This is a genomic window from Halorientalis sp. IM1011 (genome assembly GCF_001989615.1).
In the GTDB taxonomy this organism is placed as follows: Archaea; Halobacteriota; Halobacteria; order Halobacteriales; family Haloarculaceae; genus Halorientalis.
Genome location: NZ_CP019068.1, coordinates 57,672 through 115,342 on the forward strand (window position 1 = coordinate 57,672; position 57,671 = coordinate 115,342).

A 57,671-nucleotide genomic window follows, 5' to 3' on the forward strand; every position below is an offset into this window, starting at 1 on the left:
CGTCGATCATGTCGGTCACTTCCACGATTCCGCGGCTCTGCTGGTACTCGATCAGCCCCGCGTCGTCGAGCTTCGAGAGGTGTGACTGGTAGAGCGCGATGTACACGCGCTGGCGCTGGTCGGATGTTAGCCGCTGGACCGTCGTGTCGTGTTCCCACGCCGCCACCTGTTCCGCGATAGATCGCATCTCGAAGGGGCCCTCGCGGTTGACCACGTATCGCAGGACCTGTCGCCGCCGCTCGTTCTGGAGGATGTGGAAGAGCTCGTCTTTCGAGATTTCGTCCGTATCCGTGGCCTCGTCGTCCGCCGTCGTGTTCGTCTGGTCGTCACTCGTCATCGTCGTCGTCGTGATCTCGTTCTGGTTTGCAGACGCCATGTTCCTCGACTGGGTCAACTCACTGGGGGTGTAAAATGATGAGAGACGCTTTCGGACAGTTGCAAACAGTTCAGAATAATTCCGATTTCGACTCGGTAAAACATCATATCCTAACGGGGCTATTAAGCTGATAGTAGCGCTCGGGCTGAAATGGACTGTGCATGTACAAATCTCGGGTCTAATCGGTTTTTGAGGGGGATTAAAGACCGATATGCAACTGCGTTGTTGTCGGGATATCGTACAAATAAAACCGATCTGATGGTTATTATATGGTTGTATTGTCGCTGAATAAACTGGTCTGGTTTCGGGGAATCGGGCGGTCAGTTGGCGTGTCCAACCGCGGGCGCGCCCCCGACCAGAGAGAAACTCCTGTGGAGTTTACAGTCGTTCGTAGTACAGACCGGCGTCGGTCGCGTCGGTTTCCTCGAAGGTTCCCATCACGTCGATCAGGATCGGGTCCGGATCGAGGGCGTCGGCGACGGTGTCGAGTTCCAGATCGGTGAACTCGTCGTGTGGCGTCGCGAGGACGACGCCGTCGAAGTCCGCGAAGGACAGCGAGTCCTGGGTCGGAATGCCGAAGTGCTCCTCCATCCGCTCGTCGTCGGCGTGGGGGTCGTACCCGACCACGTCCACGTCGTACTGTTCGAGTTCGGTGATGACGGCTTCGACCTCGGAGGTGCGGATGTCGCCCACGTTCGGCTTGTAGGAGAGGCCGAGCACCAGCAGTCGGGACTCCTTGGGGACTTTCCCGCGCTGGTTGAGCGCCCGTAGCGTCAGGTCGGCCGCGTGCCGGGGCATGTACTCGTTGACGTCCCGGCCTTCGAGGATGAGGCTGGGTGTGTACCCCGCGCGTTCCGACCCGTGTGCCAGATAGAGCGGGTCGACGGGGATGCAGTGACCGCCGACGAGTCCGGGTTCGTAGTCGTGGAAGTTCCACTTCGTCCCGGCGGCGTCGAGCACCTCGTGGGTGTCGATGCCGAGGTGATCACAGATGATCGCCAGTTCGTTCATCAGCGCGATGTTGAGGTCGCGCTGGACGTTCTCGACGACCTTCGCCGCCTCGGCCGACTCGATGGTCGGGGCGCGGTAGACGCCCGCGTCGACGACCGACTCGTAGAGCGCGGCCACGTCGGCCAGCGTCTCGTCGGTGTCGCCACTGACGATCTTCGTCACCTCCCGGAGCCCCCGCCCGCTGTCGCCGGGCGAGAGTCGCTCGGGGGAGTACCCGACGTTGAACTCCTCGCCGGCCGTCAGGTTCGACTCCGCTTCGAGCACCGGGACCAGCACTTTGTCGGTCAGCCCCGGGTACACCGTCGATTCGAGGATCACTGTCGTCCCTTCGGCCATGTTGCGGCCGACGGTCCGGCCGGCACTCTCGACGAAGTCGAGGTTGGGGTTCTGGGTCTCGTCGACCGGCGTCGGCACCGTGATGATGACGTAGTCGGCCCGTTCGATCTCGACGGGATCCGTGGTGAAGGACGCGTCGCTCGTTGCCACGCGGTCGTCGCCCACCTCGTGGGTGGGGTCGGTACCGGACTGCAGTTGTTCGACCTTCGAGTCGTCGACGTCGTACCCGAAGACCTCGAAGCCTTCGTCGTCGAAGGCGAGGCCGAGCGGGAGACCGACGTACCCGAGGCCGACGATACAAACCGTGTCGTCGTTGGGTTCAGGCATTGATTCCGATTCCGCGATAGATGACGCCGTCGTCGTTTCGCAGCTCCGGCAGGAGCTGGTGTCCGTCCAGTACGACGAGCGGGTGCTCGTCTGTCGCGAGCGCTCCCAACGTGTCGCCGGCCGGCGGCTCGATCGAGGGCGACGCGAAGGCGATGCCGTCGTACTCCTGATCCACCGCCGTCTCGACCGTCACGACCGACACGCCGTCCCGCTCGTCGACGTCGGCTGCCCGCGTGAACCGCCCGGTCACGTCGACGGTCACGCCGTCCTCGGCCAGCGATCGGCCGATCGCGGGCGCCGGCGTCCCTCGCTCGTCGTCGAACCCGGACTGCCGGTCGAGACCGACCACGAGCACCCGGGCGTCGGCGGGGTCGAGGTCGATCCCTCTGAAGGCGTCCAGCACGGCGATGGTGGCGTAGGTCGGCATCAGACCGTTGCTCACGCGAGCGGCGTCCAGGAGACGCGTGTCCGACTCGAGTTCGTCCCGAAGCAGCGTCAGCGAGCCGGGCGGGTGACAGGTCGCCGCGCCGAGATTCGGGGGCGGCAGCTGACAGTCCGCGCGCTCGCTGGCGGCCGCGACCACTTCGGTCGCGTCCACGTCCAGGTCGGCCGCGTGCCGGGCGAACTCGTTGGTCAGCGCCGTCGTGACGGTCCGGTACGCGGCGGTGACCTGACCGGCGAGCTCCGCCGTCGCGAGATCCGACACCCGGGTCGTGTCCGCGCCCGTCAGTGACTCGAACACGGCCGCGACGACGCGTTCGCTGTCGGCGTCGCGACCCGCGACGAGCCGGGTGTGGTCCTCCTCTAACCCCGACAGCCCGCTCGCGGGCGGGCGCTCGGGTGCGAACCCGAACCCGAACTCCGAGCGGTCGAGGTCGCTCGCCGCCACGAGGTGGGGTTCGAGTTCGTCGCGGCAGGTGCCCACCGGAAGAGTGCTCTCGACGACGACCGTGTCGCCGGCCGATAGCCCGTCGGCGACGGCCGAGAGGTGGTCCCGGAGCGGTTCGAGGTCGGCACCGTCGGTGATCGGCGTCGACGCGCTGACGACGTGGACCCTCGCATCGTCGGCCGCCTCCCGGAGTGACGACGTGACCCGGAGCTGGTCCGCGGCGGTCGTGTCCGCGAGCAGCGCCTCTAGCGCCGGGCTGTCGGCGTACGGGAACTCGCCGGCGTCGACGGCGTCGACCAGTGTCGGGTCCGTGTCGGCCGCGACGACGGTCCCGGCGGTGGCCGCGGCGGTCGCCGCGAGCGGAATCGCCGTCCGGTCCAGTCCGTACACCGTGACGGGGACGTGCCCGTCCTGAAGCCGCGAACGCAGCGTCGCCGCGTCGTCGTCGGTGCCGTAGACCGCCTCGGCCGACCCGCGAGCGTCCAGTTCGCTCATGCGATCCGGTTCCCTCCGGTGAGCGGGTCCGGCAGGGGTTCCGTCTCCGCGGGCGTTCCGACGGCGAGTCGACCCGGCGGCACGTCGTCGGTGACGACCGCACCCGCCGCGACGAAGGCTCGCTCGCCGACGGTCACGCCGGGCAGGACGGTCGCGTTCGCGCCGATCGAGGCCCCGGACTCGACGGTCGGTCCGTCGAGTTCCACGTCCTGTCGGACCGGATAGTGGTCGTTCGTCAGGACGGCTCCCGGACCGACGAACACGTTGTCCCCGAGCGTGGTCTCGCGGGGGACGTAGACGCCGGTCTGGAGGCTGACGTGCGATCCCACCTCACAGGCGCCGTCGATGACGGTGTCGGTCCCGACGACCACGTCGTCACCGAGCGTCGTCTCCTCTCGGACCAGAGCGTTGTGCCCGGTCGTGAAGTCGTCGCCGGCGACCACGTCGGCGTAGACGATGGTTCCGGCCCGGACCGTCGCTCGGTCGCCGAGACGCGTCGGTGCGGCGTCGGCGTCGTGTTCGTAGCCGACCGTCGCGTCGTCGTCGATCTCACAGTCCGCGCCGAGTCGCACGTCGGGCATCCTATTGAGCCTCGTCGTCGGCGTTCGCCTCGTCGCTGCGACCGGCCGAGACCCGGCCTGCGAGTGCGATCAGCGTCACGATTCCCGCGGCAGCAGCCAGTACAGTAGTCCGTTTCATGATCGTCGGTTCTGCGGAACCGTCGGTCCCGCAGCCTACCCAACGGTCGTCGTGGCAGTCTGTTTATTATAAACGCGGTAAATTGTCAGTTACCGTCAGGATAATGCGCGGACAGTCGCCGACGGGATCACTGGACGGCGGGCCGGGCTGGTTCCTCCTCGCTGCGTTCGGCGAGGCGCTCGATGGTGTCGGTCAGTTCGAGGGCTTCGATGCCGTCTTCGCCCGTGACTGGCGGATCCTCGCCCGTCCGGGAGGCCGTCACGAACGCGTCGAGTTCCGCTTTCAGCGGCTCCCGGTTCTCGATGCTGAGTTCTTCGACGACCCGCTCGTGACGGTGGGTCACCGATCCGTCTTCCCGGACGTACTCCGGGGCGGAGCGGCGGGTGATCTCGATGCACTGGTCGATGTAGTCGAGGGTCACCCGGCAGTCCGTCGCCGAGACGGTGAGCTCCCGGACCTTCTCCTGGGTGATGCGGCTGGCGGTGAGCTGGCCGACGACGCCCGACTCGAACCGGACGTTCGCGCTCGCGTAGCGCGCGTCGCGGTTGCCGACCGCGTCGACGTGTGCCACGTTTTCGTCGAACATCGCCAGCAACACGTCGATGTCGTGGATCATCAGGTCGAGGACGGCGCTCTCGTCGATCTGGCGGTCGACGGGCGGGCCGAGCCGGTGGGCGTCGACGGCGATCACGTCCAGATTCGACACCAGATCGAGCAGCGCCTGCACCGCCGGGTTGAACCGCTCGATGTGACCGACCTGCAACACCACGTCGCGCTCGTCGGCGTAGTCGACCAGGCGGCGGCCGTTCTCGATCTCCTCGACGAACGGTTTCTCGACGAGGACGTCCACGTCCGCCTCGATACACTGTCTGGCGACCTCGTAGTGGTAGGCCGTCGGAACGGCGACGGAAACGGCGTCACACACCGACAGGAGGTCCGGCAACTCGCGGTAGGTCGTGTCGTACTCGGCCGCCAGCTCCCGGGCCCGGGACGCGTCGGCGTCGGAGACGCCCATCAGTTTCGTGTCGGGCAGTTCGCGGTAGGCCCGCGCGTGATTCTGCCCCATGCTGCCGACGCCGACGACGCCGACACGTCGTGGTTTCTGTTCTCCCGTCATACTGTGGTGTGGAGTGCAGTGAGTTCCGTGGCTATCTCGTCGATATCGTCCTCGTCGACGTTCGGGTGTACGGGCAGCGAGAGCACCTCGTTCGAGGCCTGCTCGGCTCGCGGCGCGTTCGCGGCGAACCCGTCGTAGGCGTCGAGTTGGTGGATCGGCGTCGGGTAGTAGATCCCCGTTCCGATCCCCCGGGATTCGAGCGCGGACGCGAGCCCCTCCCGGTCGTCACAGCGGACGGTGTACTGGTGGTAGACGTGTCGCCGGCCGTCGGGTTCGGTCGGCGTCTCCACGTCGCTCCCGGCCAGTCGCTCGGTGAGGAGCCGGGCGTTCTCGCGCCGCTGGCGGTTGAACTCCGGCAACCGTTGGAGCTGAACGCGGCCGATGGCGGCTTCGAGGTTCGTCATCCGGAAGTTGTGCCCGAGTTCCACGTGTTCGTACGTGTCCGTCCCGCGGCCGTGGTCGATGAACCGCTCGGCGGCGTCCGCGATGTCCTCGCGGTCGGTGGTGATCATCCCACCCTCGCCCGTGGTCATGTTCTTCGTCGGGTAAAACGAGAACGACGAGACGTCGGCGAGCGAGCCGACGCGCTGTCCGTCGATCTCGGCCCCGTGTGCCTGGGCGGCGTCCGCGACCAGAGCCACGTCGTAGGTGTCCGCGATGTCTCGCAGGTGGTCCATATCCGCCGGACACCCGTACAGGTGGACCGCGAGGATGGCTGCGACCTCCTCGTCCGTCGCCCGGATGCGCTCCTCGACGCTGTGTGGGTCGAGGTTGTAGGTCTCGGGGTCGATGTCCGCGAACAGCGGGATGCCTCCTGCGAACCGGACGGCGTTGCCCGTCGCGACGAACGAGAACGGCGTCGTCACGACGGCGCGTCCAGGTTCGACGCCGGCGGCTTCGAGCGCCGTCTGGAGGGCCGTCGTCCCGTTGGTCGTCGCCACGGCGTGGTCCGTCCCGCAGTAGTCCGCGAACTCCGACTCGAACGCGCGGACGACGTCGCCGTCCGCCAGCTGGCCGGAGTCGAGTACGGAGAGCACGCGCTCGCGCTCTTCCGGCCCGAGTTCGGGGTCCGCGATGGAGACGTCTACCATCGTCCCCTCCGTCTGTGTCTCGGTGACCGGTGACCGTCCGATACGGCCACCCGACCACCGTACGATGCGCTCGTACCGTCGATCGATTCCCATTCTGTCATCGGTGATACTCCTGACAGCGTAGCGCCCACCGTCGTCTGTCACCCGACCCGACGAGAGCGGCGGCCTTTATTATAGAGCCGGTAAGCCGCGGCCGCCCGTTCACCCGCCCGGATCACCGCCGAATCCACGCCGAATCGCCGTCCAGCACCGCTGATTCCCGACCCACTGCCATCGACCCCGGGATCGACGACACCGGACCTTCCCGGCTAGAACTATCGAATACCGTATACTAGTGGGTCCGGAATCGCGGCTTAGCGCCCGTCAAATTCCGGACAGTGGTTTACAGCAGTATGATTGTAAATCAGACCGTCAGATTCGATTGGGGCCTGCGTAACTCGGTATCCGGGAGTGGGTGTTCCGGGACGGCGGTCCCCGGAGCAGTCGCTCGGGGTCCAGTAGTAGAGGGGTCCGGGGTCGCGACCCCGCAACGCACGGTCTCGGTGTGTGGGGTGCACCTGGAAACGACCCCGAACGGACGGACCAACGGGTGATCGGCGTATCGTTATTCGGTCGATAAGTGGTCGCGTGAGGGACCTGCCCGGACGGACGTCACGCGCGCTGGAGTTCGACGTGGACGACGGTCCCCGTGGGATCGTTGTCGGCGACCCAGATCTCCCCGCCGTAGCTGTCGACCAGCGACGCGACGAGGTAGAGCCCGATCCCGATCCCGCTGCCCTCCAGATCGGTCTGTTCGGGCGAAAAGAGGCGTTCACGCTGGCGCGGCGGGATCCCGGGACCGTTGTCGGCGATGGCGACGGTGACGGTCTCCTCGCTGACCGTCGTGCGGACGGTCACCAGCGGCTGTTCGGTGTCGTTGTACGTCATGGCGTTGCTGAGGAGGTTCCCGAACACCGACGAGAGCAGTCGGTTGGCCTGCACCTCGACCGACGGGATCTCGCTGTCGACGCGTATCTCGGCGCTCTCGTAGAGCTGGCGAGCCTGATCGATCTCCGACTCGAGGATCGAATCGAGCGGCACCGGGTCCAGCGACGTCTCCTCCTGATCGGTGACGGCCTCGACCGTGTTCCCGATGGTGCGGGTCAACTGGAGGACGTGGTTACTCGCCGTGAGCACTTCCGTCAGGAGTTCGTCGTGGCGGTCGTCGACGAGCTCGCGCAGTTCGTGGAGGCGACCGATCACGAGGCTCACGTCGTTGCGGATGTCGTGGCGGGTCAACTGGTTCATGATCTCCAGTTGCCTGGTCCGCTGGCGCAGTTTGCGCTCGGTCTGCTTGCGCTGGATCGCGTACCGGATGACGTGGGCGAGCCGGTCGGCCGTGATGTCGTCCTTGACGAGGTAGTCCTGCGCGCCGGCCCTGACTGCCTCGATGGCGAGTGCGGCGTCGCGTTTCCCCGTCAGCACGACGACCGGAATCTCACTCGTCGCCTCGAGGATCGACTCGACCGTCGTCATCCCCTTGCTGTCCGGCAGGTGGAGATCCTGCAGTACCACGTCCACCGTCACGTCGTCGCCCTCCAGAACCGCGACGCCGTCGCCGACGGTCGTCTCGTGGTGGATGGTGACGGTGCCGTCCTCGGTGAGAATATCCTCGCTCCGCGCGCCGACCTCGCCGAGCAGTTCCTCCACGAACCGTGCGTCGCCGGGGTTGTCCTCGACGAGCAACACCGTGAGGTCGGTCATTCGTACGTGTTACGTGGGGGTAACGACGCGTTCGAGAGCCAGAACGACTGGACGCTGCCGATCATATCGATGAACTTCGACATCGACTCGGGCTTGGTCACGAACGCGTTCGCGTAGTTGTCGTACAGGTCGGCGATGGTCGCGTCGTCGTCGGTCGTCGTCAGCACGATCACCGGAATCTGCCGGAGCGTGTCGTCGGATTTGATCTCCGCGAGAATCTCCCGCCCGTTTCGCCCCGGGAGGTCCAGGTCGAGTATGATGAGCTGTGGCGTCGTCGCGTCGGAGTAGCCGTTCTCCTTCCGGAGAAAGGAAAGCGCGCTCTCGCCGTCGGTGACGACGTTCAGTGAGACGTCGGCGTTTACCTCCTCGAAGGCTTCCTTGGCGAGTCGGCTGTCACCCGGATTGTCCTCGACCATCAGAACGTCGGCTCGTTTCGATGTCGTAGTCGTCATGAGTCGATGAGAGTGTGGACCGTTTCGGAGTTGATCGCCTGTTCGGCCGGTTCATCGAGCTGTTCTTGCAGTTCCTCGAGTCGCTCGACGAGCCGGCGGTACTCCGTGCTCGTCGAGAGTTCCCCCCGGGTCATCTCGGACTCCAGGAGCGCCCGCCGGGCCCGCAGTGAGAGATACTCCAGGACCGGTTCGTCTTCGCTCGGCCGGTTCAACATGTCCTCGATGACCGACTCGAGCTCGGGCTTGAACCCCGGTTTGACGACGTAGGCGTCGAACGGCATCTCCGCCACGTCGAAGTCCGGTTCGACTGCGGTCAGCATGACCACGCGGCAGTCGACGTTCAACTCGCGAATCTTCTCTAAGACTTCGCTCCCGGAGAGTCCCGGCATGCGCCGGTCGAGCAGGACGACGTCGACCTCGGCCGAGAGGCTCCGTAACGCCTGTCGGCCGTTGTACGCCCGCTCGATGTCGTAACTGTCCTCGAGCCAGTTGGCGTGCATCCGAACCAGCCGCGGGTCGTCGTCTACGATCAACACCGTCGGCCGGCCGGACTCACCGAGGTTGCGCTGTCCCCACTCGGCCAGTTCCGCCATGACCGACTGCAGGTCACGCCCGTCGCGGGTCAAGGTGTACTCGACCCGCTTCGGTGACTCGCTGACGACGGTCCGTTCGACCAGATCCTTCTCGACGAGGTCCTCCAGGCTGTCGGTCAGTACCTTCCCGGAGATACCGTCGAGACGGTCCTGTAGCTCGGAGAACCGAAGCGGCCCGTCGTCCAGCAGTTGCTTGATGATCGTCGGGTGCCACTTCTTGGAAATGAGTTGCACCGTCTCCCGAACCTGTTCGGCCGGATCGTCTCGCCCACTGTCCATCTTGTCGTCCTGTTCTCCGAAAGGACACCCACCCCCATTATTATCGCCCTGCTAAGCACCGGGGCGCCGCGAACCGTGGTCGACCGGGCGGCGATTTGATCAGGCAGTCACCGGACGTTTCGTGGACCGGTCCGCCACGCGCGCGTACAGATCGAGGAACTGAGCCACGACCGACTCGGGATCGAACCGCCGCAGCGTCGACGGAATCGCGTCGACGTGTGTCTCGTAGTTCGTGAGCACCTGGTCGACACCCTCCGCGAGCGCACCCGGATCCCCGGGCTCGACGATCTCGCCCGCGTCGCCGACGATGTAGTCGGTGCTGCCCACGTCGGAGGCGACGATCGGCGTGTGTGTCGCGAGCGCCTCCAGCAGGACGCGCCCGAAGGGTTCGTCGAGTAGTCCGGGGAAGACGAACGCGTCCGCCGCCGCGTAGTGGTCGGGGAGCCGGTCGTGGTCGACGTACCCCAGCCACTCCACCACGTCGGCGACGCCGAGGTCCGTCGCCAGTTCACGGAGTTCCTCGGCGTAGGATCCCGTGCCAGCCACCTTGAGCGTCACGTCGTACCCGCGATCTATGATCAGCGGTAGCGCGCGAATCAGGATCTGTGGCCCCTTGTTGTCCTTCAGTCGGCCGGCGAACAGCAGCGTCACGTCCTCGGCGTCGGGGCGGGAGTTGCCCGGGGGCCGGTAGAAGGCGTCGTCGTAGAAGTGCGGGACGACCGTGATCTTGTCGGGATCGATCCCGAAGTCGGCGTAGTCGCGCTCGATGTGTGGCGAGATGGCCTGGAACGCGTCGATATCGTCGGTCGCGGCCATCGCGTCGTCGACGTAGCCGATCTTGCCCAGCGAAGAGTAGGCCGCCCGGAGGCTGTTGGTGAGGCCCTGCCGGCGGTCGAGGTTCGCGTTGGCGATGCAGTTGACGCACTTCCCGGTCGAAGGGCCGTCGCACTTGCTCCCGTCGTGATAGAGCAGGTCACCTTTCGGACAGACCGGCAGATACGAGTTCAGCGTCGAGATGGTCGGCACGGAGAGATCCGCGAGGACGGGGATGAACCCCGGTGAGTAGGTGTGGACGAGGTCGTGTGTCTCCAGGGCGTCGACCTCCTCGCGGAGGGCGTCGAGTTTCGTCGAGAGCGGGTGGGGTAGCGACGGCAGGTCGTCGTGGAGTACGTACTCGACCCGGTCGCTGGCGGGCAGGCTCTCGGGGGCGGTCGCCTGACTCGCGACGTAGACCGTCATATCGTGGTGTCTGGACAGTCGCCGGATCAGCAGCTCGGAGGTCCGCGTCGCACCGGCCGACCCGGTCCCGGGACACTCCGCGGGAACGAATCCTACGTCGAGCGATGTCGTCGTCGAGACCGAGCCCGTGTCGTCGGTCCCCGCCGTGCTGTTTCGTCGGTCCATGCACGGGCTGTCGTGAGCCGAAGCCGTTATTATCTGTAAAGTAAACCGGATTCGGCGGAGTGGCCCGGAGCCGACCGAGACGCGTCAGGCGGGCCGGTCGTCGCGCACTCGCCCGAGAGCTGTCCCGTTACCTGTGACATAATAATGGATCGACCGCCACAAGCGGCGACCAACGATGACACGTTCGTCGACGATAGCGCAGCCGGTTACCAGAGGTGAGACGCAGTGAGCGACGGGACACTCGACACATTACTCGTCGGTATCGACGCGGGCTGTCTCCCGGTGTTCGACCGCCTCGCGGCCGACGACCGGATTCCGAACATCGAAGCGATCTGCGAGGGCGGTGTCGCCGCCCCGCTCGAATCACAGATCCCGCCGTGGACGCCCAGCGCCTGGCCCTCGATGTACACCGGCGTCAACCCGGGCAAACACGGCGTCTACGGGTTCATAGACTTCGACGGGTACGACTGGGAGGTCGTCTCTGCCGACCACGTCCAGGAACACAGCCTCTGGTCGCTCCTCGACCGCCACGGCATCTCGAGTGTCGTCGTGAACGTCCCAGTCACGTCCCCGCCCGCGGAGATCGACGGCGCGATCGTGCCGGGGTTCATCGGCCCCGAAGACCCGCCCTGCCAGCCGAGCGGCATCCTCGACGACGTTCGCGACGCCATCGGCGAGTACCGGGTCTACCCCGACTACACGCGGGGCTGTACTGACAAGAGCGACGCCGAGAAGATGGCCGAATACCGCCGTCTCGTGCGGATGCGCGGCGAAGCCTTCCGCTATCTCGTCGACCGATTCGATCCGGGATTCGGGTTCGTCGAGTTCCAGAAGACCGACACCGTCTTCCACGAGTTCGACGGCGACGAGGAGAAAGTCGAGTCCGTCTACGAGACCACGGACGAAGAGATCGGCAAGATCCTCGACGCCCACGACCCCGACACGGTCATCCTCGCGAGCGATCACGGGATGGGCCCCTACGAGAAAAGCGAGTTCCGCGTCAACGAGTTCCTCCGTGACAAGGGGTTCGTCGAGACGACCAAGGGCGGCCGTGGCATGCCCTCGTGGAACCCGATCCGGGAGGGACTCCGGGACGGGGAAGACCAGCGGTCCTGGGATCCCGGCGTCGTCGGACGCGCGGCGGCGATGGCGGCGAAACTGGGCATCACCGCCGACCGCGTCGGCCACGGTCTCCGCCAGGTCGGACTCGAACAGGTCGCCAGACAGTACGCACCCGACAGCCTCGTCCGGACGGCGACCGAGCAGGTCGACTTCCAGAACTCCATCGCGTACATGCGCGCACGAACGGAACTGGGCGTCCGGCTGAACGTCGCGGGGCGGGAGCCCAGCGGCGTCGTGCCGCCGGAGGATTACGAACGCGTCCGTGAGCAGGTGATAGACGCGCTCGCTGACGTGACGACGCCAGCCGGCGACCCCGTCTTCGAGACCGTCGCGCCCCGCGAGGAGTTTTTCGACGGCCCCCACACCGAGGGGGCCGTGGACGTGGTCACCGTGCCGAACGAGTTCGAGCACTTCCTGTCGGCCCAGCTGGTCGGCGACCAGTTCGGCGACCCGACCGAGCCATGGAATCACAAGCGAGACGGCGTGTTCGCGGCCACCGGGGCCGGAATCGACGCGACCGCCGCGGTCGGGCACCCGCACCTCTTCGACGTGGCACCGACGGTCCTGGCCACGTTCGGCATCGAGTACAGCGACCGGATGGACGGCCACCCGGTGCCGGTGGTCGACGACCCCGGGACCACGACGTACCCGGCCTACGAGGACGGGATGGTACAGTCGACGGGGGACGAGGGGGTCGAAGACCGCCTCGAAGACCTCGGTTACCTCTGAGCAGTCCGGCGGCTCCCTCCGATTTCAGTTTTCCGCCGTCGCCCGGCACTGGTCGATAAGAGCGACTGGTGGCTCGGTTGGACTGTGGATACCGTGCGTTCGGCGGTCGGAACACCGGCGAACGGTGAAAAGGCGCTACTGTTCGATGTCGAGCGGTTCGACTTCCTCGAGAAGGTCCTCCGGGCAGCAGTCGCGTTCCCACTGCATCCGGGCGATCACCTCCCGGCGGCCCCGGTTGCTGAGGGTGTACTCGTTGGTGCGGCGGTCCTGCTGGCCTTTCTCGACCAGTCGGGCTTCGACCAGTTTGTCCAGGTTCGGGTACAACCGTCCGTGGCGAACGTTGTCGTCGTAGTACTCCTGAAGTTCGTCTTTGATCGCGAGTCCGTGCGGTTCGTCCAGGCTCGCGAGGACGAACAACAGGTCACGCTGGAAACCGGTCAGGTCGTACATCGCCATCTCGTCTCCAGATGGCACGTACCGCCGTATATACCCCCAACGCTGTTCAAATTTTTATCATGGGGATAATGTCTGTTGTGCCGAACGGTCGTCCCGGAACGGACACCGATCGGCGACCGAACCCGACGGGGAGTCCCCGGGAACGGGCGTCGTCGGCCGTCCCGGGCACGTCCCGTACAATCGGCGATCAGGGGGAACAATCGAATTGGAGAGCAGCGCTTACGCGGTGAGTAAGTGGCCGGACCGGGTGGTTGGGCCGCCGGTCCGGGTCAGTCGTTCGCGGGTGACAGCAACTGCCCGGCGTCGGGTTCCTCGACCGACTCGGGTGGAAGGGTGAAATAGACGGTCGTCCCCTCACCCGGTTCGGACTCGGCCCAGATCCGGCCGCCGTGGTTCTCGACGATCTTCTGACAGACTGCGAGCCCGATCCCGGTCGAGTCGCTGTCCTCGCCGCTGTAGAATATCTCGAACACCTGGTCGATCTCCTCGGGCGACATGCCCTGCCCGTCGTCGGCGACGGCGAACCGGTACCGGTCGCCGTCGCGCTCGGCCTCGATCCGGACGGTCGGTTCGGTCTCGCCCCCGTGCGTGATGGCGTTGCTGACGAGGTTCTGGAACAACTGGACGAGGTGGCTCCGGTCGCCCGTGACCGTGGGTAGCGACTCCGTTCGCACCTCGGCGTCGGCTTCGTCGAGGGCGACCGTGAGGTTCGAACAGACGGTCTCGACGACGGCCTCGGTGTCGACGGGTTCGAAGTCGTCGGTGTGGCGGTGCGTCCGGGAGTACTTCAGGAGGCCGTTGATGAGCTCCCGCATGCGTTCGGCGCCGTCGGTCGCGTAGTCGATGAAGTCCTGGGCGTCCTCGTCGAGCTGGTCACCGTAGCGCCGTTCGAGCAGGCCGAGGTAGTTCGAGATCATCCGGAGCGGTTCCTTCAGATCGTGGGACGCCACGTAGGCGAACCGTTCGAGTTCGGCGTTCGAGCGGGTGAGTTCCGCCTCCCGGCGTTGCAGTTCCTGCTCGCGTTCTTTGAGTTCGGTCACGTCCTCGACGGCGACGACGACCTGTGAGATCCCACCCGTCTCGTCGAGAAGCGGAGCGGCGTTCGTCGAGACCCACTTCTCCTCACCGTCGGGCGTCTCGACACGATGTCTGTGGCCGTAGATCGACTCGCCGGTCCGGAGGACGCGCGCCACCGGATGGTCGTCGGGATCGAGTTCCGCGCCCGAATCGTCGTAGAACTGCCAGCTGTCGGCGAAGGTGGGCGTCGACTCGTCCCCGGAGAGACCGAGGAGGTTCGTCGCCCGGCTGTTGGTCCGCCGGACCCGACCGTCGGCGTCGAGTACGACGATCGCGATGGGGCTCGTCTCGAACACGCGGTCGATGAGGTCGCGCTCGCGCCGGAGCTGGCGCACACGCGCCTTCCGTTTGCTGATGTCACGGCCGATCCCGGCGATGTAGGTGCCCGTGTCGTCTTCGATCAGTGACCCCGTGAACGAGTAGGGGAGCACCCGTCCACCGTTCGTCCGAACGTTGAGCTCCGCGCTCGATTCGCCCGTCTGGACGATCTCCTCGATCCTGTCGAGCGTCCGCTCGTGGTGGTCCTCGACGATGATGTCCATGGGGTCCATCGTCTCGATCGCCTCGTCGCTGTACCCCAGCACGTCGTTGAAACTGTCGTTCCAGAGCCGGAAGTTCAGGTCCAGGTCGAACACGAAGAAGATGTCGACGATGTTGTTGAGGAACGTGTCCACGGCAGTGGGCGTGTTCTCGAACGTGTCTGTGATGTCGCCGGGCACGCCCGTACGTTCCGCTTCTCCGGGATCGTGCCACTGCAGCGTGTCGGCGAATCTTCGTGATCTGGTTGAGCCACCGGTCGACCCGTCGCCCTCGTCCGCCGCCGCCCGGTCGATCAGTCGAGTGAGCCGCTTCCGGCGCTGGTCCGCCGGCGCGTCCGCACGGAGCACCGTCACGTCCGCCTCCACGTCGACTGGCGTCTCATCAGTCGTTCTGACCACTACGTCCGTGTCGGAAATCACGGCCGAGAGCCGGTTCAGCAACCGATTGAGGTCCTCCTCGACGAATCTCGCCTCGACGATCAGACAGTTTGCTTCAGTCCGTCTGAGATGGTCGACGGCCGCGTCTGTCGACCGAACCACCGAGACCACGACGTCCTCGTAGCCGGCGTCGTCGTATACCAGCTCCTGGAGCGGTGTCGCGTCCGCGCCGAGATAGACGAGGTGGCTGGTCCGACCCATCAGTCGCCCCCGGACGCGGGTCGGGACACCGACCGGTGGACCGATTTCGACCTCGATCGTCGAACTACCGATCGCATATTGCTACAGACATTTGACTACCGAACATTCTTAGTGGTTTTGTACGGGTGCCGGACAGATCCCGGCAACCGACCGGCCAGGACCCCCGACTAACCGACCAGTAACCGACCGGACTTACCGTTTTGTTGTCTTAATTACATAAGTGCTGGTCACATCCTTCCGATAGAGCAAAGATGAGTTCACGAGACAGCGTTCGACCGACGACCTCGGAGCTGGATAGGCCAGGAATCCCCGTTTCGGCCGTTCGAGCGGGCAACGAAGACCGTGCACACCGGATCGCGACCCGGCTCTGTGAGGGGTTCGTCGCACACGACGAACGCGACGGGGCTGGCTGCCGAGACGCCTTCGTCGCGGTCGATCGAGCGCAGTTCCCGCACCTGACGGACGAGGCGGCCGAGCGGGCGGGGACGGCCTTCGCGGCCGCGCTCTGGGAGAAAGACGCCGTCGAGGAGCCCTACGTCGAGGGCGACACCGTCGTCGATCCGGACGGGCTCGCGGCGGCCGACTGGAGTCGTGTCCGGGAGTGGCTGGAGTACCGCGCCGATATCGTGGGGATGGACCGCGCGTACGCGGTGGAGACGACGACCGCCTGGAAGCGCCACAAGGTCGGCGGCGACTACTGGACGCCGACGATGGCGGCCCAGCGGATCGAACTCGCGGCCGCCATCGGCGACCCCACGTACCCGCAGAAACCCCGCTTCGGTGCCGACGGGTTCGGCCACCTGGCCACGCGATACCTGACGGGACTCGAACTCCACGACATGCGGAGCGAAGACCACTGGGCCGCGGCGGTCGAGGAGATGACGGCGTACTTCACGGAACTGCTCGCGCGACAGGAGGGGTCGGCATGACGTTGACCATCGCACAGCGGGTCGCAGCCGCGCGGGAACTGCTCAGCGGCTGGTCGGAAGCGGAGTTCGAGAGCCTCTCCGTCCAGGGGAAGGTCGATCTCATGGAGGCTGTCGACTACCTCGAATCGTTCGACGAGGTGGAGGCGGGAAACAGATGACGCGGAGCAAGTCGGACGAGTCGACGACCTCGACGACCGCTGACTGGCCGACGTTCGGCCTGTCGTACACGTACAACCCCACGACGGAACTGTCGGTCTCGCTGGACCTGCGGCCGGACGAACTGCTCGTCACGGAGGCCGGCGAGGAAGGTGTCGAAGATCGATGGCTGTCCGCAGAACGAGGCTCGTACGTCCCGATAGAGGACGTACGGTGAGTCGCGTCGGAAACGGATAGCCGGAACAGCACCTGAGTGTGCCTGCGTGCCTGGTGAGGGGTCACGACTCCACGACGGGAGCGTGCGGTGCAGGACCACAGGTGAACGGGTGACGTCTGGTGGGTGTGCTTTGGTACCGATCCGGTGTGGCTCCGGATCCGGCGGGGTGCTGTGATTCCGGCTAGACCACTGTACGACCGCGCTGGTATTTATTATGCGCCCGCCAACCGCTCTGTTGTTCCGTATTTCGACGGTGTAGTCGCCTATAGTGGGTCTTAGGGGGGCAATAAGTAACCCGCCGAACGACCAGCGTCGCGGTATGTCGGGCGAGGACGATACCGGGGCGGCCATTCGTGAGGCGTTCGAGCAGTGCGAGTCCTGCGGGACGTTCGTCGTCGCGTTGCCCCAGCACCGGTGTCGGACGGACGCGGCCGACGCTCGCCCGGATCGGAGCGAGCGCTCGGCCCGCGCGAACGCGGACGACCGCGCCGACGGGACGCCGGTGGGTATCTTCCCCAGCAGTCAGGGCAACCGCTACGCCTACCACGACCTCGACGGGAACGATCGGACCCGGTGTGGCTGTGAGAAGTACACGGACGCGTCCGATCTGGTCGAAACGACGCTCGGGGACGCGAAACGCCGAGGCCGTTCACCCTGCGGGAGCTGTCGGCACCTGCGCCGACTGGCCGACGATGCGACGGAGGAGTGACCGACCGGGCCGTCCTCAGGGGTCGGTCAAGGTCACGTCGTCGAACGTGGCGAGTGAGTCAGCCTCGGCCCGGTCGACCGCTGTGGGGGCGTCGACGAAGCCGGCGCCCATGCTGGCGGGCGTGTAGGCCGTTCTCGCCTCGGTCGCGGTGGCCTCGACGGTGTTGAGCAGGTCGATCGCGCTCGGGTGGGAGCCATGGGTCTGGTAGTAGGCGTCGGCGACCAGTGCGACGACGCCGCTGACGACCGGACAGGACATGCTCGTCCCGCTGATCCGTGCGTACCAGGGGTCGCTGTCGGCGTTGGTCAGTTGCAGCGGGTCAAGCGGCGACATCGTGCTGTCGATCATGTTCCCCGGCGCGCCCACGCCGTTGCGGTACAGTCCCACCGGCCCGTCGGCACTCCCGGACTCGTAGTACGTCCGGAGGTTCGAGAGCGCCGTCTGGCGGTCGTAGTTCGCGCCGCTGTCGGCCGCCCGGCCCCGCGAGGAGAAGTCCGTGACGGCCCGCTCGTCGTCGGTCGCCGCGACCGCGAGCACGTGAGGCGCCTTCGCGAAGTCGTTGAGGGTCCGGGTGTCCGGGCCGCTGTTGCCCGCCGAGAAGACCGGCAGGACGTCGGCCTGGAAGGCCTCCCAGGTCGCCGTCTGGAGCGCGCCGTCGGGGTTGTACTCCCCGCCGCCCGACGCGCCGAAGGAGTTCGTGACCAGGTGGTAGTTCGCGCCGTTTCGCTGGTTCGCGAGCATGTCGTCGTAGGCAGCCGCTGCCTTGAGGATAGACAGCCCGGCACTCGCGGAGTAGACGGTGAGCGACGCCCCGGGGGCCATCCCCCGGTCGGTCCCGTCGCTCTGGGTGCCGTCGCCGGCGAGTGTCCCACTGACGTGGGTACCGTGTCCGATCTCGTCCGAGTCGAGGCTCCCCACACCAGCCCACAGTGTCGGCGACCCGAGCGGGTTGCCGACCCACTGGTAGTTCGTGGCGCCCTCGAGGTCCGGGTGGTCGCCGTCGACGCCGCTATCGATGACGACCGCGTTCACCGAGTCGCCGCGGTAGCCGTCCACGTTCTGGACCGTGTCGACGCCCGTCGCGGCCCGGGCGTCGGCGTTGTGATACTCCAGTTCCCGGTTGGCCTCGACGTATCGAACGCCGTCGCTGGCCGCGAGCGCCTCGATCTGTGGGCCGGTGAGCAGGGCGTACGCCACCGGCAACACGTCGAAGGCGAGATACCCCTCGGCGAGGTCGAAGTCGTCCAGCAGGGGTATCGCCGCGCGGGACTCGAAGACGACGAGGCCCTCCTGGAGCACGTCGCTGGCCAACTCCAGTCGGTCGTCGACCAGCCCCGCGAGTCCGTCCGTGTCGGCCCCGGCCACCCCCGAGAACGGGAGCGTGGCTCCCAGTCCGACTGCGCCGCCGGCTTTCAGCACGCTACGTCGGTCGAATCCTGAATCGTTCGCTGTCATCGTTACTGATCGGTCAGGCGGTCACACTCCCCCGAGGCGCCGCCTGCTCGCCTCGGCTCACGACGTCGTCTCGCTCACAGCCCTCCCCAACACCCGCTCCCCAGCGGGGTCGTCACCTGTCGTCGCGTTCACACACCCCACATATAAACGGTAGTCGTCACGACACAGAGTGTTTAAAGAACTAACATGAATCCGATCGGAACCGCACCGTACGTGGCTCAAACCAGTAACAATGCGGCTGTCAGCGTATTCAGCCGTGAAACTTATGTTGGCAGAATTGAAACGGTTTTCCAATGACCCAAAATACTTCGGTATCGTCGACGGTTCTGGTTCCAGTGGTTCACGGGGGGCGATCTGTCTGTTCGGACGGACGGAGCGATGACTGACCCGGGGATTCAGGAGGAGTCGGTCGAGGAAGTTCTCGGTCGGGTGAGTGACGCCTTCTTCGCGCTCGATACGGACTGGCTGTTCACGTACGTCAACGAACGGGCCGAGACGGTCCTCGAGAAGTCCCGGGAGGACATCCTCGGCGAGGGGATCTGGGACCACTTCGCCGAGGCCCGTGGGACGACGTTCTTCCACGAGTACCACGAGGCGATGCAGACACAGGAGACGCGGTCGTTCGAGGAGTACTATCCGCCGCTGTCGGCGTGGTTCAGGGTGCACGCGTATCCGTCTGACTCGGGCCTGTCGGTGTACTTCGAGGACATCTCCGACCGCAAGGAACGCGAACGGGAGCGAGCCCGCTACGAGTCCGTCGTCGAGACCATGGGCGACGGCGTCTACGTCGTCGACGAGACGGGGGAGTTCACGTTCGTCAACGACGCCTATGCCGAAATGGTTGGGTACGACCGCGAGGACCTCGTCGGTGCGCCGGCGACTACGGTCGTCCCGGAACAGGATCACAGGGAGGCGACCGAACTCGGGGCGACACTCCGTGAGGAAGACCGGGAGACGATGACCATGGAGGCCGAACTCCAGCGCTCGGACGGCGAGACGCTGATCGCGGAGGCGACGTTCTCGCTGATGACGGCGGGGGGCGAGACCGAGCGCGTCGCGGTCGTCCGTGACATCACCGACCGCAAGGAGCGCCAGCGCCAGCTCGAAGACCACAGGGACATGCTGGCCGCACACGTCGACCGGACGGACCTCGTCCAGCGGATCAACACGGCCATCGCCGGGGCGACCTCGCAGACGGAGATCCGGGATGCGGTCTGTGACCTCCTGGCCGACTCGGACCACTACCAGACCGCCTGGATCGGCCACCGGGAGGACGGTGAGGTACGGCTCCAGACGGGAGCAGGCCTTCCGGCAGACGATCTGACGGCTCTCGTCGACGCGGCCAGAGCGGACGGCGGGACGGGGCCAGTCGGGCGCGCGTTCGAGCGAGAAACGATTCAGGTCCAACAGAACGTGGACGGCGACACGGACGACCCCCGGGCGGAAGCGTTCGCCGAGTGGGGGTATCACTCGAGTATCTGCATCCCGCTTTCCTACGACGGCGAGACCGTCGGCGTCCTGACGATCGACTCCGAACGGACACACGCCTTCTCGGGGACGGAACGTGAGTTGCTGGGGAGTCTCGCGGACACGATCGCGTATGCCCTCCAGACGATTACGGAGCGACGGCAGTTCCGAACGCTCGTCGACGCCACGACGGAGTACGCCATCTTCAGACTCGATACGGACGGCTGCGTCCAGACGTGGAATCGGGGGGCCGAGCGAATCAAGGGCTACGAAGCCGAGGAGATCCTCGGGGAACATTTCTCGACGTTCTACACCGAAGAGGCACGCGAGGCGGGCGTGCCCGAGGAGAACCTCGAGACGGCCGTCGAAGCGGGGACCGTCGAGGACGAGGGCTGGCGCGTCCGGCGCGACGGGTCGACCTTCTGGGCGAACGTCACCATCACGGCGATCCGTGACGAGGACGGCAGCCTCGACGGGTTCGCGAAGGTCACCCGCGACATGACCGAGCGCCGCGAGTACCAGCAGCGACTCAGGCGACAACACGACCTGACCGAGCAACTGATCGATACCACACCCGTCGCCATCCTCGCGTTCGACACCGACGGGACGCTCGTTCGCGCCAACGCCCAGGCCGTCGACGAACTGGGGATCGACGACGCCGCGCTGGACGCGGCCGAATCCGCCGACGAATACAGCGTCGGTGATCTGACAGTGTACGACGAGGAGGGTGAGCTGATACCGCGGACCGAACGGCCGGTCACACGCACGCTCGAGCACGGCGAGACGATCTCCGACGAGACGATCGTCGTCGAGACCGACAGCGGGCAGCCACGCTGGCTCTCCTATCACTCCGCGCCGGTGTTCGACGACGACGGCGACGTTGAACTCGCGGTCGTCGCCTGCGACGACATCTCCGAGACGAAGCGGCGGGAGGCGGAGCTCTCGCGGCTCGATCACATCAACTCGATCATCAGACGGCTCAACTCGACGCTCGTCGAGTCCTCCGACCGCGAGACCGTCCACGAGACCGTCTGTTCCGAGCTCGCGGCGGCGGAGCCGTACGACGCGGCCTGGTACCACGAGGTGGATCTCGCGGCGGACGAACTCCACCCGTCGGCAAGCGCCGGGCTCGACATCGACGTGGACGACGTGGTCGTCCCCGTCGACGACACGCTGGCGGGTCGGGCCATCAGGACGGGCGAGGTGACGACCGGCCGACTCTCCTGGGACCACCCGCTGGCCAACGACGTACCGACGTCCGATATCGGCGACGCGCCGGTGGTCGCCGCGGTCCCGATCACGTACTCCGAGACCCAGCACGGCGTCCTCTGTCTGGCCGCGACCGACGAGACGGTGTTCACCGAGGACATCCGGGATCTGTTCGGCGAACTGGGCGAGACCATCGGCCACGGGCTCACCTCTATCGTCCGCAAGGAAGGGTTGTTGAGCGACGGTGCGACGCGACTGGAGTTCCGACTCCGCGATTACCAGACCGAGAGCGACGGCGTCGCGACCGAGTTCGCCGACGACGGCCTCGAGATCACGTTCGAGGACACGGTGTCCGTCGGCGACGGGACCGTCCTCCAGTACGTCAGCGTGCCCCGTGAATCGACAAACGAAGCGACGGCGCTGTTCGAGAGCCAGGACGCTATCGAACGGTTCCGGAGGCTCGACGGGGACGAGGAGGCCGAGGCAGATTCCGGGCGCGGCCACTACGAGATCAGACAGACCGAAGCCCCGTTGATAGCTGCGCTGACGGAGTTCGGTGGTCGCGTCGTCGCCGTCGAGGCCGCGGACGGCGACTTCCACATCGTGACCGAGTTCCCCCGGTCGGTGAGCGTCCGCGAGGTGGTCCAGCGGGTGACCGACGTCTACCCGTCGGCCGACCTTGAAGCCCAGCGGTCCGTCCGCTCGCCCGACGAATCATCGACCCACCGACACAAACGCATCCTCGACGAACTCACCGACCGACAGCGGACCGTCCTCGAGACCGCCCAGTACGCCGGCTACTTCGAGTGGCCCCGCGAGAGCACCGGCGAGGAAGTGGCCGACGCGCTCGATCTCTCCCCGTCGACGTTCTCACAGCACCTCCGGGCCGGCCAGCGCAAGACCTTCGACGGGCTGTTCGGCGACAGCTAGCCATACCGAGCTATTTTGGTATGCAACTTACCCATGTCAGGTACGTTGTCAGAACACCCGGAACGAGGGGACGAGACCATGAACGAGATGCCCGAGCCAACAGCTGGTGTCGATATCCGTGACTGACGACCAGAACAGCACAGGACCGGTCGATGGGGAGTCAGCCACCGTGTACAGTTGCGACAACTGCGAGTCCCTGCTCGATATCAGCAGCTGGACGCCGATCGAGACGGACGAGGATGCAACTGTGTACCGGTTCTGCGACGAGAGCTGTCGCGACGAGTGGACTGACGATTGAGCCGCGGACGCGGTCGGTTTCTTCTCAGATGTTCAGGTCAGTTCATCGAACCTGTTTGGGTATCGGATTAAAGGGAATCGGATATGAGTACTTGAACGAAGATGACAGAGACAGCTCCAGACGCCGACACGGCGGCCAGTAACGGCGGTGGGACGGGTGACCCTGCCGACTCGGACCTGGATCTCGACACGACGTTTCACCTGTTGCAGACGGAACGGCGACGGCTCGCTCTCCGATATCTGTTCGAACGCGAGCGTGCGGGTGACGCGGTGGTTCCGATGGGTGACGTGGCCGATCAGGTCGCGGCCTGGGAACACGACACGACCGTCGAGCGACTCGAGTCCACCCAGCGCCAGCGGGTGTACGTCGGTCTCTACCAGACTCACCTGCCGAAACTCGACCAGCACGACGTCGTCGACTACGACCAGTCGCGCGGCCAGGTCGAACTGCGGCCGCGATGTCGCATGCTCGAACCGTATCTCGACCTCGCGCCCGAGTCGGGCGGGGCTGACTCCCGGAGCCAGACTCCGGCGAACGAGGACGCCCCGTCCGAACACACGCTGTCCATCCGGGCGAAGCACCTGCTGCTCACTGCAGTCGGACTCGTGCCGCTGGCCGTGCTGGCGGCCCAGGTCGGTCCGGCACTCGTCGTCTCGACGGTGCTGCTGGCGGCCGTCCTCACCATCGCCGCGATCGTCGGAGGCGAACCGCAACGCTACGTGCCTCACACGGCAATCTCCTGAGTCTCACGCTTCCTCTCTCGATGAGCCAACGACCCACTACCATGCGATCAAGCGATACCGAACAGAGGACGATGATCGGCCGTAATCGCCTGCGCGAGACAGTCGACCGGATTCGACGGTCGCTGTTTGGCGCCACCGGCGGCGGAGAGCAGCGTTTGCTAACCGAATCCGGCCGGGTCGACACCGACGGTCTCGACATCGACGACGAGACGGTCGTCCTCCGACTGCTGACCGCAAAGGGTGGACGCATCAGGCAGAGTTCGGTCGTCGAACGGACGGACTGGTCACCCGCGAAGGTGAGCCGGCTACTCACGCGAATGGAGAAACGCAACCGGATCGACCGGGTTCGAATGGGACGCGAGAAAATCGTCGTCAGCGGCGACGGCGCGAGCTAAGTTACTCGTCGACGGGCCCGACGGGTTCCCCCGCAGGCGGCGAGTCGGGCGTGGCGACCTGCTCCGTGACCGGCATCTCAAGCAGCGTCAGCAGCGAGTACAGCAGCGGCTGATTGTTCTCGCCGTTCACGTGCCGGCGATAACACTCGAGCGCACCGTCGAAGTCAAGCAACGGGAGGCGCTCCAGCAGGGCCTCGTTCTCCCGGATCGTCTCGAGCGTGAACGACGACCGGCGGACGATCTCGGCGCGGTTCGGCCAGGGCCCCTGGTCGAGGTGGGGTGCCGGTCCGTCGTCGGCGAAGTGCTTCCAGCGGAACTGGTTCAGGTTCCCGCCGACGTACTGGACCGGGAACGGATACTGGAGCGGGATCCCGGTATGGGCGTGCGGGATCGACGCGAGGTCGGGATCGAGATCCGACACGATCCGGTGGATCAGGTCCCGCCGCACCAGCAGGTCGCGTGGAATCCGCTGTTGGAGGTCGAGCAGCCGGTTGTCGAGGAACGGGGTCCGGTACGGCCGGAGTTGCATGAGGCTCCGCGAGAAGATGGCGTCGGTGTCCGCGCCCATCGGGTAGTAGTCGCCGTACATCACCATGTCGGTGAGGGTGTCGTAGGTGACGCCGTGGTTCTCGACCCGGGCGACGCCCTGGTCGATTCGGTTCTGGAGGATCCGATCGATGTCGCGCGAGTCGCTGACGTAGTGGACCGGTTCGATGGCTTCGGCGGTCTTGGCGGCGACGTACTGATCGACGGTGTCGACGGGTTTCTCGGCCGGGAGCGTCACCTTGCCGACCGGCCCCAGCGACAGGTCGTGTGTCTGGAGCGGGCCGCCGTCGAACAGCATGTCGGCGTACAACCCAGAGAGGAGCACGTCCACGTTCTCCCGGATCTCGCCCTCGAACGGGGCGGTGTAGGCCTGATCGAACCACCCGCTGAAGTTCGACGTGGCGGGGCTCCGGTCGAGAATCGTCGCGTCGGTGTCGAGTTCCCGTTCGAGCATGTGGAACTCGTCGCCCGACGCGTCGGTCACGTCCCGGGCGATCCGGGTCTCGCGGCTCATCCAGTCGGTGATGTGGAACGCGTCGACGTCCCGATCGAGACCCGCGAGGAGGGCCCGGGAGTCGCTGCCGCCGCTGAGGAGGACGCCGTAGTCGAGGTCGTCGTCGTCGGTCCACTCGGCGAGCACCTGCTGGAACGTGTCGCGGAGGTCGTCGACGACCGTCGAGAGGGACTGATCGACCGGGCGGTACCGGGGTCGCCAGTAGGTCTCGGTCCGTTTCGAGGCGTCGGTCAGGTCGACCGTCACGACGGACGCGGGCGGGAGTTCGCGGACGCCAACGAGTGGCGTCTGGGTCCCGAACACGCGCCTGAGGACGAGGTACTCGTACAGGAGGTCCTCGTCGAAGGCGGGGTCGACCGCGGGGTGGTCGGGCAGCGCCTGGATGCTGGACGCGAAGACGAACCGGCCGTCGTCGGTCCGGGTGTAGTAGATCGGACGCGTCGCCAGTCGGTCGGTGACGAACGCGAGCGTGTCGGCCTCGCGGTCGAGCACCAGGATGGCGAAGTCACCGTTCAGGCCCTCGGCGAAGTCGAGCCCGTGGCGCTCGTAGAGGTCGGCACAGTACCGGGCGCTGTCGCCCGGCGCGTCCGCACGTGGCGTGTAGGACGTCCCGTCGTCGTAGCCGTACACGTCGCCCCAGACCCACAGCGAGACGTCCTCGCCGTCGACGGCCGCCGGCTGGTCGGTCGCGTAGAGGTCGTGGAACGAAGTCCACAGTGAGACCCGGTCACCGTCGTAGGTCGTTTCGACTTCGTCGTCGTGGGTCGTGATGCCGTCGACGAGCGCGTCCGTGCCGGCCGCGCCGGGACCGACGACCCCGCAGATTCCGACCATCGGTCAGAGGTATCCCAGTTCTTCGAGTCGTGACTCGACCGCCGTGTCGAACTCCATCGACTGTTCCGCGGCGGCCGCACGGTCCTTGTACGTCTGGATGGGGACGTCGAACTGCTCGGTCGCGAACGGCGGCACGTCCACCTCGGCCCCACGCTGTGACTGCCAGGACGGAGTGTCCGGGTCGAGCTCGTACGCGTAACTCTCGTCGAGGGAGTTCCACTGGTACTTGGTGTCGCCGTCGTAGACACAGCGGATCATGCGGTTCCAGTAGGCGTACTCGTCGTCCGTGAACTCCCGATTCCAGGTTCCGTCGCCCGTGCCGAGGAGGCCGACCGTCTCGGCGGCGACGCGGTCGCGACCGAACCGGTCGTCGTACTCCTCGTCGTGGGCCAGGCGGACGACGAGTTCGCCCAGATCCAGATGGGAGAAATACCGGTGTTCGGTCTCGGGGTACCCGTCGGGCGGGTTGACGACTTCACAGGGCGTGTGGAGGACGCCCTCGGTCGCGGTGGCGGTGTGGTGGAACTCCTCGTCGTCGGCCGGGTAGCCGAGGTTGTGGCCGTGATCGGAGACGATCACGAACGTGGTCTCGCGATCGGTCTGGGCGCGCACGTCGTCGATCAACTGCGACACGGTGCGGTCGAGGTAGTCGACGGCGGTGCGGTAGAGCGCCCGGTAGTTCTCGGTGTACTCCGTGGTCGCTTTCCCGTCGCGGTTGAGTTCCCACTTGTCGAGTTCCGTCGAGCGCCAGGTGTCGGGCACGTCGTGTAAGTCCTGATCGTACTGCCGGAGGTTCCGCAGCGGCGTGTGTGCGTCCATGTAGTTGACGAACGCGAAGAACGGTTCGTCGCCGTCGGCCTCGTCCTCGAGCCGGTCGGAGATGACGGTCGCGCCGTCGTCGACGGGTTCGGGGACCGGGAGCCGGCGGTAGTGGTCACCGAGCAGTGACCAGGCACCGTTGGCCACGCTCTTGCCGGGGTGGTCGTGGGACAGACAGGCACGCAGGAACGCCAGATACCGCTCGGCGGCGCTGTCGTGGTCGACTTCCGCTTTGGCCTCCTCGACGGTGAGGGCCTCCGGGAACAGCGACTCGTTGGTGTGAGAGCCGATCGAGAAGTCGTGGAACGCGTCGAACAGCGAATCGAACTCGAAAAACGAGTTCATGTACGCGTTGGCGCTCAGTCCGACCGTCCGATGGTCGGGCAGTCGGCCGAGGAAGGTGTCGTCGCGGTCGAGCGACGAGAAACTGAAGTCGGCGTCGAACCGCTCTGCGTGGACGCCGTGGGTGTGTGGTAGCCTGCCGGTGAAGATGCTCGTGTGACTGGGCACGCTCCAGGAACTCGCCGCGCGAGCCTGCTCGAAGGAGAGGTCGGACTTCGAGCGCAGGCGCGGCGCGTACTCGTCGAAACAGTCCTTCCGGACGGTGTCCAGGACGACGAACACGACGTTTCGTGTCATCGAATCACTTCGGAATGGTCCGATTGAGCCGCGATCGACGACGATACTGCCGGTGGGTTCGTCGCTGTGCTTTCGGGTAACCGTGATTCATACATCCCGTTACCGGAGCCGACCGTGTTATTATAGGCGCCGTAAGTTCGCCCCGGAACGGACCCCGTTCAGTTCCGGATCGATGGGAACGGGAGTACAACACCGGCAGTGACGGGAGCACCGATACGCCGCCGCTCGGGTGGTGGGCTAGAAGGGGATCGTCGTCAACGCCGGCGGGGTCGTACTTACGGGGGCCGTAATCACGGCACAGCCGGCCCGACACACCGATCCGGGGCGTCGGCGGCCGAAACACACAGGGTGGTGCCGCAAACAGTGCCCCCAATGGCACACACGGCAGATCAGTCGATAGCTCCCTTGCTCGTCGACGACGATCCCGCCAGCGGCAAGCGGCTGCGCCACCACTTGCGAGACGACGCGTTCCGGTTCGACACGCCGTCGGCGGACCTCACACGCGTCGAGACGGTCGCCGCTGGCCGGGAGGCCGTCGAGTCCGGGACGTACGACGTGGTGTTGCTGTCGCTCGGGGTCGGGGACACCGAGGGACTCGACGCCCTAGATCGATTCCTCGAGGAGGACCACGGCGTTCCGATCGTCGCGCTGACCGAGATCGACGGACGCGACGTGGGTGAGCGGGCGGTCCGTCGCGGTGCGCAGGACTTCCTCGTGAAAGGGTCGCTGGACGGGGACCGGCTCTGGCGTGCCATCAGGTACGCCGTCGAGCGACAGGCACAGGTCGAGGAACTCGAACAACGGGCACGGGAACTCCGCCGGCAAAACGATCGGATGGCGTTTTTCAACGCCGTGCTCCGTCACGACCTCCTGAACGGGATGAACGTCATCAGAGGCCGGGCACAGCTGTTGCGGGACTCGGTCGACGACGAGGAGCGTGACCACGTCGAGGCGCTGCTGGAGTGGAGCGACAGTCTCGTCGACCTCACCGAGAAGGTCCGTGCAGTCCTCGACTCCGTGACCGAGGGCGAGGAGCGGGACCGCCAGCCAGTCGATCTGGCCCCGGTCGTAGCGGGCGAGGCCGAGCGCGTGCGCGGGATGGCCGAGGGTGTGACGGTAACCGTGGACGTGCCGGCGGAGGCGACGGTCCTGGCCGACGACCTGCTCGGGGACGTGATCGGCAACCTCATGACGAACGCCGTCGAGCACAACGATCCCGACGGGCTGACGGTGACGGTGACGGCGTCGGTCGCGGACGACACCGTCACCCTGTCCGTCGCCGACGACGGGGCGGGACTCCCCGCGACCGAGCACGCGACGCTGTTCGAGCGCGGCGAGTCCGGGACGGCGTCGAACGGGTCCGGGTTCGGCCTCCACTTCGTCGACGTCATGGTCGACACGTACGGCGGCGACGTGCGAGCGGGCGAGTCCGACGCCGGCGGTGCCGAGTTCGTCCTCACTCTCCCGCGGGCTGATACTGCCGGACAGAATATTTAACAGCCGGTGTTCGAGGGAGGCGGTATGACGATGTCCCCGGACAGATTCGACGAGCAACGGTTACGAACCTCTGGCCGGCAGTATGGTACCGGGACAGTGCTGACGACCACGTGTGACCGTCCGATCGGGAGGCGGCCGGCGGCCACGGCTTACCGCCTCTATAATAAACCGCCCGGGTCGTCTACGGATGGACGATGCCAGGGGTCAGTATCGTCCGCGAGGCCGGTGGCGACGCCGCCGGCTTCGACGCGGCGCTGTCTGCCGTTCGCTTCTTCGACGAGTATCGAACCACGGTCCACTACGACGGTGACGATCTGACCGTCGCGTCCACGGGGTACGACGGGTACCCGGTCCGGACGGTCGAGACCGAGCACGGCTGTGTCGTCCTCGAGGGGTACCTCTACGACGTGGACGACGCGGACGCCCACCTCGCGGACGTGGCCGAGTGGGTCGCGACCGACGACCGCACGGCGCTGCGGTCCTGGGTCCGTGACCGCGACGGCGACTTCCTCGTGGTCGTCGTCGACGAGACCGAGGAGACGGCGACGGTCGTCCCCGACGCGCTCGGTCGGCTCCCGCTGTACCACGCCGAGATCGACGGGGCGACGGTCGTCTCCCGGGAGCTGAAGCTGATCCGGGAGCTAGCGGAGATCCGGGACGAGCCGGTCGGCGTCGACGACCTCGCGGTCGCCCAGTCGCTGCTGTTTGGCTATCGGCTGGGGACGGGAACGCTCTTCGACAGCGTCGACCGGTTGCCGCCGGCCGCGACGCTGTCCGTCGGCGAGGATCGGGAGGTGTCGCGGCTGTTCCGACACGACTTCGGCGCGACGGTCTACGATCACCGCTCGCCCGACGAGAACGCGGCACAGCTCGCGGACCTGTTCGAGACGGCCTGCGAGAACCGCACCGCGCTCCCCGGCGGGACGGTCCTCGCGCTCTCGGGGGGCCTCGACTCGCGGGCGGTCGCCGGCGCGTTCGAGGCCACGGGCGTCGACTTCACGGCGGCGACGTTCGACCGGCCTGACGGGTCCGCCTCCGACGAGGTCCGGGCCGCGGCGTCGGTCGCCGATGCACTCGACGTGGACTGGCAGCAGTACGTCGCTCACGACACCGACGAACACCGGGAGACGCTGCTGGAACTCAAACAGGGGATGAACTACCTCCGGCTCTCCTTCCTCGTGGACTTCCTGGAGCGACTCGATCCGCCACGGGGGGCGGCGACCTACGTCACCGGCGACGGCGGCGACAAGGTCTTCCGGGACATGCGCCCGTCGCGGTCGTTCGCGGATCGCGGTGAGATGGTCGACTACGCCATCGCCGCGAACAGCATCTTCGACGCGAGCGAGGCGGCGGCCATCGCGGGCGTCCCCGAGGAACGGCTGCGGGCGTCGGTCCGTGACCGCTTCGAGCAGTACCCCGAGTCCGACCACAGGGACGCGTACGTCCACTTCCTCGTCCGCGAGCGCGGGATGAACTGGCTCTATCAGGGCGAGGACCGGAACCGCTACTACTACTGGAGCGTCAGCCCCTTCTACTCCCAGTCGTTCTTCCGGGCGGCGATGCAGTGTCCGCCCGACCAGAAGGGGCCGGAGTTCTACCAGCGGTTCCTCCGGCAGTTCGCGCCCGAGCTGGTCGACATCGAGTACGTCAACTTCGGCGCGTCGATCACATCCGCGGAGTACCGGGTCAAGCGGTTCGTCTACGACACCCTGTCGCGGTACCCCTCGCTCCAGGATGCCGTCGTCGACGTGGTCAAACGGCTCGGGAACGACAGCACCGTGTCGGCCCCGGAAGTCGTCGAGGACATCGAGCGGGAACTGGCGGCCGACGGCGTCGAGCGGACGCTCTCGACGGCGGCCGTCGAGGACGTCGTCCACAACCCCGACGCGTACAGCGAACCGGAGATGTACCACCTCCTGACGGTCGCGACGCTCGTCGGCGAAGCCTCGGGGTAGTTCCCGGCCTACCCGGTGACGCGTCGATAGACGCGCTCTATCTCGGCTCCCATCCGATCCAGTCCGTCGACAGCCGCGCGGCCGTCGCTGCGCTGGCCGGCGTCGAGTACCGACTCCAGCCCCGCGACCAGTTCCGACTCCGTCTCACAGACCCGGGAGTTGGACACGTCTGTGAGCGTCTCGCGGACGAATCCCACGTCCGTCGAGACGACGGGGACGTTGCAGGCCGCGGCCTCCTTGACGACCATCGGCCCGCTCTCGCGGTCGGAGGTCACCAGCACGGCGTCACTCGCGTTCATGTAGAAAGGGACGTCCTCGTAGGGGACGCCGTGCATCGTCCGGAGGTCGACGTCGCCGTCGACGGCGTCGGCGACGCGCTCGGCCAGCGGGTAGTTCTTCACCTCGCGGCCGGGCGGATAGGGGAAGAGGACGACGGGTCCGTCGGTGTCCCAGCCGAGTCGGTCGCGGGCGCGCTCGCGGTCGATGGGCCGGAACTGCTCGGTGTCGACGCCCCAGGGGATCACCTCGTGGTCCGTGTCGAGGTGGTCGCTCATCGTCTCGGAGGGGAGGACGACGGCGTCGCTCAGCCGCGCCGAGAGCCGGCTCAGCCGGGGGACGAACGAGTCCGTGGCCATGAGGTCCGACCCCCAGAGGTGGAGGACGACGGGGCAACTCGGCTGTGCGATCGCGAACGGACCGAGCAGCCCGTAGTGGGCGTGGATCACGTCGTAGTCGTCCAGAGCGTGGTCCAGGACGTCCGGATAGTACCGGAGGTAGTCGACGGCCGAACGGGACTCGGTCGTCGAGTGTTCGCCGGGAACGGTCAGCGTCGTACACGACACGCCGTGGGCCTCGACGGCTGCGACCTGCTTCTCGAAGAACGACCGCGGCGTGTTGACCAGCTGTAACACTTTCATGGATAGGCGTGGACGGCCACCGCGCCGGGGTGGCCGAGTGTCCGTACCGACGGCTGGCGTCGGTCGACCGTTATTATAGAGGTGATAGTCGTGGACTGCCGCCGGCGCTCACTCCGAGCGAACGGCCCACTGGTAGAGTTCGCGCAGGCCCGGTGCGCCGTCGACCAGCCAGAGCGCGATCGCCGCCAGCGGCGGGCCGAAGAAGACGACGAACACCGTCGGATCCTCGGCCGTGACGAGCAGTTCGAGGAAGGCGACGAGGAACCCCATGACGGTCGTGATCGCCCCGGCCGGGTCCTCGCTCCCGGGGAAGATCACCAGCGGCCAGAGCACCTTGCCGACGGTGTACGGTTTGTCCAGCAAGATCGCGAGGAGCACGTCGCCGGCGAGGTGTGACCAGTAACCGACGACGAAGGCGAGACCGAGGGACTCGCTGTCGCGTCGCTGTGCGAGCCAGTAGACCGCGAGGCCGACCGGGAGCGCCACGAAGAGCGAGTGGCCGGCCGCGTAGCCGCTCGCGAACACGTCGAACACCCAGGCCGCGCTCTTGTCGACGAGATCTGGAAGCTGCGTCGCGACGGCGAGGACGAGCACGTCCCGGCCGGTGACGCCGGGGTCGGCGGTCAGTCGCGACGACAGCGAGTAGAGCACGTAGCCGAAGGCGGCGTGTCCCCACGGCCACATCAGTTGCCTCTCGCGGTTCCGATCCCGCGTTCACAGACCGACACCTGGCCGTTGTCGTAGTTGATCCCGTAGCCGCCACAGAGCTGGGACCGATCGACGGCTGGCTTGTGCGCCCGTCCCTGGCCGCTCCGGAAGTACGCGCCACCCGTCTGGGCGTACTCCCGGTAGACGAGGGTACCGTTCGGACTGGTCCCGTTCACGATCGCGATGGGTTCGGTATGGGTGCCCCACGCCCGTTCGAAGACCGTGCCGTAGGGGTGATCGGCCGAGAGCTGGTCTTGCCGGCTCGTGTTCACCGTCCCGTTGATCGTCTCGACGGCGGCCAGTTCGCTCTCGGTGTAGCTGTAGCGGGTCTGGACCCCGTCGAACGGCGGCGAGTCGAGGGAGCCCTGACTCGACAGCAGCGTGACGGGCGGGTACGTGACCGCGAACAGTACGAGTACCGTCGCGACCACGGCCCGCGGCGTCTCGCTGGCGAGGTAGCCGACACCGATCGCCGCGAGGACGGCGGCCGGCGCGGTGAGGAAGGAGGGCCACCGGCCCGGGACGAACGTCCGGATGCCGAAAAGCGGGAGGCCGAAGATGAACACGAGCATCACGAGGACAGCGATGATGCACGCGATGGTCGTCTGCGACGTGCGCTTGCGGTGGAGGACGTAGAGGCTCCCGATGACCGTCAGGAGCAGGATGAGGACGAGTCCCATCGCGTTGACGTACGTGATCGCCACCTCGAAGGTGCTGGGCTGGGCGGCCGCGGATTCGCCGCCACCGCCGGCGCTGCCCTGGCTCGCGAGGTTCAGGAAGCCGGCCGAGGTCCGCAGCGTCTCCCCGAAGTAGCTGAACATCGTCTCGAGGAACGACGACCCCTGGTAGGGCGTCAGCGACCACATGAACGTGAGCAGGCCCAGGTCGAACACCAGGAGACTGGAGAGGTTCACCGACTCGCGGACCCGTCCGCCGAGACCGCCCTCGAGTTTCGGTGCCAGCAGGCCCGTCGAGAGCAGGAGCTTCGCGATCAGCCCCGACCCGATGAACACGAGCATGACGAACGACGAGATCTGGTGTGTGAGGATGATCGCGACGCTGAACAGGACGACGAGCAGGTAATCGCGTGGCCCGTAGTTCGACGCCATGATTCGGGTCAGTGCGTACACGATGGCGACGAAGAAGACGAGCCCGAGACTCGTCGGGATCAGGTGGATCCCCCACTCGATTACGTTCCCGCTCAAGGCGAAGAGGGCCGCGGCGAACACGGCCAGCCGCTTCTCGACGAGCACGTCCGCGGTCGCGTAGACCAGAAGCGTCGACAGCGGCATGGCGATCCCGACGGTGAGAAACAGCGCCTGCCGGATCGACACGTCGAGCAACTGGCTGCCGACCGCGACGAGCAGGTGAAAGAGCGGCGAGGCGTAGTACTTCGAGGACGCGATGGGCGACAGCGAGTTCTCGTTGGCGATGCCGTGGACGTAGTTGGCCACGTGGCTCCAGATGTCGATGCCGACGTAGCCCGGTGCGGTGTACGCGCCCGCCAGCCGGACGACCGCGCCGAAGACGACCACCTCGGTCAACAGGAGCCCGACGTGGTAGTCCTGCTCGTCGGAGAACAGCACCTGCACGAGCAGGGTGATCCCCGTCCAGACCGCGAGGTAGTAGAACAGCGGCGAGCGGGACTGGTGGACCGCGACGACGACCATCGCGGCCATCCCGGCGAACACGAGGGTCGGGAGGAGTCGGGTCAGCCACGGCGACAGCGTCGGCATGCCCGTCCCGTTCGAGTACCGGACCCCGAGCAGGTACAGCAGGCTCGCGACCACGAGCACCAGCGGCAGCGTATCGATGTACACCTGTGAGACGACGAACCGGAGCGGGAGCATCGCGAGCCCCAGAAGCAGGGCCAGGATCGCACCGGCGACGTCGAGGCGAAAGTCGAACCAGCGAGCGTCGTTCGTTTGTTGAGCCATTGTGTGGAAATCAGCGACGGCGACGTGATCGGCGACTGTGCGTCGTCACACGCGAGCGGTCCTGTTTATAATACGGTCCCTAAGGTGGTTTGGGAGCCGGCTATCCGAACTCCTGTGCCAGATACCGCTCGCGTGCGTACGTGGCGGTCCGGCGCCGGGTCTCCGCGACACCCTCGTGAACGCGGTGTTCGAAGGGGTCGTCGGTCTCGCCCCAGAGTCCGGGGTGGACGAGCACCTGTGCTTTGGACCCGAACCCGGCCGGGTCGGGCGGGTCCCCGCGCCAGCGCTGGTCGGAGTCGCCGTGGTACTCGATGTCGGTGAAGAATCGCGGTTCGTACGTGCTGGGGAAGGCATCGAATTCGCGGCGCAACACCCGCTCGGGCGGGATGTGGAACGAGACCGTCTCGATCGGGTCGAGGACCGTCGAGAGGGTCGCCCGCTCGTCCCGGACGCGCTCGGCGATGGGTGCCTCCGCAGTCGGGACCGCGTCCGGCGACCAGTACTGGTGCGTGCTGAAGTGCACCCCGATGTCGTGGCCGAGATCCGCGATCTCGGTCAGTGTCTCGCGGGTGTTCGCTTCCAGCACGTTGTACATGGGCGAGGCGACGAGCACGAAGTAGGTACTCTCGATCCCGAGGTCGGCCTCGATCTCGGCCATCCGGCGTGCACGCCGGGGAGACAGATCCACGTCGTGGCGCAACAGGACGGTCCCCGGGGCGACCGAGTCGCCGTACCGCCCGAACGTGTACCCCTCCGAACGGATCTCGCGGAGGAACGACTCGTACCAGTCGAACGAGAACGTGACGGCGTCGGTAAGCGACGCCGACGCGCCGTCCGCTCGGTGATCAGACGTCGTCACGGGTGTCCTCCCGGATCTGCAGGTGGTCGTTGTTCTGCCGGTCCGTGACCATCGACAGGAACAGACAGACGACGCCGAGCATCGTCAACACGAGTGACTCGACGACGCCCGGATCCTCGCCGTGGTCCGTGAGCCGACTCAAAAGCGCCAGGCCGCCGGTGCCGACGGCGAACGCGCCCAGCGGGTAGAGGATCGCCAGCGGGTGGAACTCACGGACGAGGTACTTCGCCCGCAGTCGCCAGAGGAAGTCCCGGAGCAGGAGCGCCGACAGCTTCGGGACGAACGATCGGTAGGAGATGTGGCTCGTCTCGTCCTTGTAGACGGCGCGTCGCGCCACGTCGGCGATCCGCATCTCGTGGACGTTGAGTCGGACGAGCAGGTCGTTCGCGAAGCCGTAATCCTCGTAGAGCTCGTCGATCTCGACTTTCTCCAGGGCCTCGAGCGAGATGGCGGTGGACCCGTTCTGGGGATCCATCACGCTCCAGTAGCCGCTGGCGATCTTGGTGAGCGCCGAGAGGGTGACGTTCCCGAACTGCCGGAACGCGGGCATGTCCTCGTTGTCGCGGTCGAGCAGTCGGTTCCCCTTGGCGTAGTCGGCCCGGTCCTCGGCGACGGGCGCGACGATGCGTTCGACGATGTCGGGTTCGGTCTGCCCGTCACCGGAGATGACGACCGTCACGTCGATTCCGTCGTCGCGCGTGTGCTCGTAGCCCGTCTTGATCGCGCCGCCGACGCCCCTGTTTTCCTCGTGCTGGAGCGGGACGACCTGTGGATCGAGTTCGACGCCGCCGTCGGTGACGACCGCCGGATCGGCCGTCTGCTCGTTCACGCGGTCGGCGTGTGTCTGGATCTCCGTCCAGGTCTCGTCGGTCGAGGCGTCGTCGATCACGTAGGCGCGGTCGACGAACTCCGGGAGCGTCTCGATCACGTCGCCGATGTGTCCGGCCTCGTTGTAGGCCGGAATCACGGCACCGACGGTGTTACCCTCGTACATGGTTCACTCCGGACCCGCAGGGACGCGTGGTCCAGTCGGCGAACGACGATGCTGTACTGTCATGTCGGTTCGGACGAGGAGACCCGGCGTCGTTATTATGTACCAGATAGCCGATGCTTACGAGACCGGTAAGACTGACCGGGAATTCCGCCGGAGCGGACCTTAGACCCATCGTAGTAAGGGGTGTCGGGGTCGACGCTCCGGTGAATGGACGCGTACTCGACGACCGAGATCGCGGCGGCGCTCGACCTCGACCACACGGGTACCCCGACCCGTGTGACCGGCGTCGACGCGCTCGATCGCGCGACGGCCACCGAGCTCTCCTTTTGCGTCTACGAGGACGCCGACCCGATCAGGGAGTCCGACGCGGGCGCGGTCGTCTGCCCGCCGTCGGTGTCGCCGGGTGACGACACGACGCTGCTGGTGGCCGAGCGGCCGAAACTCGCGTTCGCCAGAGCCGTCGAGCAGTTCTTCGAGCCGGAGCGGCCGACCGGTGTCCACCCCTCGGCGGCCGTCGCGGACGGGGCGACCGTCGGCGCGGACACGTACATCGGCCCCAACGTCACCGTCGCGAGTTGCGTGACGATCGGCGAGGGCTGTACGATCCGGGCGGGGACGACCCTCGGGAGCGAGGGATTCGGGTTCGCCCGGGACGGTTCGGGGACACCTCACCGATTACCCCACCGGGGTCGCGTCCGGATCGAGGACGGCGTCGAGATCGGCGCGAACTGTTCGATCGACCGGGCCGTGTTCGGCGAGACGGTCGTCGGACCGCGGGCGAAACTGAGCGGTCAGGTCCACCTCGCCCATCACGTCGAGATCGGGGCGGACACGCTCGTGGCCTCGAACTGCGCGTTCGCCGGCGGGGCCGTGCTCGGCGACCGGGTGATGTGTCACCCTCACGCCGCCGTCGCCAACGACGTTCGCGTCGGCGACGACGCCGAACTCGCGGCCAACGCCGGGGTCCTCGACGACGTAGATCCGGGGACGACCGTCGCGGGGACGCCGGCCACGCCGATCAGATGACCTGTCGGCAACTACGAATATCGAACCCGACCTGTCTGTTCCGTGTTCCGATTTTATTTCACGTTTTCCGTGGAAATCGACTCGGAAATTCCAGTCTTCACATAATATTTGCTATAGATCGACATTTTTAAACCCATCTCGCAAGGCCTTCAATATGCGATGGGTTCACCGAAGCATTTGGGTAGCGGAAAGCGTATCGGAAGACGGACATTTCTTGGCGGACTCGGCGCGGCTGTCGGTGCGAGCGTCGTGACAGGGACTGCGTCGGGATACCACGACGCGTACGACCCGGTGAACGTGGTCGAGGCCGGGGCCGACCCCAACGGTGAGGAACCGATCAACGACGTGCTCGAGGAGATAGCCTACGGGGAGGACGAGGTGGCGATCGAGTTCCCGCCGGGAGAGTACCGGATGGACGAGCAGTTCCGGTACACCGGTATGGAGTCGTTCGCCATGTTCGGCGACGACGCGACCATCGTCCCGGCGTCGGGCGACGAGTTCTCGGGTACCCCCCGGCTGTTCAAACTCGGCACGCACGTGAGTCCGGCCGACTGGGTCCGGATCCAGGGGCTCGAGTTCGACTTCACGGCTCCCAACACCGGGTTGCGAGCGCTCCAGGTCCAGGCCAACGACATGTACGTGGCCAACATCGACTGCCTCGGGACGCACGACGGGGGGACCTGGGGGCCGTACCTGTTCGACGTGACCGACCCCGCCTGTACCGCCGTGGTTCGGGACGTGCGCGCGCCCGACGGCGGCGAGTACACCGAAAACACCGAGGCGGCGTACGAACACACGGTCTCGGGCGGTCCCACGGGAATGATCGTCGGTCCGGCCCACGAGGGGACCATCTGGTTCAACTACTGCGAACTGGGCGGGTTCCCCGGCAACGGGCTCTACTCCTCTGCCGAAGAGGGGACGATCGTCGTTCAGGGCGGGGAGTACCGCAACAGCAACGTCGCGAACATCCGTCTCGACGGCCACCGCTGTTACGTCAACGAGGTGTCGGTCGTCGTGGACGAGGCCCGGCCACAAGACACCAACCAGCGGGGAATCCGCTTCGACGACGGCACGGACTTCGGTGTGTACAACACCACGATCGAGCTGTCACCGGCCACGGGGGAGGCCATCCGCGTCACGAACGAGGCGGAAGACGTCACCATCGAGGGCGTGTCGGTCACGATCGAGGACCCCGACCACTCCGAGGAGGCGATCGCTGTCTCCGGCGGCGCGTCCGACGTTCACATCGTCGACTCGGACGTCGAGGTGCGCGCCGGCTCCCAGGCGATCAAGCTCTACGAGGGCGACGGTACCGACCCGGTCGTCATCGAGAACGTGACGGTCACCGGCGACGCCGACGGCGGGTTCGGCGGCAGCAACGCCATCCGCTGTGAGCGAGACGAGTCCGAGTTCCACGACCTCACGGTCGACCAGCCCGGCGACTCCTATCGCCGCTGTCTGTACATCGAAGGCGAGGACTGTACCGTCGAGGGCGGCGAGTATCGCTCCACGCACCATCCGATCGTCAACAACGCGACGGGCACGGAGATCGCCAACCTCGAAGCCGAGGCGTACAACGACCTCGAGGGCCTCAAGATGTATCGCACCGAGGACTGCGAGGTCCACGGGTGCACCATCTACAACGGCATCCAGGACGCCACCGACCAACTCGCGGCCGGTGCTGACGATGCGGCCGCGGAGATCTACGACAACACCTTCCCGAGTTCCTGAGCGCCATCGACGGCGTCGGTCCCCGCTACCTGCCTGCCCATCCACTGGCTGCGTCAGGCTGAAACGGCCCCATCGGTCGCTTATGATCCAGATAAAACCCGCGACCACTTCGTACTCCCGGGTCTGACGCGTCTCTGACGTGTCTCATCGCCCGTATGGTAACTCCTAGCGTCGACGGACAGCGAGGGGATCGTTACGTAACCAATAGTAAGGTCTGTGTCGGCCAGTGTATGTTCCATGGACGAGACAGGTCCGGAACAGTCGAGACGTGGGGTTCTCAGAGCGATCGGCGGCGGGGTCGGTGTGGCGATGGCCGGAAACGGCATCGCCGGTTCCGCACTGGGACAGACCACGACCGGGAACGGCGGCGGCTCCGACAACACGAGCAAACTCGTATTCACGTACGACGACAGTCCGGCCGAGGACGTCACGAAGACGCTCCCGATCCACCAGGAGGAGGGCGTCCCGGCCAGTATCGGTGCAGTCTCCAGTCACATCAATCACTCCGAGGAGTGGCTCTCGGGCCAGCAGTTGCAAAAACTGGAGTCGGAAGGGTGGGAGATCATGTCCCACACCGCCGAGCACCGTGCGCTCGACGAGATCGAGGTCACGCGTGACGTCGCCCCGGGCGACACGAAGCTGTACGTCGAGTCGAACATCCACTCGCGAACGCCCGATCCGATTCTGATCAGCGACGGCGAGACGGAAACGACCGCGACGATCGTCGACGGTGGGGAAGACGCCAACGGAGAGTACCTCGAACTCGAATCGTCGGTCGGCCAGTCGTTCTCCGCGAGCGACGGGGTGACCGAGCGGTTCACGGACGAGGTGCTCCGGTCCGCGCTCGAAAACTCGAAGACAGCACTCGAACAGTACGGGGTGACCGTCTCGAATCTGGTCCTGCCGTACGATCGCTACGGCGAGCGCGCGAAGGAACTCATCCCCGAGTACTACGACGCGGTTCCGAACGCCGATTACGGCGGCGTCAACCACGTCGACGACCTCGATCCCTACGAGATGGAGCGGAAGTACTTCGCGATGGGACGGTCCGGCGTGACCGAACTCGGGGACTTCATGGACACCGTCGCAGACGAGAACGCGATCGGGATTCTGGCCGGTCACAGCCAGTCCGAGGAACTCACTCCCGACCGGATCCGGCTCGCCATCCGCATGGCGAAGGAACGCGACATCGAGATCGTCACGCTCCGTGAGGCCCTCCAGGACGCGGGGGTCGTCGACGAATCGAACACGTCGACGTCGGAGTCGACCGGACCGTCCGGTGACGACTCGACGGGGTCGTCGGACTCCTCGGGTGGATTCTTCGATTCGCTGGCACAGACGATCAGCAACATCATCGACTCGGTCCTGAGCGTTTTCTAGCCGACGGCCAAGCCGGTATCGGAGGCCCCTAACACGGCCCGTTGTTCCGACCCGACTCGCCGATCGGGCCGGCCGACGACACACTCACCGACCGAGAACCCGAGACGCCGTCGACCCCGGCCACTATCACCTCTATAATAACGACCGCAGAGCGAGTGGCGTCGACTATGACACGTCAGCGACGACGGAGTCGCGTCGAACCGCCTGCGAACTCGCCGGGGTGGCATCGATGACTGTCCTGGTCACGATCCAGCACCCGGCCCACGTCCACTTCTTCAAACACGCCATCGCGGAACTGGAGGCGAACGGACGGGACGTCCACGTCGTCGCCCGCGACAACGAGGTGGCGGTGGACCTGCTCGACGCCTACGACATCGAGCACGAGGTGCTGGCGAGCGAGAGCGACTCGCTGGCCCAGCTGGCGATAACCCAGGCGACCTACGAGTTCAGGGCCGTCCGCTACGCTCGCCGGATCGATCCCGACGTGGTCACCGGCATCGGCGGCGTCACCGCGGCGCACACGGCGGCGCTCGCCGGGGCCGAGAGCGTCGTCTTCACCGACACCGAGCACGCGAAACTGATCAACCACCTCACGCACCCGGTCGCCGACCGGATCGTCACCCCCGACTGTTACACCGACGACCTCGGCGGGAAACAGGTCTCGTACTCCGGGTACCACGAACTCGCCTACCTCCACCCCGACCGGTTCACGCCGGACCCGTCGGCGCTCGCGGACCTGCGCGTCGACCCCGAGGACACGTTCGTCGTCCTCCGGGTGAGCGCGTGGGACTCCTCCCACGACGTGGGCGCGAGCGGATTCGCTGACCTCGGCGAGGCCGTCGACCGCCTCGAAGACGCCGGCGCGACCGTCCTCGTCACGTCGGAGGTCCCGCTCCCCGACCGTCTCGAACGGTGTCGGACGTCGGTGCCGCCGGAGGACATGCACCACCTGCTTTCGTACGCGGACCTGTTCGTCGGCGAGGGGGCGACGATGGCCTCCGAATCGGCGGCCCTCGGGACGCCGGCGATCTACGTGAACTCTCTGACGATGGGGTACATCGACGAACTCGACACCCGGTACGACCTGCTCGCGCGGTACCCGGAGGCCGGCAGTCACGACGCCGCGATCGAACACGCCGTCGATATCCTCGAATCGGACGACGACGGCCGCTGGTCGAGTCGCCGCGAGCGACTGCTCGAAGAGAAACGGGATACGACGGACGTCATCCTCCGGGCGCTCGGCGCGACAGTCGACGACGTGACTACCGACTCGGACCGCGCCGACGGACCGACGGTCGCCACTGCGGACACCTAGCGACCACGACCCACCCATCGAACCCCCTCCTGTTCTCTGCGATTGATACACACCCCGCAAAGAGCATCGCGCAGTAGCGGCCCCAGAACCCTCGTTACCGACTGGTAAGTGACCGCGCTTACTAATATGTAAGCTCAGATTAATAAGTATGTAGGCATAAGATTGAGTTGTGATAGTATGACGGACGAACTACGCGGAAGCGACTCGCGGACGGAGGCGGCAGGCGGCAGCACCCGGCGGAAGTTCATGCAGGGACTCGGCATCGCCGGACTCAGCGCAGCGGTACTTTCGGGAACCAGTAGTGGAACCATGTCAGACACTAGCTCGATGGACGACGAACCGGAGACGTTCGAATTTGGCGGCGACAGACTCATCCTCGGCGGCACGCGGGTCGTCGGCGACGACGGCTACTCCACGATCGCAGCGGCCTGGGCCGACGCGGCCTCGGGTGACACGGTGTACGTGCACTCGTCGTACGACGCCGAGGAGGCCGGGGAGCAGTTCCCCATCCAGCTGAACTACGAGGAAAAAGAGGTCATGCTGACCGGCGGCCACCCCTCGGGGTCGGTCATCGACGCCAGCCACACCAACGCGAACGTGATCGAGGTGCTCGGCCGCGGGATGAACGACTACCGGAACAACCCGCTGGTCCAGAACCTCAAGATCGTCGGCGGGAATATCGGCCTGCGCGTCCGGGCCGCGCCCTACTCGACGTACAACAACCTCGTGTTCTACAAGAACGGCTCGCACGGGGTCAGCATCGAACCCTACACCGACCCGGACAGCGGCCGCGACAAGGGTACCTGGGGCGCGACGTTCAACGACTGTCAGGCGTGGTCCTGTGGTGACAACGGCTTCAACACCCACAAAGACGCGCTCCCGCACGGGACGACGTTCATGAACTGCAAGGCGACCTGGAACGGTGGCGTCGGCTTCAACCTTCGGGGCTACACCAACAAGATCATCGGCGGCACGACCCAGCTCAACGACAGCTACGGGATCAAGGCCAAACTCGGCAAAGGCTCCCTGATTCAGGGCGTCTACCTGGAGGGCAACAGCCGACAGGCCGACTTCCCCGTCGAACTGTACGCCACGAACGCGGACGGCCTCAGCGTCCAGAACTGCTACTTCAACGGGATCAACCCCGGCCCGACGGCCCACGACCACGATCACGTCCTCCGGGGCGTGAACGTCCACGACACGCAGAAGCTATCGGTCAGGGACTGCACCGTCCGGAACTACGGGCAGGGCTTTATCTCCCTGTTCAGCTGTTCGGACGCGGACGTGTACGCTGCGTCGCACTACCTGCTCGACGCGGGCGATGGACTGTTCGCGACCGACGTCCTCGGTCACGGCAACGTCCGTCCGCGCTCCGACGGCATCGTCATGCCGATGGATCTCTCGAACGTGGAGGGCCAACACGAGTGTGACCGGGGCTACCACATCGGCAAGAAGGAGGAAGGCCCCGCCGTCTGGCGCGACGGCGAATGGCACGTCACCAAGACCAACACGATCTGAGCCGGCCAGGTGACCCGAGTACGCCGATCAGGCCGACTCGTCGGCGGGCGGCCCCGACGGCCAGAACCGCGTGACGCGGTAGGCGTCTTCTCCCGTCGGATCCGAGGGCGCGTCGCCGCGGTAGAGCAACACCCGAACGCGAACGTTCTCGCCACCCTGAACCGTATCCGAGAGCCGTTCAGTCTCGCCATCGGCGACCGTCGTCGTGGCGGAATCGACGACGGTCGAGTTGCTGACGACAGTCCGGTTATCCGAGCGGGTCGCTTGCTGTCGCTGAACGACCACCGTGTACCGCGTTCGCTCGTCCTCGTGATTTTCGATGGCCACCGTGTAGGGCAACGAGCCGTCGGCCGACACCGGCGCGTCCGTGCCGAGCAGGCGGTCGCCGTTCTCGTCGAGCAGGTACAGTTCGGTGTGCGTGCCGTCCTGTGACGGGAGGGGCGGACCGACGGCAGCGTACGCGACGCTGCTGAGGAGTGCGATGACGGCACCGGCCAGCAGGAGGTTCAGGATCCACTGGGTGTCCGTCCGGGCCTCGAAGGGTTTGCGCTGGTCGAGGGTCGGGCGACTCCGGACGAAATAGCGCTGAATACCGCCACCGAGCGAGCCGCCGGCGACGCGGAACTGCCCGTCGCCGGACCGCAGAAACCGGCGGCCGACCGCCACGAGCGTCAGGAAGACGGTCACGGCCGCCGTCCCCGCGAGCACCGGCTCGGCGCGGACGCCGTACCGGGTGAAGTTGCTCACGAGTGCGACCAGTGGGACGATGGCGACCGACGCCGCGACGGCGAGGCCGACGCGTTCGGTCGGGTTCAGGCTCCACCCCTCGTCGTCCCGGTCTGCTGGGTCCGGATACAGTGCGCTCACCAGTGCGTACCCCGGCAGGAACAGGATCACGGGCAAGACGGCGGCGATTCTGAGCGGACCGTCGAGTGGGGTCAGGAAGACGACACCCACGGCCACCCCGAGCAAGGCGAGGACGGCCACCAGGTCCGCGACGGCGCGAACGCGGGAACTCATCGGTTCACCGGAGGTGTGTGTCGAGTATAAGGGACCGGGATCGTTCGCGTGTTGAGGGTGCGGCTAAGTGATCTACCGGGCTCCTAAACAGGAGACACGGCGGCTACGTCAGCCGTCCGAGCGGCCGAGGGCCGACAGCTGCTGTCGTGTCGCCGCCGGATCGAGCGTCGGCGCCGTCGCCTCACCGTGTAACCTGAGTCGTGGGATCCCGTCGAAGCCCAGCTGGTGTACCCGATCCATCGTCTCCTGCCACAGCGAGCGGTACCGGCCGTCCGTGATAGCTTCGCGAATCGTGTCTGTCTGCTCGATCCCGGCCGCCGCTGCGTGATCGAGGAGGGTGTCGACCGTGGCCCACTGGCGGGTCTCCGGCGGCTGTGACTCGAACACCCGTGTGAAGTACCGCCAGAACGCCTCCGGGCGCTCGTGCCAGACCGCGAGTCCGGCCCGGTTGGCCCGCGGTTCGTCCGCGCCGTGTGGCTCCCCGGTCAGGAACCGGACCGCCCGAAACCGGATGCGGAGATCCCCCGGCTGCACGTACTGCCGGACGATCTCCGGGAACTGGTTCCGGACGAACTGCCGCGTGTACGGACACTTCCAGCCGCCGTACAGCGTCGCCAGCGGCGCGTCCCCGTCCCCCATGACTGCGTAGTCCGTCCCGGTCGTCGGGATCGACGCCGAGGCGACGGCGTCGCGGTCGTCGGGGTCGAACGACGCAGGTCGGTCGGCGGCGGTCTCCGTGTCGGTCGGCGTCGACGTCGGTGACCCGCTGGCGTCCGTCCCGCCGGAACACCCGGCGGCGACGCCGGCCACCAGCGTCCCGGCCGTGGCCAGATAGCGGCGGCGAGTGTGCGGCGACATCTCAGAGTGGGCACTGGCCGCGGTCGTCGTCGTCCGTGGATTCCTCGCCGTCGTCCGGCGAGTCGCCGCCGGACCCGTCCGAATCGTCCGGCGTCGACGAACCGGAGTCCGGGTCGGTCGTCGGGTCGTCGTCCGACGGGGTGCCGTCCTCCGGTCCGTCGCCGTCCGAGCCATCGAGTTCGGCGTCGGGTTCGAGTTTGACCAGCGTGTTCGACTGCGAGGCGAGCAGACAGGCGTAGCCGCCGTCGGCGGTCTCGACGAGAGCGGCCGCGTCGCTGGCGTCGGCCTCGTCGAAGAGTCGCCGCCACTGCTCGGTGCCGTCGGCGTCGGTCCGCACGATGGCGGGCGTGTGATCGCCGTCGTATCCCGCGCGCATGTACCCGTACAGGACGAACCCGCTGTCGGCGGTCGCGACGACGCCGCTGGCGAGGTCGTTGCCACCGTAGGCCCCGGCGTACTCCTCGCGCCACTGCCGGCTCCCGTCGGCGTCCAGTCGGCCGAGCACCATGTTCTCGCGGTTCTGGTCGCGGCCGGTGTAGGCACAGCCGCCGTCCCCGGTGAGTGCGAACCGGTGGTTGTACGGCGTCTCTGCGTAGTCGATACCGTCGTCGTCGAGCGCGGTCCGGTTCTGGACGCGACCGTCGCCGTCGAGTGTCAGTGCGACGTTCGTCTCCCGGCCACCGACGACCGCCCGGTAGCCCTCGCCGGTGGGTTCGACGGTCTCGAAGCGGAACCCCGTCTCGTAGTGGCGCTCCCAGCGGGTCTCGCCGGCGGCGTCGAGCGCTATCAACCAGGGGGATCCCTCGAAGGTACCGCCGGTGACGACCCCGCCGTCGGCGGTCGGCGTGACCGTCTGCAGGATGGCGTTGTCGCTGTGGCCCTGATCGAAGTCCGAATCCTCGTTCTCGTCGAACGCGTCGAACCGCTGGAGCCACGAGACCGTCCCGTCGGAGGTCACCTTCGCCGCTTCCGCCACTTTACCGCCCACCTGGTCGTCGGCCCCGGTCGCGGGGTTCGTCGCACAGCCGACCAGTACGAAGCCGCCGTCGCTCGTCTGGGTGAGGTCGAAAAAGGAGAGCTCGTCCGTCTCCGGCGTCTCGTCGTTCGCGAACGCGACCCACTCCCGTGACCCGTCGGCCGCGGCCTTCACCAGCGTGAACTGCTCGGTCCCCACGCCTGTCTCGGTGATCGGCGCACCGCTTCCGGCGAGCGCGTAGCCGCCGTCGTCCGTCTGTACGACCGCGGTGAGACCCACGTCGTACTCGCGTTCACCGCCGCTGTAGTCGTGACGCCACGCCACCCCGGGTGTGGCACTCGCGTCCTGTCCGATCGTCGTACTCGTGAACGCTGCGGTCCCGGCCACCCCGGCGAGACCGGCGAGGACGGTTCGGCGACCAATGCGGGCGGACTCGGATCGTTCCTCCATGACACCTCGCCGTAGTCGGAACATCCGCATTATTATGTGTTAAATAAGGTCTATACTGGGGTGTTAATACCCCTCGTCACGGGGCCGTCCCGGAATCACGAGTTGCTCGATAGCGATCCGACTGCAGGACGAGTGACTCGCCGCCAGCCCAGCGAAACCCGCCAAATGATATCCCTAATTACTATAGTACGTAGATAATAATGTGCCCCCGATACGATATCGGAATCGTGCACGACCTAACTGGATTCCAACGCGATCTCCTGTACGTGATCGCGGGATTCGACGAACCGTACGGACTAGCGATCAAGGACGCCCTCGACGAGTACTACGAGGGAGAGATCCATCACGGGCGGCTGTACCCGAACCTCGACGTCCTCGTCGAAAAGGGTCTCGTCGAAAAAGGCAAGAAGGACCGCCGAACCAACGTCTACACCACGACCCAGCGCGGGCGTCGCGAACTCGAAGCCAGACGCGAGTGGGAAGATCAGTACCTCGAAGAGAGTCCGCTCCCTGTGTAGTGAACGTTCCCGATGATGGGAACGTTTCCGCGATTTGTGGCGTCTCGTTGGACACGACTGGTAGCGACGCTGTTCGTTCGTCGTGGTCGGCTGTCGGCTCGTGACCTCAGTCGTCGGCGGTCGGCTCCGGCCGGTACGCCCGACTGACGACCTTCCACGATCCGGTATCGAACCGATAGTACGTGACGAACGCAGGGACGAGGGTCTCGAGGACGAGCGCGACGTATAGTGCCGGTAGTCCCAGCGGCGTCAGCGAAGTCAGCGGTCCGAGCGGTATCGTGACAGCACCAGCGTACGCCAGCGGGAGCGTCACCACGTAGAGCCCGAGGAACTGTCCATAGAGCGGCCATCGCGTGTCGCCGCTCGCCCGGAGCGGTCCGGTCGTCCCGGCGTTGATGCCACGGAAGACGACGCTGATAGCGGCGACGACGACGAACGTGGTTACCAGCGGCACCATCCCGGGGTCGGACACGAACAGATTCGCGACCTGACGGGCGAGCACGATCACAGCCACCGCACCGATAGCGTACACGACGGTTCCGAAGAGCAAAATCTCCCGGGCGTAGGTATCTGCGTGCTGTTCGTCCCCGGTACCGAGCACCTGGCCGACGAGGCTGCTCGACGCGAGTGAGAACCCCCACCCGGGCGTATCGAGGAGGTCTCGCACCCGACGCGCGACGACGTACGCGGCCGCGACGTTCGGGCCGAATAGCGCCACGACGGCGAGCATCGGGATCTGGGCCCCGCGACGTGCGAGGTTCGTGAACACCAGCGGTGCGCCGATCGTGACGATATCGCGGAGTTCACCCGCCGTTACGGGCGGTGCCGAGAGGTCGATGGTGACCGGGAAGTGGCCGACGATCGGTAGTCGGAGTCCGACGAACCCAGCGACGAAGCACCCGAGCACGACGACGTTGGCGACGACCGTCCCGATAGCGGCACCGACGACGCCGAGTCCGAACCCGAAGATGAGGACGGCGTTGATGGCGACGTTGATGACTGCGCCTGTCCCCCGCAGCATCATCGGCGTCCAGGCGTCGTCGGCCCCGACGAGTGTGCGACTCCCGATGAGATTGAGTGCGGCGAACGGGACGCCGAAGGCCACGACACGCAGATACTCCGTGCCGTACGACAGCGCCGCACCGTCGCTGGCGATGAGCCCGACGAACCACTCGGGGACGGACCAGAAGACGACGGCCAGTGGCACCATCGTCGCGAGAACGACGAACGCACTCGTCGTGACCGCCAGCGAGATGAGTTCGGGCGCGTCGGCCCCGTACCGCTGGGAGACGAGACTGATCGTGGCTCCGGCGACGCCGCCCCCGGTCGCGAACGCGAGCGCCCAGAACGGCGTTGCGAACCCGACGCCCGCGATGGCTGCCGCTCCCAACGCCGTGCCGACCATCGCGACGTCGGCCGCGGACTTGGACATCCGCGCCACACCGGTCACGATGCGCGGCCACGCCAGATCTGTCGTCTCTTCGGCACGCCCCCGGTCGACGATGCCGCCCCGTGCCAGCAGGGCACCGACACCGAGCAGGAGCCAACGAATCGGATTCGGGACGCGTCGGTCGCGAGAACCCACTATCTGATGGCAGGGGACTGCGCCTGAAATCTCTTAAGATTCGTGCCATTGGCACTCACATCGGGCGAACCCACGGTCTCCGACGGCGCTGGGGGATGCCTGGCAAAAATATATCAGAAAATAAGATACTCAGCATGCTCCGATCTCGATCTGGTGTACTTCATCAGCCATGAATGCAGGCGATAATAACGGTCCTATCGCCCTCGCGTGATTTCGAAGGGTGTTTTCACGGCTGGATATATCATCTGCTATGGGTAGTGAAAGTGGTATTTCACGCACTGCACAGTTTGCAACAAAGTATTTCGTCGTCTGGGTCGCTGCCTTCGCAGGCCTGGCCCTCCTTCGCCCGTCGACGTTCGTGCCGATCCTGGATTACGTGAACCCACTGCTCGGGATCGTCATGCTCGGGATGGGGTTGACGCTCCAGCCCGAGGACATCCGCCGGCTCGCCGAACGGCCGCGGGACGTTGGAATCGGGGCCCTGACCCAGTGGCTCGTGATGCCGTTGGCTGCGTACGGGCTGTATCTCCTGTTGAATTTGCCGGATGCGATCGGTGTCGGTCTCATCCTCGTCGGTGCGGCACCTGGCGGGACCGCATCGAACGTGATGACCTATCTCGGCCGCGGAGACGTGGCCCTCTCCGTCGCGATCACGACGGTGACCACGCTCGCCGCACCGATCGTGATGCCGGCGTGGACGCTGTTCATCCTTGGTGAGAGTATCGACGTGACGTTCGCACAGATGTTCACGAGCATCATCCAGATCGTCATTATCCCCGTCGTGCTCGGGTTCACGCTCCGCTACCTGCTCGATCAGTACGCCCCACGTGTTGCAGAGATCGGCATCGACGTGTTCCCGGTCGTGAGTGTCGCTGCGATCGTCGCCATCGTCGCAGGCGTCGTCGGTGCCAACGTCGAAAACATTCTCACAGCGGGCGCCTTCGTGTTGCTCGCCGTCGTTCTCCACAACGGCATCGGATTGGGAGCCGGCTACGGTGTCGGCCACCTAACCGGCATGAGCGAAGACCGAAAGCGTACGAGTGCGTTCGAGGTTGGGCTCCAGAACAGTGGTCTGGCAGTCGCACTGGCCACGTCCCTCTTCGCGCCCACGGCTGCGCTCATCCCTGCGTTGTTCAGTGTCTGGCACAACATCAGTGGTCCAGCGCTCGCGAATTACTTCACGTGGCGTGATTCCAGTTCGGACTAGCATCACCACTCAGCGCCACTGGACGGGTTACGATCGGTCGACCGGCCTGCACCGAAGTCTTATCCGGGTGACGGACGTATAAAAAACGATGAGACGGAATCCGGACGACGACGAAGACCCGTTCGGCGATCTCTTCGGCGAGATCAACGAGATGCTCTCCGGGATGGCTGGTGACGAGACGGAGCCTGTCGACGTCCACGAGTACGACGACGAACTCCGTGTCGTCGCAGATATTCCGGACGCAAGCCAGGACGAGATCGATATCCAGTGCGACGGGCGGATCCTGGCGATCCGTGTCGCGCGCGACCCGCGACCGGTCGTCAAGCGCGTCGATCTGCCAGCGTACGTCGACGATGAATCCGCAGAGCTGAGCTTCAACAATGGCATCCTCGAAGTCACGCTCGACCGGACGACCGATCCTGCAAATATCGGGTTCCAGTGAACGGAACTCGTTCTCCATTCTCCGACTGTCAGCAGCAGATGTTGTGACCAGTCGTTGAGGGTGGAATCACTACCACGTCAGAAATCTTCGTGTCAGGAGTAGCCAGCTGAATGTGCGTCCCAGCAGCGCCAATCCGGTCAATGTGCGCGGGTGGTGGCCATCCTCAGATATAGTGACCGTTAGAACTTTTTACTCATCGTGTGTTGCAGTCGCTGATGGATCACCTCGACGAGATCTCTGTCGAAGAGTTACAAGATACTCTCGACCAAGTAGAGGGAAAGAAGCCGACACAACGGATCATAGCGGCGATCGCGTACAAGAATGGGGTCACGCAAACCGAGTTAGCTGAGTGGTACGGGGTCCAACGACGTACAATCTATAGCTGGCTCAAACGACTGGACGATGACGAGTCGCTTGTACAGGCCGTGTCTGATGATAAGCGAACTGGGAGAAAGAGGAAGCTAACAGAAACCCAACTAAAAGAATTCGAAGCGGCTGTTCATAATTCTCCTAAAAAAGTTGGGCTCGAGTCGCCGGCGTGGACGCCGGAGCTCGCTCAGCAATATCTCCAAGAAACGTACAATGTCGAATATTCTATCCCGAGTTGTCGGCGGTTGTTGAAAGAAGCAGGGTTGCGATATCACAAATCACGCAGTTCTGTCGCAGACGCCGACGAAGACGAACAAGAAGCGTTCCCCGGCGAACACAAACAAAGCGACGGGAGATGGATGCCACTGTAGCCTGTATGGACCAGACTAAGACATCTGTGCAAGTTGAGTCCCGTGCCGCGGGGAAACCACGTGGTACGCGATCTACCATCGAATCTCTGTTCAACGTGACTGGACGTGACGAGCGTGTTATAGAAGGGTCCTCAATAAATCATAAGTACGTTGCCATGGGATAAAATACATATAAGCTGTGGGTTATGAACTGAATTTTGAGATAATTGGATTGTAGTACTGGATGGCGCGCCGTACTTTCAGGCATCAGCCATAACGGACCTGGCAGCTCGTGGCGACATTGTCTTTGTGAGGTTACCGGTATATTCGCCGGAGCTAAACTCGGTCGAGGATTGCTGGAGACAACGTCGATCGTCTCAGCAACCGCTTTTTATTACATTCGATGATCTGACGACAATGAATGATATAGCTTTCGACCAATACACTGCCACTAATTGAGTTACTATTTCTAATGGCCACTGGAAATGCCGGGTGGATCGTCCTTATCATCGTCACTGGAGTACCACGAATTGAGGGCTTCAGCGAACTGCTCTAGAACCGCTGACTGGACTGTGAGTCCTTTGAACTCTGGATGGGTCTTCAACTCGTCTTTCAACTTCTCGTGGTTGGCGATCTCGCCTGTCCTCGCCCAGACCTGCCGGGAGGGGTAGTTGACGACGGTCCAGAACTTGCTGATACTCTACCCGTGGTGGCCGAGTGACTTCGCAACCTGTGAGTGGTTGCAGTTTTGCCCCGTTGGGGGCAGTGAATGTCCAGCATTCTGAACGGCTATATAATCGCTTATCTCGTGTGCAGTCAGATCTCGAGTGCAGCTCTCTCGATGTACGGACTCTGACGACACATCTGTTGGTTTGTCTGCTGCACCAGCGGTGAAATCCCATTCCGCTAATCCTCAGGTTCAGTAGCATGAATAACACTATTAGAATTGTTATTCTAGTCTGGGCTCACCGTCACCTCTACCGGACGAGCCGATAGGAAGTCCGGACGAGATGCATGACCACGCGTCAATCCATGTCTCTGTTGGCGCTCTTTGTAAAATACAATGCCTATCAATCCAAGAACAGGGGGACCCAGTTCGGTCGTTTCGGTGCCTTCTTGCGTTTCCTATCTACGAACAGGTGGGCTAGAGGGATAACGGAAGGTATTCAGGAATGAGCAATGTTTAATTCGACTTCGTTTGCTATACTAAGCAATAATTCCGATATCTCCCCATCTTCTGTTCGTCCTTTCATCCGATGTGATGGGCCCGAGACTGCACACGCACCGACGACATCGTCGTTCGGCTTCGTTATCGGGGCTGCAGCAGCGTGTAGCCCCTCAGTACTCTCGGTCCTATTGATCGCATAGCCTCGTTCTCGGGTCCGATCGAGTTCCTCAAACAGTTCCTCCCTGGTAGTGATCGTGTCGTCCGTGGCAGGTTCCAACCCGTGACGATTGATAATCTCTTCAACGCGCGACTCCGGCATATACGCTAGCATCGCCTTCCCAGAGGCAACCTGATGCATCTGAAGATGGGTACCCGGACGCGTACGTGTGGAGACACCATGCCGACCGACTTCTTTGTAGACGATGACGGACCAGCCCCGCTCTTCGACCATGAACTGTGCTACCTCGCCAGTTTGTTCAGCCACTTCACTAATCCGTGGCTGGATGAACTGGACCCCCTCGTGTCGTTTCCGAACCTCTCCACCGAAATCGAGGTACCGAAGACTCAGACGATACTTATCGCCCTCCTTGACGACAAATCCCGCCTGTTGGAGCGTAATAATATGTTTGTGGACGTTACTCTTCGAGAGTCCCGTCGCCTCGGCCAGGTCGGTGATACCTGCTAGATCTTGCTGTTTGAGCGATTCTACGATAGTGACCGACGTTTCAACTGACTTCACGGTCGGCCGGTCCGGATTGGGGCTGTCACCGCTGTTTTCGGCGTTTTCCATGAATGGGAATGTCTACCGTAGCATATATGATTTTCTATATGCGAACGTTTATGCGAATAGTTTCCCAGCAACGGGGGAAGCGTTCTCAATTATAGAACAGTTGCTGCCATGACGGGCACCTCCATCGACGAACCAAACGGACAAATCAGCGCAGAATGTGCTGGTCTACCGGGCTACGGTTGGGACGGTTCTGACCGAATCGCATCCTCAAATTCGTCGATCTCGCTCTCTGAGTAGCCAGCATCTGATAGAAGGTCTCTGGTGTGTTCACCGAGCTCGGGCACACCGCGTTGTATTGCGGTGTCGAGATTCTCGAACTTCACGGGATGACGGATAGTCTCGAACGAGCCGTCACCATCCTGAACGGTCGCGAGGAGCTCTCGCGCGCGAATGTGCTCATCGTCCCAGACTTCGTTAGTATTGTATATTGGCGCTGCGGGGACGTACTCGTCCGCGAGTGCTTCGAACCAGTACTCTGCAGACTGCTGGACGAAGACGTCTGTGAGTAATGCTTCTAGTTCGTCGCGATTTTGACGCCGAGCGTCGACTGTAGCGAATCGTTCGTCATCGCCTAACTCGGGTCGATCGATGACACGACAGAGTCGTTGCCAGTGGTCGTCACTGACGACGACAACCGCGATCGGAGAGTCTGCCGTCTCGAAGACGCCATAGGGGACGTACTCAGTGAGTTTGTTCCCCATTCGCGGATATCGCTCACCCTTCGCGAATGTATACCCTGCACGGACGGTGAGCCAGGAAATCGTACTATCGAGCATCGACACGTCGATATAATCGCCAGTCCCCGAGTCCTCGCGTTCGTACAGCGACAGCAGTATACTCTGAACAGCGTACATCGAACCGGCAATATCACCGATAGGGATACCGGCCCGGTACGGTTGGTCGTCTGGTGGACCAGTTATGCTCATCACGCCCGACATCGCCTGCACGACGATGTCCAGTGCTGGTAATTTTTGATACGGACCAGTTTGCCCGAACCCAGTAATCGAACAGTAGATGATCTCTTCATTGTGTTCACGAACACTCTCGTACCCGAGTCCGAACTTCTCCATACGCCCGGATGGGTTGTTTTCGACGACGACATCGGCTTTCTCCGCGAGCGAGAGAAACGCCTCCTTATCACGATCACGTTTCAGATTGAGCGCCACCGACTTTTTGTTCCGATTGACGGACGTGAAGTAGCCGCTGTGTCCGTTCATAAATGGCGGATTGGCGCGACCAATATCACCGCCGTTCGGTCGTTCGATCTTGACCACCTCTGCGCCCATATCAGCCAACATCATCGACGCAAACGGTCCAGAGACGACCTGTGTTGCATCGATGACTGTGATACCGTCTAGTGGGGGCATGCTAACACGGGTAAGTTGAATTACCACTATAAATATCTATGCGTATCGGCCATCTGTGTTCTCGGTCGGGGTATTATACTAGTCACCTAATTTCGTTATCAATTAGTTTTATATACATCTATCGTGACAGGGGTTGTGTATGGTTAACGACAATCCCTCTCACAGCGATAGAGAATCACCACCAACGGATACCGTCAACCGTCGAACCGTTCTGAAGGCCACGGGCGGTCTCGGAGCTGCAACGGCGATCGCAGGGTGTAGCGGCGGTGGAGACGGTAATAGCAGTAATGAAGTCCACTTTCTGACCGACGAGTCTTCAGACGGATTCCGAAATTTTTTCTCGACGGTCAAGGAGGATTTCGAATCCGAGACGGACTACACCGTGAACATGGAGTTCGTGGGTGTCGGTGGGTCGGCCGAAGACCGCTTGGCCCAACTGACACAGGCCGGTGACCCACCGGAAGTGTTCCTCACTGGTGCCTCACAGGCTGCACTGTTCCTTAATCAGGACGCCATCGCACCGGTTTCGGATGCATTCAGCTCGATTTCGGACCGCTTCGGCAGCCCCTCTGACAGTTGGCGGCTGCAATCCGACGGCGAGGATTACATCGCCCCGCTTTGGGGGAATATCGGGATCACCTGGTACCGGACAGACATCATGTCCGACCAGACCCCGAATACCTGGGACTCACTACTCACCGCTGCGCAGAATGCAGACAGTTCCAGTCTGCGGGGGTCGTTCGTCCCTGCCGGACAGGACATCTGTACTGATCTCTACGTCCTCGGGTGGGCGTACTCGAACGGCGCGCGAGTGTGTGAACGCCAGGGCGGTAACATCTCTGTGATCATGACCGAGGGTGACAACCGCCAGCGCTGGCTCGAAACGTTACAGTTCTTCCAGGACCTCCATCAATACTCGCCGAACAACTCCGACGCCGGCTGTAGCCAGATGAGTCAGGCACTCGCCTCAGAGAGTGCCGCACACACGTGGTACGTCGGTTCGCGTCCGAAGTACCAGCCGATTTCGCAGGATGCAGGCTTCGCAAGCGACATCTCTGCGATACCTCAGCCGACCCCGGAGTCGGGACAGGACCCGACGACCGCCGCACTCGCGGAAGGGTTGGTCTCGTTCAAGGGCTCGAACACCGAAGCAGCAAACGAGTACATCGACTTCCTGTTCCAGACGAAGTATCTCAACGAGATTTACTTCCTGACCCCACTGCAGAACGTTCCGGCGTTCCCAGAGATATCGGAGACAGACAGCTATCAGACCAAACTGGAGTCAACCGTCTCGGATACTGCATTCACTCAGGAGGACGTCGAGGCGACCAATACCGCGTCGCAAAACATCGTGACGCTCGCCTCCGAGACGAGCCCACCGAACCCCTACTCCGGTGCGATTCTCGGGTCACGCAAACTGAGTGAGTTGGTCTACGACGTGACTGTTGGTGAGATGTCTCCGTCGGAGGCGCTTGAAACTCGCGCGAGTGAGATCGAGAGTGCTATCGAGAATGCTCGCAGCTAAGCATGTCCATCTCTAATCACACGGGGTACCAGCGTATTCGCGATGGGGCCTTTAGTGCCCTCTCGAACAAGTGGGTCCTCATCTCGCTCACGGTGTTGCCGGTACTTGCGCTGTTCACGCTGGTCATCGTTATCCCCGTTATCTGGACGATCTGGTCGGGGTTTCACGAAATCCCGATCTTCTCGCCCAGCTGGCAATGGGTCGGTATCGACCACTATCTGTCGCTCGCATCCAACGAGGGGTTCCAGCAGGCGCTGTTCCGATCGTCGGTGTTCGCCGGCGGCTCCGTCGCGTTTCAGCTAGTCACTGGGACACTCCTCGCACTCGCGTTGAATCGCTCGTTCAAATACGTCGGCCTGGTCAGAGCAATCGCGATGCTTCCCTATCTCATCCCGACAGCCGTCCTCGGCTTCATCGGGCTCTGGATGGGCAACAGCCAGTGGGGTATCATCAACAGTCTGCTGATGCGGGTCGGGATAATCAACGAATCCATTGCCTGGTACGGGAACCCGGACGTAGCGATGGTCGCCGTCATCCTGACCAGTTCCTGGAAGTTCACCATCTTCGTCACCATCATGGTACTCGCACGACTGCAGTCGATCCCTGACGGGTACTACGAGGCTGCACAGATGTCTGGTGCAACGGCCTATCAGCGGTTCCGGGACATCACACTCCCGAACCTCAAAGGCGTCATCTTCATCGTCGTGTTGCTCCGTGGGATCTGGATGTTCAATAAATTCGATATCATCTGGGTGCTCACGGAGGGTGGTCCGGGTAGTTCGACGACCACGGCACCGATCTACGTCTACCAGGTCGCGTTCAACAGCACTAATCTCGGTGAGGCTGCAGCGCTCTCGACGGCGCTGTTCGGGATGCTCGTGGTCGGCGCCATCCTGTACTTCTACGTCCTCTCTCCCGAAGAGGAGGTGCGTGTCGAATGAGCCGGGAAAATTCGGGCATCGACAGGGGCTCTCGGCTTCCCTTCCTGTCGACCCTCTCGCGTGGCCAGCGAGAGTCCGCCTATCGGTACGCGTGGTTCGGCGTGCTCCTCGCGGGCCTGGCACTCATTGCCTTCCCGCTGTTCTGGATGTTCTCGACGGCGCTCCGTCCGAACAGTCAGATGTTCACGCAGCCGATCCCGCTCGTGCCGCGGACGCTGACGCTCGAGCACTTCACGGCCATCTTCACTGAAACTGCGTTCGTGACGTTCTACAAGAACAGCATCATCGTGGCCGTCGGCGTCGTGTTCACGACGACCGTGACGGCGACGCTCGGTGGCTACGGGCTCACCCGTCTCGACATCCCGTTCAAGAAAACCTTCGCTCGCACCATTCTGTTCGGCTACATGTTCCCGCCGATTCTCCTGTCGATCCCGATGTTTCTGTTCTGGCGAGAACTCGGCATCATCAACAGCTACGTCGGTCTCATACTGGCGGAGACGGCGATCTCGTTGCCGTTCTCGCTGTGGTTGATGTGGCAGTTCTTCCAGACCGTCCCCGAGAGTCTGGAAGAGTCGGCACAGATGTCCGGGGCGAGTCGCTTCCGGGCGTTCTGGGACATCGCTCTCCCGATGGCCAAGCCGGGGATGGTCGCAGTCGCGGTCTTCTCCTACGCGGTGTCGTGGAACGCGTACACGATGCCCAAGGTGTTGATGACGAACCTGGAGAAGTGGCCGCTGACCGTCGGGGTCCACTCCCTGACCCAGCAGCACCAGGTGCTGTGGGGGCAGGTGATGGCTGCGAGCGCACTCATCATCCTGCCAGCGTTCGTGTTCGTCTACTTCCTGCAGAAATACCTCCTTCGCGGGTTCGAGGCAGGTGGTATCGGATGACGCTCCGCCATTCACTCCGCCAGCTGCTTCGACTCACAGACAGCCACGCAGATCACTCGACAACGATGAATCAGAACACGCCATCCAACTCGGACGGAGGGACCGACAGCATCGCTGAGTCAGACAGCGGCGCACCGGCTACTG

General features: G+C 64.7%; 49 protein-coding genes and 1 pseudogene (2 of these 50 cut by a window edge). 24 read left to right on the forward strand and 26 right to left on the reverse strand.

Annotation, left to right across the window (positions count from 1 at the left end; genetic code table 11):
- The 10 genes from BV210_RS20685 to BV210_RS17895 form a co-directional block, all read right to left on the reverse strand.
- Nucleotides 1-337, reverse strand: partial view of a hypothetical protein gene (locus BV210_RS20685; RefSeq protein WP_077208335.1) — the 5' portion only. Its footprint begins 287 nt before the window's first position; 337 of the gene's 624 nt are visible here — the first part of the coding sequence; the start codon lies at nt 335-337; its stop codon lies off the left edge, out of view.
- Nucleotides 338-754: 417 nt separating this feature from the next.
- Entirely contained in the window at nt 755-2,050 is a 1,296-nt protein-coding gene (locus BV210_RS17855; protein WP_077208138.1) for a nucleotide sugar dehydrogenase, read from the reverse strand.
- Nucleotides 2,043-3,434: a nucleotide sugar dehydrogenase gene (locus BV210_RS17860; protein ID WP_077208139.1), complete on the reverse strand. Its 1,392-nt coding sequence runs from the start codon at nt 3,432-3,434 to the stop codon at nt 2,043-2,045. The genes BV210_RS17855 and BV210_RS17860 overlap by 8 nt, the downstream gene beginning before the upstream one ends.
- Nucleotides 3,431-4,015 carry an acyltransferase gene (locus BV210_RS17865; RefSeq protein ID WP_077208140.1) on the reverse strand — a complete coding sequence of 195 codons (585 nt, stop codon included), beginning with the start codon at nt 4,013-4,015 and terminating at the stop codon, nt 3,431-3,433. Before BV210_RS17865 ends, BV210_RS17860 begins: the two co-directional genes overlap by 4 nt.
- 245 nt (nt 4,016-4,260) lie before the next feature.
- The gene (locus tag BV210_RS17870; RefSeq protein ID WP_077208141.1) at nt 4,261-5,250 is read right to left on the reverse strand and encodes a Gfo/Idh/MocA family protein; all 990 of its coding nucleotides are present in this window, start codon (nt 5,248-5,250) and stop codon (nt 4,261-4,263) included.
- Entirely contained in the window at nt 5,247-6,341 is a 1,095-nt protein-coding gene (locus BV210_RS17875) for a DegT/DnrJ/EryC1/StrS aminotransferase family protein (RefSeq protein ID WP_077208336.1), read from the reverse strand. Before BV210_RS17875 ends, BV210_RS17870 begins: the two co-directional genes overlap by 4 nt.
- Nucleotides 6,342-6,992: 651 nt before the next feature.
- Complete coding sequence (locus BV210_RS17880; protein WP_077208142.1) at nt 6,993-8,084, reverse strand: ATP-binding protein; 1,092 nt, start codon at nt 8,082-8,084, stop codon at nt 6,993-6,995.
- Nucleotides 8,081-8,536, reverse strand: coding sequence for a response regulator (locus BV210_RS17885; RefSeq protein WP_077208143.1), 456 nt, complete (start codon nt 8,534-8,536; stop codon nt 8,081-8,083). Before BV210_RS17885 ends, BV210_RS17880 begins: the two co-directional genes overlap by 4 nt.
- A complete protein-coding gene (locus BV210_RS17890) occupies nt 8,533-9,408 on the reverse strand; it encodes a winged helix-turn-helix transcriptional regulator (RefSeq protein ID WP_077208144.1) in 876 nt (291 codons plus the stop codon). The genes BV210_RS17885 and BV210_RS17890 overlap by 4 nt, the downstream gene beginning before the upstream one ends.
- Before the next feature lie 99 nt (nt 9,409-9,507).
- The gene (locus BV210_RS17895; RefSeq protein ID WP_084802715.1) at nt 9,508-10,812 is read right to left on the reverse strand and encodes a glycosyltransferase family 4 protein; all 1,305 of its coding nucleotides are present in this window, start codon (nt 10,810-10,812) and stop codon (nt 9,508-9,510) included.
- Nucleotides 10,813-11,037: 225 nt separating this feature from the next.
- Between BV210_RS17895 and BV210_RS17900 the strand changes: the two genes are divergently transcribed.
- Nucleotides 11,038-12,663 (forward strand): alkaline phosphatase family protein, encoded by a 1,626-nt coding sequence (locus BV210_RS17900; RefSeq protein ID WP_077208145.1) that lies wholly within the window; start codon nt 11,038-11,040, stop codon nt 12,661-12,663.
- Between the two features lie 135 nt (nt 12,664-12,798).
- Here the strand turns inward: BV210_RS17900 and BV210_RS17905 are convergent, their stop codons facing one another.
- On the reverse strand, nt 12,799-13,113 hold the full coding sequence (locus BV210_RS17905) for a helix-turn-helix transcriptional regulator (protein ID WP_077208337.1): 315 nt from the start codon (nt 13,111-13,113) through the stop codon (nt 12,799-12,801).
- Between the two features lie 275 nt (nt 13,114-13,388).
- Nucleotides 13,389-15,374, reverse strand: coding sequence for a PAS domain S-box protein (locus BV210_RS17910; RefSeq protein WP_077208146.1), 1,986 nt, complete (start codon nt 15,372-15,374; stop codon nt 13,389-13,391).
- Nucleotides 15,375-15,625: 251 nt separating this feature from the next.
- Between BV210_RS17910 and BV210_RS17915 the strand changes: the two genes are divergently transcribed.
- The 4 genes from BV210_RS17915 to BV210_RS17925 all read left to right on the forward strand — a co-directional run bounded on the left by BV210_RS17915 (nt 15,626) and on the right by BV210_RS17925 (nt 17,385).
- Nucleotides 15,626-16,303 (forward strand): hypothetical protein, encoded by a 678-nt coding sequence (locus tag BV210_RS17915; RefSeq protein WP_077208147.1) that lies wholly within the window; start codon nt 15,626-15,628, stop codon nt 16,301-16,303.
- Entirely contained in the window at nt 16,300-16,461 is a 162-nt protein-coding gene (locus tag BV210_RS20050) for a hypothetical protein (RefSeq protein WP_157526147.1), read from the forward strand. Before BV210_RS17915 ends, BV210_RS20050 begins: the two co-directional genes overlap by 4 nt.
- Entirely contained in the window at nt 16,458-16,676 is a 219-nt protein-coding gene (locus tag BV210_RS17920; protein ID WP_077208148.1) for a hypothetical protein, read from the forward strand. The genes BV210_RS20050 and BV210_RS17920 overlap by 4 nt, the downstream gene beginning before the upstream one ends.
- Nucleotides 16,677-16,995: 319 nt before the next feature.
- The gene (locus BV210_RS17925) at nt 16,996-17,385 is read left to right on the forward strand and encodes a hypothetical protein (RefSeq protein ID WP_077208149.1); all 390 of its coding nucleotides are present in this window, start codon (nt 16,996-16,998) and stop codon (nt 17,383-17,385) included.
- A 15-nt stretch (nt 17,386-17,400) separates the two neighbouring features.
- Here the strand turns inward: BV210_RS17925 and BV210_RS17930 are convergent, their stop codons facing one another.
- Nucleotides 17,401-18,840, reverse strand: coding sequence for a S8 family serine peptidase (locus BV210_RS17930; RefSeq protein WP_077208150.1), 1,440 nt, complete (start codon nt 18,838-18,840; stop codon nt 17,401-17,403).
- A 378-nt stretch (nt 18,841-19,218) separates the two neighbouring features.
- On the opposite strand from BV210_RS17930, the gene BV210_RS17935 reads away from it, so the two are divergent.
- The 4 genes from BV210_RS17935 to BV210_RS17950 all read left to right on the forward strand — a co-directional run bounded on the left by BV210_RS17935 (nt 19,219) and on the right by BV210_RS17950 (nt 23,882).
- Nucleotides 19,219-22,446, forward strand: a complete 3,228-nt coding sequence (locus BV210_RS17935; RefSeq protein ID WP_077208151.1) for a PAS domain S-box protein — start codon at nt 19,219-19,221, stop codon at nt 22,444-22,446.
- Nucleotides 22,447-22,564: 118 nt separating this feature from the next.
- Nucleotides 22,565-22,744, forward strand: a complete 180-nt coding sequence (locus BV210_RS17940; protein WP_077208152.1) for a hypothetical protein — start codon at nt 22,565-22,567, stop codon at nt 22,742-22,744.
- Nucleotides 22,745-22,845: 101 nt separating this feature from the next.
- Nucleotides 22,846-23,487, forward strand: a complete 642-nt coding sequence (locus BV210_RS17945; RefSeq protein ID WP_077208153.1) for a hypothetical protein — start codon at nt 22,846-22,848, stop codon at nt 23,485-23,487.
- A 155-nt stretch (nt 23,488-23,642) separates the two neighbouring features.
- Nucleotides 23,643-23,882 carry a helix-turn-helix domain-containing protein gene (locus tag BV210_RS17950; RefSeq protein WP_157526149.1) on the forward strand — a complete coding sequence of 80 codons (240 nt, stop codon included), beginning with the start codon at nt 23,643-23,645 and terminating at the stop codon, nt 23,880-23,882.
- Between the two features lies 1 nt (nt 23,883).
- Here the strand turns inward: BV210_RS17950 and BV210_RS17955 are convergent, their stop codons facing one another.
- Nucleotides 23,884-25,776, reverse strand: coding sequence for an asparagine synthase-related protein (locus tag BV210_RS17955; RefSeq protein WP_077208155.1), 1,893 nt, complete (start codon nt 25,774-25,776; stop codon nt 23,884-23,886).
- 3 nt (nt 25,777-25,779) lie between these two features.
- Nucleotides 25,780-27,234, reverse strand: a complete 1,455-nt coding sequence (locus tag BV210_RS17960) for a sulfatase-like hydrolase/transferase (protein WP_077208156.1) — start codon at nt 27,232-27,234, stop codon at nt 25,780-25,782.
- A gap of 372 nt (nt 27,235-27,606) precedes the next feature.
- Here BV210_RS17960 and BV210_RS17965 point away from each other — a divergent pair, with 372 nt between their 5' ends.
- Together BV210_RS17965 and BV210_RS17970 are read left to right on the forward strand one after the other, a co-directional pair.
- Nucleotides 27,607-28,731 (forward strand): hybrid sensor histidine kinase/response regulator, encoded by a 1,125-nt coding sequence (locus BV210_RS17965; protein ID WP_077208157.1) that lies wholly within the window; start codon nt 27,607-27,609, stop codon nt 28,729-28,731.
- 194 nt (nt 28,732-28,925) lie between these two features.
- On the forward strand, nt 28,926-30,686 hold the full coding sequence (locus BV210_RS17970) for an asparagine synthase-related protein (protein ID WP_077208158.1): 1,761 nt from the start codon (nt 28,926-28,928) through the stop codon (nt 30,684-30,686).
- Nucleotides 30,687-30,694: 8 nt separating this feature from the next.
- Here the strand turns inward: BV210_RS17970 and BV210_RS17975 are convergent, their stop codons facing one another.
- From BV210_RS17975 to BV210_RS17995, 5 genes are all read right to left on the reverse strand, one after another.
- Nucleotides 30,695-31,603: a glycosyltransferase family 4 protein gene (locus tag BV210_RS17975; RefSeq protein ID WP_077208159.1), complete on the reverse strand. Its 909-nt coding sequence runs from the start codon at nt 31,601-31,603 to the stop codon at nt 30,695-30,697.
- Nucleotides 31,604-31,711: 108 nt separating this feature from the next.
- Entirely contained in the window at nt 31,712-32,287 is a 576-nt protein-coding gene (locus BV210_RS17980; RefSeq protein WP_077208160.1) for a metal-dependent hydrolase, read from the reverse strand.
- Entirely contained in the window at nt 32,287-34,248 is a 1,962-nt protein-coding gene (locus tag BV210_RS17985) for a glycosyltransferase family 39 protein (protein WP_077208161.1), read from the reverse strand. The genes BV210_RS17980 and BV210_RS17985 overlap by 1 nt, the downstream gene beginning before the upstream one ends.
- A gap of 100 nt (nt 34,249-34,348) precedes the next feature.
- Entirely contained in the window at nt 34,349-35,107 is a 759-nt protein-coding gene (locus BV210_RS17990; protein ID WP_077208162.1) for a hypothetical protein, read from the reverse strand.
- Nucleotides 35,094-36,101: a glycosyltransferase family 2 protein gene (locus tag BV210_RS17995; RefSeq protein WP_077208163.1), complete on the reverse strand. Its 1,008-nt coding sequence runs from the start codon at nt 36,099-36,101 to the stop codon at nt 35,094-35,096. Before BV210_RS17995 ends, BV210_RS17990 begins: the two co-directional genes overlap by 14 nt.
- Nucleotides 36,102-36,308: 207 nt before the next feature.
- Here BV210_RS17995 and BV210_RS18000 point away from each other — a divergent pair, with 207 nt between their 5' ends.
- The 5 genes from BV210_RS18000 to BV210_RS18020 all read left to right on the forward strand — a co-directional run bounded on the left by BV210_RS18000 (nt 36,309) and on the right by BV210_RS18020 (nt 43,071).
- Nucleotides 36,309-37,127, forward strand: a complete 819-nt coding sequence (locus tag BV210_RS18000; protein WP_077208164.1) for an LpxD N-terminal domain-containing protein — start codon at nt 36,309-36,311, stop codon at nt 37,125-37,127.
- A gap of 249 nt (nt 37,128-37,376) precedes the next feature.
- Complete coding sequence (locus tag BV210_RS18005) at nt 37,377-38,858, forward strand: hypothetical protein (protein ID WP_077208165.1); 1,482 nt, start codon at nt 37,377-37,379, stop codon at nt 38,856-38,858.
- A 237-nt stretch (nt 38,859-39,095) separates the two neighbouring features.
- Nucleotides 39,096-40,238, forward strand: coding sequence for a polysaccharide deacetylase family protein (locus BV210_RS18010; RefSeq protein ID WP_077208166.1), 1,143 nt, complete (start codon nt 39,096-39,098; stop codon nt 40,236-40,238).
- A 229-nt stretch (nt 40,239-40,467) separates the two neighbouring features.
- Nucleotides 40,468-41,553, forward strand: a complete 1,086-nt coding sequence (locus BV210_RS18015; RefSeq protein ID WP_077208167.1) for a DUF354 domain-containing protein — start codon at nt 40,468-40,470, stop codon at nt 41,551-41,553.
- A gap of 177 nt (nt 41,554-41,730) precedes the next feature.
- Nucleotides 41,731-43,071 (forward strand): right-handed parallel beta-helix repeat-containing protein, encoded by a 1,341-nt coding sequence (locus BV210_RS18020; RefSeq protein ID WP_077208168.1) that lies wholly within the window; start codon nt 41,731-41,733, stop codon nt 43,069-43,071.
- Between the two features lie 27 nt (nt 43,072-43,098).
- On the opposite strand, the gene BV210_RS18025 is transcribed toward BV210_RS18020, so the two are convergent.
- The 3 genes from BV210_RS18025 to BV210_RS20380 all read right to left on the reverse strand — a co-directional run bounded on the left by BV210_RS18025 (nt 43,099) and on the right by BV210_RS20380 (nt 46,375).
- Entirely contained in the window at nt 43,099-44,091 is a 993-nt protein-coding gene (locus BV210_RS18025; RefSeq protein ID WP_077208169.1) for a DUF1616 domain-containing protein, read from the reverse strand.
- A gap of 108 nt (nt 44,092-44,199) precedes the next feature.
- Nucleotides 44,200-44,949, reverse strand: a complete 750-nt coding sequence (locus BV210_RS18030) for a thioredoxin domain-containing protein (RefSeq protein ID WP_077208170.1) — start codon at nt 44,947-44,949, stop codon at nt 44,200-44,202.
- 1 nt (nt 44,950) lies between these two features.
- Nucleotides 44,951-46,375, reverse strand: a complete 1,425-nt coding sequence (locus tag BV210_RS20380) for a hypothetical protein (RefSeq protein WP_077208171.1) — start codon at nt 46,373-46,375, stop codon at nt 44,951-44,953.
- A gap of 227 nt (nt 46,376-46,602) precedes the next feature.
- On the opposite strand from BV210_RS20380, the gene BV210_RS18040 reads away from it, so the two are divergent.
- Nucleotides 46,603-46,893, forward strand: coding sequence for a PadR family transcriptional regulator (locus tag BV210_RS18040; protein WP_077208338.1), 291 nt, complete (start codon nt 46,603-46,605; stop codon nt 46,891-46,893).
- 106 nt (nt 46,894-46,999) lie between these two features.
- On the opposite strand, the gene BV210_RS18045 is transcribed toward BV210_RS18040, so the two are convergent.
- Entirely contained in the window at nt 47,000-48,478 is a 1,479-nt protein-coding gene (locus BV210_RS18045; RefSeq protein WP_077208172.1) for an MATE family efflux transporter, read from the reverse strand.
- 250 nt (nt 48,479-48,728) lie between these two features.
- Between BV210_RS18045 and BV210_RS18050 the strand changes: the two genes are divergently transcribed.
- The 3 genes and pseudogenes from BV210_RS18050 to BV210_RS19545 all read left to right on the forward strand — a co-directional run bounded on the left by BV210_RS18050 (nt 48,729) and on the right by BV210_RS19545 (nt 51,305).
- A complete protein-coding gene (locus BV210_RS18050; RefSeq protein ID WP_077208173.1) occupies nt 48,729-49,685 on the forward strand; it encodes a bile acid:sodium symporter family protein in 957 nt (318 codons plus the stop codon).
- An 88-nt stretch (nt 49,686-49,773) separates the two neighbouring features.
- The gene (locus tag BV210_RS18055; RefSeq protein WP_077208174.1) at nt 49,774-50,127 is read left to right on the forward strand and encodes an Hsp20/alpha crystallin family protein; all 354 of its coding nucleotides are present in this window, start codon (nt 49,774-49,776) and stop codon (nt 50,125-50,127) included.
- A gap of 215 nt (nt 50,128-50,342) precedes the next feature.
- Nucleotides 50,343-51,305: pseudogene (locus BV210_RS19545) on the forward strand (IS630 family transposase).
- A gap of 707 nt (nt 51,306-52,012) precedes the next feature.
- Here BV210_RS19545 and BV210_RS18070 read toward each other — a convergent pair.
- Both BV210_RS18070 and BV210_RS18075 read right to left on the reverse strand, forming a co-directional pair.
- Nucleotides 52,013-52,804: an IclR family transcriptional regulator gene (locus BV210_RS18070; protein WP_077208176.1), complete on the reverse strand. Its 792-nt coding sequence runs from the start codon at nt 52,802-52,804 to the stop codon at nt 52,013-52,015.
- A gap of 173 nt (nt 52,805-52,977) precedes the next feature.
- Complete coding sequence (locus BV210_RS18075; RefSeq protein ID WP_077208177.1) at nt 52,978-54,171, reverse strand: CaiB/BaiF CoA-transferase family protein; 1,194 nt, start codon at nt 54,169-54,171, stop codon at nt 52,978-52,980.
- A gap of 139 nt (nt 54,172-54,310) precedes the next feature.
- Between BV210_RS18075 and BV210_RS18080 the strand changes: the two genes are divergently transcribed.
- The 4 genes from BV210_RS18080 to BV210_RS18095 form a co-directional block, all read left to right on the forward strand.
- Nucleotides 54,311-55,696 (forward strand): substrate-binding domain-containing protein, encoded by a 1,386-nt coding sequence (locus BV210_RS18080; RefSeq protein WP_077208178.1) that lies wholly within the window; start codon nt 54,311-54,313, stop codon nt 55,694-55,696.
- A gap of 2 nt (nt 55,697-55,698) precedes the next feature.
- Nucleotides 55,699-56,637, forward strand: a complete 939-nt coding sequence (locus tag BV210_RS18085; RefSeq protein WP_077208179.1) for a carbohydrate ABC transporter permease — start codon at nt 55,699-55,701, stop codon at nt 56,635-56,637.
- Entirely contained in the window at nt 56,634-57,527 is an 894-nt protein-coding gene (locus BV210_RS18090; protein WP_084802716.1) for a carbohydrate ABC transporter permease, read from the forward strand. Before BV210_RS18085 ends, BV210_RS18090 begins: the two co-directional genes overlap by 4 nt.
- Nucleotides 57,528-57,592: 65 nt before the next feature.
- Nucleotides 57,593-57,671: the start of an ABC transporter ATP-binding protein gene (locus BV210_RS18095; protein ID WP_084802717.1), read on the forward strand. It continues 1,142 nt past the right edge of the window; only the first 79 of its 1,221 coding nucleotides appear in the window; the start codon lies at nt 57,593-57,595; its stop codon lies beyond the right edge, outside the window.

What these genes read in the sequence shown, in the direction of transcription:
- BV210_RS17855 (WP_077208138.1), bottom strand. Translation starts at nt 2,050, where the DNA reads ATGCCTGAACCCAACGACGACACGGTTTGTATCGTCGGCCTCGGGTAC.
- BV210_RS17860 (WP_077208139.1), bottom strand. Translation starts at nt 3,434, where the DNA reads ATGAGCGAACTGGACGCTCGCGGGTCGGCCGAGGCGGTCTACGGCACC.
- BV210_RS17865 (WP_077208140.1), bottom strand. Translation starts at nt 4,015, where the DNA reads ATGCCCGACGTGCGACTCGGCGCGGACTGTGAGATCGACGACGACGCG.
- BV210_RS17870 (WP_077208141.1), bottom strand. Translation starts at nt 5,250, where the DNA reads ATGACGGGAGAACAGAAACCACGACGTGTCGGCGTCGTCGGCGTCGGC.
- BV210_RS17875 (WP_077208336.1), bottom strand. Translation starts at nt 6,341, where the DNA reads ATGGTAGACGTCTCCATCGCGGACCCCGAACTCGGGCCGGAAGAGCGC.
- BV210_RS17880 (WP_077208142.1), bottom strand. Translation starts at nt 8,084, where the DNA reads ATGACCGACCTCACGGTGTTGCTCGTCGAGGACAACCCCGGCGACGCA.
- BV210_RS17885 (WP_077208143.1), bottom strand. Translation starts at nt 8,536, where the DNA reads ATGACGACTACGACATCGAAACGAGCCGACGTTCTGATGGTCGAGGAC.
- BV210_RS17890 (WP_077208144.1), bottom strand. Translation starts at nt 9,408, where the DNA reads ATGGACAGTGGGCGAGACGATCCGGCCGAACAGGTTCGGGAGACGGTG.
- BV210_RS17895 (WP_084802715.1), bottom strand. Translation starts at nt 10,812, where the DNA reads ATGGACCGACGAAACAGCACGGCGGGGACCGACGACACGGGCTCGGTC.
- BV210_RS17905 (WP_077208337.1), bottom strand. Translation starts at nt 13,113, where the DNA reads ATGTACGACCTGACCGGTTTCCAGCGTGACCTGTTGTTCGTCCTCGCG.
- BV210_RS17910 (WP_077208146.1), bottom strand. Translation starts at nt 15,374, where the DNA reads ATGGGTCGGACCAGCCACCTCGTCTATCTCGGCGCGGACGCGACACCG.
- BV210_RS17915 (WP_077208147.1), top strand. Translation starts at nt 15,626, where the DNA reads ATGAGTTCACGAGACAGCGTTCGACCGACGACCTCGGAGCTGGATAGG.
- BV210_RS20050 (WP_157526147.1), top strand. Translation starts at nt 16,300, where the DNA reads ATGACGTTGACCATCGCACAGCGGGTCGCAGCCGCGCGGGAACTGCTC.
- BV210_RS17920 (WP_077208148.1), top strand. Translation starts at nt 16,458, where the DNA reads ATGACGCGGAGCAAGTCGGACGAGTCGACGACCTCGACGACCGCTGAC.
- BV210_RS17925 (WP_077208149.1), top strand. Translation starts at nt 16,996, where the DNA reads ATGTCGGGCGAGGACGATACCGGGGCGGCCATTCGTGAGGCGTTCGAG.
- BV210_RS17930 (WP_077208150.1), bottom strand. Translation starts at nt 18,840, where the DNA reads ATGACAGCGAACGATTCAGGATTCGACCGACGTAGCGTGCTGAAAGCC.
- BV210_RS17935 (WP_077208151.1), top strand. Translation starts at nt 19,219, where the DNA reads ATGACTGACCCGGGGATTCAGGAGGAGTCGGTCGAGGAAGTTCTCGGT.
- BV210_RS17945 (WP_077208153.1), top strand. Translation starts at nt 22,846, where the DNA reads ATGACAGAGACAGCTCCAGACGCCGACACGGCGGCCAGTAACGGCGGT.
- BV210_RS17955 (WP_077208155.1), bottom strand. Translation starts at nt 25,776, where the DNA reads ATGGTCGGAATCTGCGGGGTCGTCGGTCCCGGCGCGGCCGGCACGGAC.
- BV210_RS17960 (WP_077208156.1), bottom strand. Translation starts at nt 27,234, where the DNA reads ATGACACGAAACGTCGTGTTCGTCGTCCTGGACACCGTCCGGAAGGAC.
- BV210_RS17965 (WP_077208157.1), top strand. Translation starts at nt 27,607, where the DNA reads ATGGCACACACGGCAGATCAGTCGATAGCTCCCTTGCTCGTCGACGAC.
- BV210_RS17970 (WP_077208158.1), top strand. Translation starts at nt 28,926, where the DNA reads ATGCCAGGGGTCAGTATCGTCCGCGAGGCCGGTGGCGACGCCGCCGGC.
- BV210_RS17975 (WP_077208159.1), bottom strand. Translation starts at nt 31,603, where the DNA reads ATGAAAGTGTTACAGCTGGTCAACACGCCGCGGTCGTTCTTCGAGAAG.
- BV210_RS17980 (WP_077208160.1), bottom strand. Translation starts at nt 32,287, where the DNA reads ATGTGGCCGTGGGGACACGCCGCCTTCGGCTACGTGCTCTACTCGCTG.
- BV210_RS17985 (WP_077208161.1), bottom strand. Translation starts at nt 34,248, where the DNA reads ATGGCTCAACAAACGAACGACGCTCGCTGGTTCGACTTTCGCCTCGAC.
- BV210_RS17995 (WP_077208163.1), bottom strand. Translation starts at nt 36,101, where the DNA reads ATGTACGAGGGTAACACCGTCGGTGCCGTGATTCCGGCCTACAACGAG.
- BV210_RS18000 (WP_077208164.1), top strand. Translation starts at nt 36,309, where the DNA reads ATGGACGCGTACTCGACGACCGAGATCGCGGCGGCGCTCGACCTCGAC.
- BV210_RS18010 (WP_077208166.1), top strand. Translation starts at nt 39,096, where the DNA reads ATGGACGAGACAGGTCCGGAACAGTCGAGACGTGGGGTTCTCAGAGCG.
- BV210_RS18015 (WP_077208167.1), top strand. Translation starts at nt 40,468, where the DNA reads ATGACTGTCCTGGTCACGATCCAGCACCCGGCCCACGTCCACTTCTTC.
- BV210_RS18020 (WP_077208168.1), top strand. Translation starts at nt 41,731, where the DNA reads ATGACGGACGAACTACGCGGAAGCGACTCGCGGACGGAGGCGGCAGGC.
- BV210_RS18025 (WP_077208169.1), bottom strand. Translation starts at nt 44,091, where the DNA reads ATGAGTTCCCGCGTTCGCGCCGTCGCGGACCTGGTGGCCGTCCTCGCC.
- BV210_RS18030 (WP_077208170.1), bottom strand. Translation starts at nt 44,949, where the DNA reads ATGTCGCCGCACACTCGCCGCCGCTATCTGGCCACGGCCGGGACGCTG.
- BV210_RS20380 (WP_077208171.1), bottom strand. Translation starts at nt 46,375, where the DNA reads ATGGAGGAACGATCCGAGTCCGCCCGCATTGGTCGCCGAACCGTCCTC.
- BV210_RS18050 (WP_077208173.1), top strand. Translation starts at nt 48,729, where the DNA reads ATGGGTAGTGAAAGTGGTATTTCACGCACTGCACAGTTTGCAACAAAG.
- BV210_RS18055 (WP_077208174.1), top strand. Translation starts at nt 49,774, where the DNA reads ATGAGACGGAATCCGGACGACGACGAAGACCCGTTCGGCGATCTCTTC.
- BV210_RS18070 (WP_077208176.1), bottom strand. Translation starts at nt 52,804, where the DNA reads ATGGAAAACGCCGAAAACAGCGGTGACAGCCCCAATCCGGACCGGCCG.
- BV210_RS18075 (WP_077208177.1), bottom strand. Translation starts at nt 54,171, where the DNA reads ATGCCCCCACTAGACGGTATCACAGTCATCGATGCAACACAGGTCGTC.
- BV210_RS18080 (WP_077208178.1), top strand. Translation starts at nt 54,311, where the DNA reads ATGGTTAACGACAATCCCTCTCACAGCGATAGAGAATCACCACCAACG.
- BV210_RS18085 (WP_077208179.1), top strand. Translation starts at nt 55,699, where the DNA reads ATGTCCATCTCTAATCACACGGGGTACCAGCGTATTCGCGATGGGGCC.
- BV210_RS18090 (WP_084802716.1), top strand. Translation starts at nt 56,634, where the DNA reads ATGAGCCGGGAAAATTCGGGCATCGACAGGGGCTCTCGGCTTCCCTTC.